This is a genomic window from Arthrobacter sp. TmtSoilC79 (assembly GCF_059739405.1).
Genome location: NZ_AP046051.1, coordinates 2,560,488 through 2,617,716 on the forward strand (window position 1 = coordinate 2,560,488; position 57,229 = coordinate 2,617,716).

General features: G+C 61.4%; 50 protein-coding genes, 1 pseudogene and 1 riboswitch (2 of these 52 only partly in view). Of the genes and pseudogenes, 21 read left to right on the plus strand and 30 right to left on the minus strand.

The annotated features are described in order from the left end of the window. From AC6JA3_RS11805 to AC6JA3_RS11815, 3 genes are all read right to left on the minus strand, one after another. A protein-coding gene (locus AC6JA3_RS11805) for an ABC transporter substrate-binding protein (RefSeq protein WP_347783448.1) crosses the window boundary here: on the minus strand, positions 1–1,079 show its 5' portion. The gene continues 559 nt to the left of window position 1, outside the view; only the first 1,079 of its 1,638 coding nucleotides appear in the window; its start codon is at positions 1,077–1,079; its stop codon lies beyond the left edge, outside the window. After that, positions 1,076–2,491 carry an NtaA/DmoA family FMN-dependent monooxygenase gene (locus AC6JA3_RS11810; RefSeq protein ID WP_347783449.1) on the minus strand — a complete coding sequence of 472 codons (1,416 nt, stop codon included), beginning with the start codon at positions 2,489–2,491 and terminating at the stop codon, positions 1,076–1,078. Before AC6JA3_RS11810 ends, AC6JA3_RS11805 begins: the two co-directional genes overlap by 4 nt. Positions 2,492–2,555: 64 nt before the next feature. Beyond that, a complete protein-coding gene (locus tag AC6JA3_RS11815; RefSeq protein ID WP_035760642.1) occupies positions 2,556–3,653 on the minus strand; it encodes an LLM class flavin-dependent oxidoreductase in 1,098 nt (365 codons plus the stop codon). Between the two features lie 36 nt (positions 3,654–3,689). Next, a riboswitch (SAM riboswitch) is annotated at positions 3,690–3,799 on the minus strand. Positions 3,800–4,021: 222 nt separating this feature from the next. Between AC6JA3_RS11815 and AC6JA3_RS11820 the strand changes: the two genes are divergently transcribed. Together AC6JA3_RS11820 and AC6JA3_RS11825 are read left to right on the plus strand one after the other, a co-directional pair. Next, entirely contained in the window at positions 4,022–5,161 is a 1,140-nt protein-coding gene (locus AC6JA3_RS11820) for an LLM class flavin-dependent oxidoreductase (RefSeq protein WP_347783450.1), read from the plus strand. Between the two features lie 41 nt (positions 5,162–5,202). Then, entirely contained in the window at positions 5,203–5,658 is a 456-nt protein-coding gene (locus AC6JA3_RS11825) for a rhodanese-like domain-containing protein (protein ID WP_347783451.1), read from the plus strand. On the opposite strand, the gene AC6JA3_RS11830 is transcribed toward AC6JA3_RS11825, so the two are convergent. Continuing rightward, positions 5,622–7,157: an MFS transporter gene (locus AC6JA3_RS11830; protein ID WP_497920137.1), complete on the minus strand. Its 1,536-nt coding sequence runs from the start codon at positions 7,155–7,157 to the stop codon at positions 5,622–5,624. The genes AC6JA3_RS11825 and AC6JA3_RS11830 overlap by 37 nt on opposite strands. A 193-nt stretch (positions 7,158–7,350) precedes the next feature. Between AC6JA3_RS11830 and AC6JA3_RS11835 the strand changes: the two genes are divergently transcribed. Then, a complete protein-coding gene (locus AC6JA3_RS11835) occupies positions 7,351–8,724 on the plus strand; it encodes a PLP-dependent cysteine synthase family protein (protein WP_347783453.1) in 1,374 nt (457 codons plus the stop codon). 91 nt (positions 8,725–8,815) lie between these two features. Here the strand turns inward: AC6JA3_RS11835 and AC6JA3_RS11840 are convergent, their stop codons facing one another. Genes AC6JA3_RS11840 through AC6JA3_RS11850 form a run of 3 tightly spaced genes read right to left on the minus strand, consistent with a single transcriptional unit; the run spans position 8,816 to position 11,774 of the window. Next, positions 8,816–9,976: an LLM class flavin-dependent oxidoreductase gene (locus tag AC6JA3_RS11840; protein ID WP_347783454.1), complete on the minus strand. Its 1,161-nt coding sequence runs from the start codon at positions 9,974–9,976 to the stop codon at positions 8,816–8,818. 17 nt (positions 9,977–9,993) lie between these two features. Continuing rightward, entirely contained in the window at positions 9,994–10,653 is a 660-nt protein-coding gene (locus tag AC6JA3_RS11845; RefSeq protein WP_026540442.1) for a methionine ABC transporter permease, read from the minus strand. A gap of 2 nt (positions 10,654–10,655) precedes the next feature. Beyond that, on the minus strand, positions 10,656–11,774 hold the full coding sequence (locus AC6JA3_RS11850; RefSeq protein ID WP_347783455.1) for a methionine ABC transporter ATP-binding protein: 1,119 nt from the start codon (positions 11,772–11,774) through the stop codon (positions 10,656–10,658). A gap of 221 nt (positions 11,775–11,995) precedes the next feature. On the opposite strand from AC6JA3_RS11850, the gene AC6JA3_RS11855 reads away from it, so the two are divergent. The 3 genes from AC6JA3_RS11855 (at position 11,996) to AC6JA3_RS11865 (ending at position 14,861) form a co-directional block, all read left to right on the plus strand. Beyond that, positions 11,996–12,880, plus strand: a complete 885-nt coding sequence (locus tag AC6JA3_RS11855; RefSeq protein ID WP_347783456.1) for a MetQ/NlpA family ABC transporter substrate-binding protein — start codon at positions 11,996–11,998, stop codon at positions 12,878–12,880. Between the two features lie 92 nt (positions 12,881–12,972). Beyond that, on the plus strand, positions 12,973–14,316 hold the full coding sequence (locus AC6JA3_RS11860; protein WP_347783457.1) for an LLM class flavin-dependent oxidoreductase: 1,344 nt from the start codon (positions 12,973–12,975) through the stop codon (positions 14,314–14,316). Between the two features lie 2 nt (positions 14,317–14,318). Further along, entirely contained in the window at positions 14,319–14,861 is a 543-nt protein-coding gene (locus AC6JA3_RS11865; RefSeq protein WP_347783458.1) for a GNAT family N-acetyltransferase, read from the plus strand. 335 nt (positions 14,862–15,196) lie between these two features. On the opposite strand, the gene AC6JA3_RS11870 is transcribed toward AC6JA3_RS11865, so the two are convergent. After that, the gene (locus AC6JA3_RS11870; RefSeq protein ID WP_347783459.1) at positions 15,197–16,672 is read right to left on the minus strand and encodes an SNIPE associated domain-containing protein; all 1,476 of its coding nucleotides are present in this window, start codon (positions 16,670–16,672) and stop codon (positions 15,197–15,199) included. 648 nt (positions 16,673–17,320) lie between these two features. Here AC6JA3_RS11870 and AC6JA3_RS11875 point away from each other — a divergent pair. After that, a complete protein-coding gene (locus AC6JA3_RS11875; RefSeq protein ID WP_347783460.1) occupies positions 17,321–18,352 on the plus strand; it encodes a DUF4192 domain-containing protein in 1,032 nt (343 codons plus the stop codon). Positions 18,353–18,444: 92 nt separating this feature from the next. Beyond that, positions 18,445–18,598, plus strand: a pseudogene (locus AC6JA3_RS11880) (IS3 family transposase); the annotation flags it as partial. Positions 18,599–18,604: 6 nt separating this feature from the next. Here the strand turns inward: AC6JA3_RS11880 and AC6JA3_RS11885 are convergent. The 8 genes from AC6JA3_RS11885 to AC6JA3_RS11920 form a co-directional block, all read right to left on the minus strand. Next, the gene (locus tag AC6JA3_RS11885) at positions 18,605–18,859 is read right to left on the minus strand and encodes a hypothetical protein (RefSeq protein ID WP_155854579.1); all 255 of its coding nucleotides are present in this window, start codon (positions 18,857–18,859) and stop codon (positions 18,605–18,607) included. A 112-nt stretch (positions 18,860–18,971) separates the two neighbouring features. Continuing rightward, the gene (locus tag AC6JA3_RS11890) at positions 18,972–19,913 is read right to left on the minus strand and encodes an SDR family oxidoreductase (RefSeq protein ID WP_026540436.1); all 942 of its coding nucleotides are present in this window, start codon (positions 19,911–19,913) and stop codon (positions 18,972–18,974) included. Between the two features lie 72 nt (positions 19,914–19,985). Then, positions 19,986–21,191, minus strand: a complete 1,206-nt coding sequence (locus AC6JA3_RS11895) for a VOC family protein (protein ID WP_026540435.1) — start codon at positions 21,189–21,191, stop codon at positions 19,986–19,988. 70 nt (positions 21,192–21,261) lie between these two features. After that, positions 21,262–22,272: a fumarylacetoacetate hydrolase family protein gene (locus AC6JA3_RS11900; RefSeq protein ID WP_026540434.1), complete on the minus strand. Its 1,011-nt coding sequence runs from the start codon at positions 22,270–22,272 to the stop codon at positions 21,262–21,264. 59 nt (positions 22,273–22,331) lie between these two features. Then, positions 22,332–22,706 carry a nuclear transport factor 2 family protein gene (locus AC6JA3_RS11905; RefSeq protein ID WP_026540433.1) on the minus strand — a complete coding sequence of 125 codons (375 nt, stop codon included), beginning with the start codon at positions 22,704–22,706 and terminating at the stop codon, positions 22,332–22,334. A 64-nt stretch (positions 22,707–22,770) separates the two neighbouring features. Further along, positions 22,771–24,249, minus strand: a complete 1,479-nt coding sequence (locus AC6JA3_RS11910; RefSeq protein WP_026540432.1) for an aldehyde dehydrogenase — start codon at positions 24,247–24,249, stop codon at positions 22,771–22,773. Positions 24,250–24,294: 45 nt separating this feature from the next. Continuing rightward, positions 24,295–24,801, minus strand: a complete 507-nt coding sequence (locus AC6JA3_RS11915; protein WP_026540431.1) for a flavin reductase family protein — start codon at positions 24,799–24,801, stop codon at positions 24,295–24,297. A 13-nt stretch (positions 24,802–24,814) separates the two neighbouring features. Next, the gene (locus tag AC6JA3_RS11920; protein WP_026546643.1) at positions 24,815–26,005 is read right to left on the minus strand and encodes an acyl-CoA dehydrogenase family protein; all 1,191 of its coding nucleotides are present in this window, start codon (positions 26,003–26,005) and stop codon (positions 24,815–24,817) included. A 445-nt stretch (positions 26,006–26,450) separates the two neighbouring features. Between AC6JA3_RS11920 and AC6JA3_RS11925 the strand changes: the two genes are divergently transcribed. Continuing rightward, positions 26,451–28,859 carry an ATP-binding protein gene (locus tag AC6JA3_RS11925; RefSeq protein ID WP_347783462.1) on the plus strand — a complete coding sequence of 803 codons (2,409 nt, stop codon included), beginning with the start codon at positions 26,451–26,453 and terminating at the stop codon, positions 28,857–28,859. Positions 28,860–28,874: 15 nt separating this feature from the next. Here AC6JA3_RS11925 and AC6JA3_RS11930 read toward each other — a convergent pair whose 3' ends face one another. Beyond that, positions 28,875–29,063: a hypothetical protein gene (locus AC6JA3_RS11930; protein ID WP_091551589.1), complete on the minus strand. Its 189-nt coding sequence runs from the start codon at positions 29,061–29,063 to the stop codon at positions 28,875–28,877. Positions 29,064–29,317: 254 nt separating this feature from the next. On the opposite strand from AC6JA3_RS11930, the gene AC6JA3_RS11935 reads away from it, so the two are divergent. Then, on the plus strand, positions 29,318–29,623 hold the full coding sequence (locus AC6JA3_RS11935; RefSeq protein ID WP_347783463.1) for an antibiotic biosynthesis monooxygenase family protein: 306 nt from the start codon (positions 29,318–29,320) through the stop codon (positions 29,621–29,623). Between the two features lie 84 nt (positions 29,624–29,707). On the opposite strand, the gene AC6JA3_RS11940 is transcribed toward AC6JA3_RS11935, so the two are convergent. From AC6JA3_RS11940 to AC6JA3_RS11980, 9 genes are all read right to left on the minus strand, one after another. After that, positions 29,708–31,033, minus strand: a complete 1,326-nt coding sequence (locus AC6JA3_RS11940) for an MFS transporter (protein WP_043432139.1) — start codon at positions 31,031–31,033, stop codon at positions 29,708–29,710. A gap of 226 nt (positions 31,034–31,259) precedes the next feature. Beyond that, positions 31,260–32,534 (minus strand): NAD(P)/FAD-dependent oxidoreductase, encoded by a 1,275-nt coding sequence (locus tag AC6JA3_RS11945; protein WP_209320058.1) that lies wholly within the window; start codon positions 32,532–32,534, stop codon positions 31,260–31,262. Positions 32,535–32,598: 64 nt separating this feature from the next. Continuing rightward, positions 32,599–33,675, minus strand: a complete 1,077-nt coding sequence (locus AC6JA3_RS11950; protein WP_347783464.1) for a maleylacetate reductase — start codon at positions 33,673–33,675, stop codon at positions 32,599–32,601. Next, positions 33,672–34,586: a dioxygenase family protein gene (locus tag AC6JA3_RS11955; RefSeq protein WP_347783465.1), complete on the minus strand. Its 915-nt coding sequence runs from the start codon at positions 34,584–34,586 to the stop codon at positions 33,672–33,674. Before AC6JA3_RS11955 ends, AC6JA3_RS11950 begins: the two co-directional genes overlap by 4 nt. Then, positions 34,583–35,335, minus strand: a complete 753-nt coding sequence (locus AC6JA3_RS11960; RefSeq protein ID WP_202900153.1) for an alpha/beta fold hydrolase — start codon at positions 35,333–35,335, stop codon at positions 34,583–34,585. Before AC6JA3_RS11960 ends, AC6JA3_RS11955 begins: the two co-directional genes overlap by 4 nt. Further along, a complete protein-coding gene (locus tag AC6JA3_RS11965) occupies positions 35,332–36,117 on the minus strand; it encodes an SDR family oxidoreductase (RefSeq protein ID WP_035760630.1) in 786 nt (261 codons plus the stop codon). The genes AC6JA3_RS11960 and AC6JA3_RS11965 overlap by 4 nt, the downstream gene beginning before the upstream one ends. 8 nt (positions 36,118–36,125) lie before the next feature. Then, on the minus strand, positions 36,126–36,965 hold the full coding sequence (locus AC6JA3_RS11970) for an HpcH/HpaI aldolase/citrate lyase family protein (protein WP_497920138.1): 840 nt from the start codon (positions 36,963–36,965) through the stop codon (positions 36,126–36,128). After that, positions 36,962–38,110 carry a CaiB/BaiF CoA transferase family protein gene (locus AC6JA3_RS11975; RefSeq protein ID WP_347783466.1) on the minus strand — a complete coding sequence of 383 codons (1,149 nt, stop codon included), beginning with the start codon at positions 38,108–38,110 and terminating at the stop codon, positions 36,962–36,964. Before AC6JA3_RS11975 ends, AC6JA3_RS11970 begins: the two co-directional genes overlap by 4 nt. Positions 38,111–38,167: 57 nt before the next feature. Further along, entirely contained in the window at positions 38,168–39,370 is a 1,203-nt protein-coding gene (locus AC6JA3_RS11980; RefSeq protein WP_347783467.1) for an FAD-dependent oxidoreductase, read from the minus strand. A gap of 115 nt (positions 39,371–39,485) precedes the next feature. Here AC6JA3_RS11980 and AC6JA3_RS11985 point away from each other — a divergent pair, with 115 nt between their 5' ends. The 5 genes from AC6JA3_RS11985 (at position 39,486) to AC6JA3_RS12005 (ending at position 44,183) form a co-directional block, all read left to right on the plus strand. Next, positions 39,486–40,385 (plus strand): LysR family transcriptional regulator, encoded by a 900-nt coding sequence (locus AC6JA3_RS11985; RefSeq protein ID WP_347783468.1) that lies wholly within the window; start codon positions 39,486–39,488, stop codon positions 40,383–40,385. A 188-nt stretch (positions 40,386–40,573) separates the two neighbouring features. After that, positions 40,574–40,765, plus strand: coding sequence for a ferredoxin (locus AC6JA3_RS11990; protein WP_035760629.1), 192 nt, complete (start codon positions 40,574–40,576; stop codon positions 40,763–40,765). Next, on the plus strand, positions 40,762–41,964 hold the full coding sequence (locus AC6JA3_RS11995) for a cytochrome P450 (protein ID WP_026546636.1): 1,203 nt from the start codon (positions 40,762–40,764) through the stop codon (positions 41,962–41,964). Before AC6JA3_RS11990 ends, AC6JA3_RS11995 begins: the two co-directional genes overlap by 4 nt. After that, entirely contained in the window at positions 41,954–43,402 is a 1,449-nt protein-coding gene (locus AC6JA3_RS12000) for an MmgE/PrpD family protein (protein ID WP_347783469.1), read from the plus strand. Before AC6JA3_RS11995 ends, AC6JA3_RS12000 begins: the two co-directional genes overlap by 11 nt. Further along, positions 43,362–44,183 carry an HTD2 family dehydratase gene (locus AC6JA3_RS12005; RefSeq protein WP_347783470.1) on the plus strand — a complete coding sequence of 274 codons (822 nt, stop codon included), beginning with the start codon at positions 43,362–43,364 and terminating at the stop codon, positions 44,181–44,183. The genes AC6JA3_RS12000 and AC6JA3_RS12005 overlap by 41 nt, the downstream gene beginning before the upstream one ends. A gap of 62 nt (positions 44,184–44,245) precedes the next feature. On the opposite strand, the gene AC6JA3_RS12010 is transcribed toward AC6JA3_RS12005, so the two are convergent. Both AC6JA3_RS12010 and AC6JA3_RS12015 read right to left on the minus strand, forming a co-directional pair. Then, entirely contained in the window at positions 44,246–45,253 is a 1,008-nt protein-coding gene (locus AC6JA3_RS12010; RefSeq protein WP_347783471.1) for an SMP-30/gluconolactonase/LRE family protein, read from the minus strand. Between the two features lie 32 nt (positions 45,254–45,285). Then, positions 45,286–47,118 (minus strand): flavin-containing monooxygenase, encoded by a 1,833-nt coding sequence (locus tag AC6JA3_RS12015; RefSeq protein WP_497920139.1) that lies wholly within the window; start codon positions 47,116–47,118, stop codon positions 45,286–45,288. A 195-nt stretch (positions 47,119–47,313) separates the two neighbouring features. Between AC6JA3_RS12015 and AC6JA3_RS12020 the strand changes: the two genes are divergently transcribed. Further along, positions 47,314–47,796: a MarR family winged helix-turn-helix transcriptional regulator gene (locus AC6JA3_RS12020; RefSeq protein ID WP_051420763.1), complete on the plus strand. Its 483-nt coding sequence runs from the start codon at positions 47,314–47,316 to the stop codon at positions 47,794–47,796. Here the strand turns inward: AC6JA3_RS12020 and AC6JA3_RS12025 are convergent. Both AC6JA3_RS12025 and AC6JA3_RS12030 read right to left on the minus strand, forming a co-directional pair. Beyond that, on the minus strand, positions 47,788–49,242 hold the full coding sequence (locus AC6JA3_RS12025) for a glycoside hydrolase family 43 protein (protein WP_497920140.1): 1,455 nt from the start codon (positions 49,240–49,242) through the stop codon (positions 47,788–47,790). The genes AC6JA3_RS12020 and AC6JA3_RS12025 overlap by 9 nt on opposite strands. Positions 49,243–49,362: 120 nt before the next feature. After that, positions 49,363–49,989 (minus strand): TetR/AcrR family transcriptional regulator, encoded by a 627-nt coding sequence (locus tag AC6JA3_RS12030; RefSeq protein WP_336109473.1) that lies wholly within the window; start codon positions 49,987–49,989, stop codon positions 49,363–49,365. A gap of 183 nt (positions 49,990–50,172) precedes the next feature. Between AC6JA3_RS12030 and AC6JA3_RS12035 the strand changes: the two genes are divergently transcribed. From AC6JA3_RS12035 to AC6JA3_RS12055, 5 genes are all read left to right on the plus strand, one after another. After that, complete coding sequence (locus tag AC6JA3_RS12035) at positions 50,173–51,525, plus strand: MFS transporter (RefSeq protein WP_347783474.1); 1,353 nt, start codon at positions 50,173–50,175, stop codon at positions 51,523–51,525. Between the two features lie 33 nt (positions 51,526–51,558). Next, positions 51,559–54,225 (plus strand): family 78 glycoside hydrolase catalytic domain, encoded by a 2,667-nt coding sequence (locus AC6JA3_RS12040; protein ID WP_347783475.1) that lies wholly within the window; start codon positions 51,559–51,561, stop codon positions 54,223–54,225. 55 nt (positions 54,226–54,280) lie between these two features. Further along, positions 54,281–55,513, plus strand: a complete 1,233-nt coding sequence (locus AC6JA3_RS12045) for a glycoside hydrolase family 1 protein (protein ID WP_091551571.1) — start codon at positions 54,281–54,283, stop codon at positions 55,511–55,513. Next, positions 55,510–56,328 (plus strand): SDR family NAD(P)-dependent oxidoreductase, encoded by an 819-nt coding sequence (locus AC6JA3_RS12050; RefSeq protein WP_026540412.1) that lies wholly within the window; start codon positions 55,510–55,512, stop codon positions 56,326–56,328. The genes AC6JA3_RS12045 and AC6JA3_RS12050 overlap by 4 nt, the downstream gene beginning before the upstream one ends. Positions 56,329–56,419: 91 nt before the next feature. Then, on the plus strand, positions 56,420–57,229 hold the 5' portion of the coding sequence (locus tag AC6JA3_RS12055; protein WP_347783476.1) for a LacI family DNA-binding transcriptional regulator. The gene runs 216 nt beyond the window's last position; only the first 810 of its 1,026 coding nucleotides appear in the window; the start codon lies at positions 56,420–56,422; its stop codon lies off the right edge, out of view.

Here is a 57,229-nt window from a genome sequence, read left to right on the forward strand (position 1 = left end):
TCGCTGTAGTCCTTGAAGTACGGCGTGGTGTGGGAGAGAACGCCCTTGGCCGGCTGGTCCGCTTCAGTCAGCAAGGTCTTGGTAATTTCCTCGCGGTTGATGGCCTTGGAGATGGCCTGACGGACGGCGGTTTCCTTGAGCTTGGGGTTGGTCTGGTTGGCGTACAGGTTGTAGACCACACCCGGGTTGGCCCGGGTTTCGTTCCAGAAGCCGTTGCCGTTGAACAGGCTGATGTCAGCAGCGGAGATCGCCGCCGTCGCATCGATCTGGCCGGACTGCAGGCTGCCCGTGCGGTTCCCTGCCTCAGGAATGATCTTGAAGGTGACAGTGTCCAGGTAGGCCTCGCCCTTGTTGCTGTTGGTGGCGGCGGGCCAGTTATAGCCCGCACGGCGTTCCAGGACAGCTTCCTTGTCCACGGTGTAGCTCTTCACGCTGAACGGGCCGGAGCCGGAAAACTTCCCGGCGCAACGGTCAGCTTCGGAAAGCGTGGCAGATGCCGGAGACAACAGGCCCAGTGTGAACGTGGACGTTGCCTGGAGGAACTGCGCATTCGGCTTGGAGAAATCCACCACCACGGTCTGCGGGTCCTTCACGGTGATGGCACTGACGTCGCTCAGGTAGGTGGAGCCCAGCGTCGCTTTGGCACCGAGTGCCTTGATGGCCTCGAAGTTGGTCTTCACCGAAGCAGCATCAATCGCGGTCCCGTCAGCGAAGGTGGCACCGCTGCGGAGGGTAAACGTGAAACTGGTGGCGTTCGTATTGGTTTCGAACTTCTCCGCGAGCCACGGAACGATCTCGCCCGTCTTCGGATCCTGAGACGTCAACGACGCCACGGTTTGCCGGGCAATCGCGATCGCATCGTTGTTGCCCACCTGCTGCGGGTCGATGCAGCCGCGGTCAACGGACACCGCGAAGTTCAGGTTGCCACCGGAGACCGGTGTGGCGTCGGCACTTTGCTGAGTGCCGGCGTCGGCCCCTCCAGCGCAAGCTGAGGCCAGGAGCGCAAAGGCTCCCAGTACGGAAACGACGGCGGCTGGTTTCCACAGCTGGCGCGCTGAGGTTGGGTTGGGGACGCTCATGCGACTTCTTCGCTTTCAGTGAGTTGGGTGCTGGTGAGTGATCCGCGGCGGGTCAGCGGGGCGCGGAGGCCAAGGTTCTCGCGGAGGTTGGTGCCTTCATATTCGGTACGGTAAACGCCGCGGTCCTGCAGGCGGGGAACCAGTTCGTTGACAATGTCATCCAGCCCGCCAGGGACAATCCATGGGGTGATGTTGAAGCCGTCAACTGCGCCGGTGTGGGCGTACTCGGCGAGTTTGTCTGCAATGTCGTCGTACGATCCCACCAGGCCGCGGCCGTTGAGCCGGGAACGGGCAGCGACGAACTGGCGGATCGACTGGCCGTTTTCCTTGGCGTCCGCGCGCCACTGGGCGGCCAGGTCCTTGGCGCTCTTCCCATGGAAGGCGTTGCCGCGGGTGGGGTTGGTGACGTCCACAATGGGGTCGATGTCCGGCAGTGGACCGTCGGGGTCGTATTCGGTGAGAGTGCGTCCCCAGAACTGTTCCAAGTAGGCGATGGCCGTTTCCGGACCCACCTGCAGCGAGCGGACCCACTGGTGCTTTTCCTCCGCTTCAGCGGCTGTGGCACCGAGGATGAACTCCTGGCCGGGGAAAATCTTCACGTCATCTGCCGGACGCCCGGCCTTGAGGGTGCGGGCCACGATGTCGTCGCGGAACTTCTTGGCATCTTCCAGTTCCGGGTGTGCCGAGAAGATCACGTCGGCGTTCCGCACGGCGAAATCACGGCCGTCCGGCGAATCCCCGGCCTGGAACAGAACAGGGTGCTGCTGGCTGGAGCGCGGCAATCTGCCGGTGATTTCGACGTCGAAACTCTCATCGTGGCGTTTGACCGTGGTGATGGCGTCCTCGCGGAGCCAGCGTGGATCATTCCGGGACCCGGCGATTGCGCCGTCAGCCCAGGAATCCCAAATAGCCTTGGCCGTCTGAACGAACGCTTCGGCCCGGACGTAGCGGTCCTCGTGCTTGAGGAACCCGCCGCGCCTGAAGTTGGCACCGGTCCATGCGTTGTCCGTGGTGACGATGTTCCATGCCGCACGGCCGCCGGACAGCAGGTCGAGGCTGGCCAAGCGGTGGGCAAGATCCGCGGGATCGTTGTACGTAGTGTTCTGCGTGGCAACCAACCCGATATTTGTGGTGATGGCTGCGAGCGCGGCGAGGGCGGTCTGCGCGTCGGGACGGCCCACGACATCCAGATCGTGGATCTTTCCGAGGTGTTCCCGGAGGCGGAGTCCTTCTCCGAGGAAGAACGCGGAGAAGAGTCCCCGTTCAGCTGTCTGGGCCACCCGGCGGAATGACTCGAAGTCGGTTTGCGAGCCGCTCTGCGCGTCCTTCCACACGGTGGTGTGGTTGACGCCTTGGAAGAAGACGCCAAACTGGATCTGGCCGTTGCCTGCGATGCGGTGATGGTTGGTCATGGTTCTGCTCTCTGAATCTGGCTCTGTGAGTGGGCTCTTGGCGGCGGGCGTTGGTCAGCCGGCCTCAGGCTGCGGCGAAGCGGTTGGCGGGGCGGGGAAGGCCGAAGGTTTCGCGGAGTGTGGCACCCGGAAGCGGCGGCACCACTAGCCCGCTGCGGTGCAGTTCGGGGAGCACCTTGTTAGCCAATTCGGGGAGGTCCACATCCAGTACCGCTGGCTTGAGGCGGACGCCGTCGGCTGCTGCGAACAGCGTGGTGAGCAGTTCCACCAAGCCTTCGGCGGTGCCCACGTAGCGGGCACCGCCCGTCCACTCTTCGTACGAGTCCAGTTCGGCAAGACGGTCCTCGGCGGTCTGCCCACGGGAATCGAGGATGACGTCCAACTCCACCAGGGTCCTCGGCGCACCAGCGGCGGCTGCAGCTTGGGCTGCTTGCGGGAGAGTGTCCGTGGTGTCTGCGGAGACCAGGGCAACGTCAGCCTCGACGGCGGGGATCAGCTCAGCGGGCGCGAACACCACTACCTGCCCTTGGAGTGGGCGCGGGATAATGGACGGTCCCTTCACGGAGAAGCGTTCACCTTCAAAGTCTGCGTAGTGCAGCTTGTTCCGGTCCAAGTATCGTCCGGTGGCAACGTCGCGGATTACGGCGTCGTCTTCCCAGGAGTCCCAGAGCCGGCGGCTGGCTTGGACCACATCTGCGGCTTCGCTGACTGCTTCGTCTTCTGGCAACTGCGTGCGCCCCACGGAGCGAGCTTCCTTGTCCAGGTTGTCCGCGGCGACCAGCCAACCCGCCCGCCCCAAGGAGGAATAGTCCAAGCTGGCCAGCTGCGTAGCTACATGGAACGGCTCGGTAAAGAGCGTTCCGGCTTCCGGGACCAGGCCGATAGAGCGGGTGATGGGCGCCGCGAAGGCCGCTCGCTGGATCGCATCAATCCGGCCCGCAATCCCGGTGCTTCCAGGATCCACCACCCGGGTGTCCTTGAACGTGGCCAGATGGAAACCGGCGATGTCCGCTGCCTGGACGGTTTCACGGATCCGCTGGCCCCCCAATAGCGCCTGCGGATCATGGTGGGCCTTGCGCCACGACGCGGGGTGGGCTCCGTCGCCGTCGAGCTCCAATGCGATAACGCGGGAGCGGAATTCGGGTACAGGTGTGGAAGGCATGATTCTCTCTTTCAGAGGCCGCACAGCGGCTGGGACGACATTCACTTGCCGCAGATGCGGCCTGGTCTGTTTCCGGAGCACCCCGCCACGTAATGCCTGAGGGTTGCCGCAGCACGAGCCGGTCCTTGGCGTGCTGACTCTTGACCTGGACTTGAATCTAGGAGGCTGTCCAAGGAATGTACAAACCGCTGGACTTGCGGCGTCAAGGCGGGAAATACCACGTCAAGGGACTGCCCGAATCGTCATTTTCGGGCTGGCGAAGGCTCGGTTGTGACGGACCGTTTCGCCGGATTTCGCTGGATTTAGTCCGGTTGAGCGCGGTGACGGATCGGCTTTGGCCTTCGCAGGGGCGTCCGTAGTGTCGTGCCATGCCGAAGCCTTCAGTTACTCCCCTGTCCGTCCTTGACCTGAGCCCGGTATCGGCCGGGCAGACCTCCGGCGATGCCTTGCGGAGCACCCTTGCCCTTGCCGCCGCTGCCGAGGCTTCCGGCTACTCCCGGTACTGGCTGGCCGAGCACCACCTCAACACAGGCGTTGCGGGGTCAGCCCCGCACATCCTGGCCGGGTTGGTTGCCTCAGCCACCAAGACCATCAGGGTGGGGACCGCGGCCACCTTGTTGGGGAACTACAGGCCGCTCCAGATTGCCGAAAGCATTGGAACGCTCGCCGCCGTTTTCCCGGACCGCGTGGACCTTGGCTTTGGTCGCTCCGGTCCGCCCAAGTCGCCCAGCGAGCCCGCGCCCGGAGTCGTGCCCGCTGACTCTTCGGAACCCACCGATCGGGTGGTTGACGGACTGCTGATCCCCGCGCCGCGCCCCATCTTCGGTGCGGTCCTGCCCAGGAAGTTCCGGCTGCAGGGCGAGCTGCTGGGTCGCTTCCCCGGTGATACGGACAACTTCGAGAACGACATCCAGGACATCATCGGATTTTTCACCGGCGAGTACAGGACCAAACATGGTGAGGAAGTCACGGCTACACCCGCCCTCGGCCAGGCGCCGCAGTTCTGGGTCCACGGCTCAACAGCCGGACCCAGTGCCCGCTTGGCCGGCAAGCTGGGCCTCCCCTTCGGGGCGAACTATCACGTGGCACCGGCGGGCGTCCTGGGCTCCATTGCCGAATACCGGGCCCACTTCGAACCCTCGGCGGCATTGCGGGAACCGCGTGTGATTGTCTCCGCGGACGTGCTGGTAGCCCCGGACGAACGCCAGGCCCAACGCCTGGCCCGCGGCTACGCGCACTGGGTCCACGGGATCCGCAGCGGCCAGGGCGCCATCCCGTACCCGTCACCGGAAGACGCGCTGGAGCTTTCCTTGGACGCCGAAGCCGGGGAGCTCATCAAGGATCGTCTGGAAACCCGGTTCGTCGGTGATCCACACCAGGTCAGCGAACGTCTCCGCACGTTGCAACGCGTCACCGGTGCCCAGGAGCTTCTCATCACCACCATTGCCCATGACCCCGCCGATCGGCAGAACTCCTACCAGCTGCTGGCCGAGGCCTGGGGTCTCTAGCGTTTCCGATTTTCCAATCACCACCTATATAAGGGAGCACCATGTCCACCGAAACCGCCGTCCAGGAAACCGAAGTCCAAGACACCCAGCTGATCACCGCCGATGCTGCAGCCAAGCTCATCGAAGAAGGCGCCCTGCTGATCGATGTCCGCAGCGAGGGCGGCCGCGCCAGCACCGGCGCAGTCCCCGGCGCTGTGGTGGTGAACCGCGAGCACGTGGAGGAGGACTTCAGCCTTGAATCCGCCCACCGGCTGCCTCAGGTTACCGGGACGGACCAGGAGATCGTGGTGTTCTGCGGCTCTGTCAACGGTTCACGACCCGTCGCGCAAAAGCTCAAGGTCCTCGGCTACGCCAACGCTGTCCACGTGGACGGCGGCTTCCCGGCCCTCCGCGACGCCGGCGTCCCCACCACCGGGCCCACCGCACCGCCCGGCGAAGCGGCACCGCCGGCCGCCACTGCTCAGGCGTCCACCGATTCGGTGGCTTCCGAGCGCTGAGTACCTGCCGCCGTCGGGCCTTCCGGCGTCAGCACCGCCGCCGTCGTCGCGGCTTCCCGTCCGGAAGTCACGACGGCGGCATTTGTCTTTGTGCGGTCCCGCGCCTCGCGCAGCCAGTCGAGTCCGCCGGCGAGCAAGGCGACGCCCAGCAAAATGCAGCACATCACGATGCCTTGATGGAAGGCGTCCTTGGAGGCTTCCCCTGTGGCCGCGCCGTGCGCCTGAAGGAACATGCCCGCCGCCGCGGCCGAGCACAGCGCCGCGGCGAACCTTTGGCTGAGTTGGTAGAAACCTGCGGCCACTCCGGCGGCGCCCACGGGTGCATGGGCCAGGGTGAGTGTCTGGTTCGGTGCGACCACCAGGCCGGTTGCCACACCTTGGAGAAGCCCGACGGCGGCCACCGCAAGAGCCGCTGTCCCGCCGTCGAGCCCCTGCACAAAAAAGTCCTTGGCGACCAGGCAGGCCAGGCTCCCCAGAAGCGCGTAAACGATCCCGGCACGCCCGTAGCGGGCCACGAAACGCCAGCTGAAACTGGACGCCAGCAGCATGCCGGCGGCTTGCGGCGCAAGGATGGCTGCGGCTGACAACGGAGCCAGCCCGGTCCCGGCCAGGAAATAGAACGCCGTTACAGCTGCCATTCCCGCGCCCACGCCAAATTGGCAGAGTGCCACCACGGTGCCCAGTGCGTAACCCTTGGATTTCGCCAGGTGGGCACTGAGCAACGGGGTTCGGCCACGCCGGTGGTACAGGATCTCCCAGCCGGCGAAGGCGAGGAGTGCCCCGGCACCGACAGCCAGCGAGGTCACAGCAATGGTGCCCGCGCCGTAGATCGTGGGAATGAGTGATGCCACCACTACTCCGCCTAGCAGCAGCGCGCCGAGGACGTCGATGGACGGTTTGGCTTTTCCGGGGTGTTTGCCTTCTGACCGCGGGAGGAGCCGGAAGGCAAGCGGCACCAGGATCAGCACCAAGGGAACGTTCGCCAGGAACAGGATCCGCCACCCGATCCCGGGGTCGCCCAGTGAGAGGACCAGTCCCCCGATCAGTGGTCCGCACACTGCAGCGGAACCACCGGCGGCGGCGTAGGCGCCCAAGGCCTTCGCGCGGTCGTGTCCCTTATAAATGTCCTGCAGGAGTCCGAGCACCTGCGGATTCAGGGTGCCCGCGCCGAGTCCTTGGAGGAGCCTGGCGATGATGACCAGCGAGGGGTCGGTGGCCAGTCCACCCACCAGGCTGGATGCGCCGAAGACCGCAATGCCCGCGATGAAAAGCGTGCGCCGCCCGACGATGTCGCCCAGCCTGCCTGCGGGAACCAATGCGACGCCGAACGCCAGCGAGTAGCTCGCCAGGATCCACTGCACGGACCCGGAATCGGCATGCAGGGAGGCGGACATCGCGGGAACGGCCAGGACGAACATTGACTGGTCCAGCAGCGTGATGAATCCGGCGCCCAGGCAAAGCCAGAGGGCGGAACGCTTAGCGTGATTTCCATGGCCCATGATTGTGGACTCTAGGCGGGTTCTGCCGGGGTTCGGGCATCGCGAGACACCCGGTTAAGGGGCGTTAATCCGGGTTACCGCCGGTGACTCGTTTATGACTCTTTGGGGCTTGTTCGCCGACGCTCCGGTCATGGAAGGACGCAGCGGGAAACGCTTTTTTGTGGGGCGATGGCCGCGTCCTAGCGTGGGCCGCATGACCGTGTATGAATCAATCCTGGACGCAATCGGCGGCACTCCCCTGCTTCGGCTGAAACGGCTGGGCGAAGGTGTCCGGCCCCGCATCTACGCGAAGCTCGAGTTCCAGAACATCGGCGGGAGCGTGAAGGACCGGGCCGCACTTTCCATGATCCGGGCCGCAGAACGGGCCGGTTTGTTGGAGCCCGGCGGGACCGTGGTGGAAGGGACCAGCGGTAACACCGGCATCGGGCTGAGCCTGGTGGCCGCGCAACTGGGCTATCGCTCGGTGATTTTCGCTCCGGCGGCCACGGCAGCTGAAAAGATCCGCCTCCTGCGCGCTTTCGGAGCCGAAGTCCATCTGGTGGCCGATTTCGTTCCGCGATCCGATCCCGGCCACCTGGCCAACCGGGCTGCGGCCTTCGCGGCCTCCACTCCCGGGGCTTGGCTCGCCCTGCAGTACGACAACCCAGCCAACCCGCAAGCCCACGCGGAGAGCACCGGGCCGGAGATCTGGGCCGACACCGCGGGGTCGGTTACGCACTTTGTGGCCAGCGTCGGGACCGGCGGGACCATCAGCGGAACCGGCCGGTACTTGAAGCAGGCCAGCGACGGACTGGTGCAGGTCATCGCCGCTGACCCCGAGCACTCGCGCTATGGAGGGGGCAACGGCTCGCTCAAATACACGGAGGGCGCTGGCCACCCCTTGCACCCTGCGTCGGCGGAAGACATCTGGCCTGAGGCGTTCGACACCGCGTTGGTGGACAAATACATCAGCGTCAGTGATCGCGACGCCATTTTCACCGCCCGCCGTGCCGCCCGGGAGGAAGGACTCCTGATCGGTGCCACCGGCGGGACCGCCCTGGCTGCTGCCTTGAACCTCGCCGAAACCTTGGACGAGGAGCACACCATCGTGGTGGTCCTGCCGGACTCGGGCCGGAACTACCTGTCCACCTATTTCGACGACCACTGGCTCGCCTCGCTCGGCTTCCTGGAACCCACGACGCCGGAAGGAACCATCCGTTCGCTTCTCACCACTGCGCCTGCCGGAGTGCAGCTTTTGGCGAGCGGTATGACGGCAGCGGAGGCCGTCGTCGAACTTCACTCCCGGGGAGTGGCGCCAAACGAGCCGGTGTTCGTTGCGCTGGACCGGGGCCAGAGTTTCGGGACCGTTCACCCGCGCGAAGTAGTGGGAGTGATAACCCTGCGTTCGCTGCGCGGCGTTGAGCCTGCCTCTCTAGCAGTCACCGCTGGTATCCCGTACCGCACGGTTGCCGCGGGACTGCCGGCTTCAGAGGCAGGCGCGGCCGCGGACCCGGATTCCGGTGCTGGTGCAACGCCGGAGGTCATCGCGGTCCTGGTCGACGGCCGAATCGCCGCCACTCTCCCGTAGGTGGCATTGCTTCCTCACCTGCTTTGCCGCCTTGAATGCTCAGAAACAACCGGGAAAGGTTGGATTGGGCGAGGACTGCCCTCAAAGAGGGTCAGGAAGCGTCGGCCAGCACCCGTGCCCGGGCGGCGGCTTGGCCCGCCCGGAGTTCCTCGGCGGACCGGCCCTGATCCCGATGCGCCACTTCCTGCTTCAACTGCGGTATGACGTACTGGCCAAACTCCAGTGCGTCCGGGACGAAGTCGTACCCCCGGAGGCCGAAGATCTCGAAACCGAGGTCATGGTAGTCCAGGATCGCTTGGGTGACGGTGTCGTAGCTGCCCACCAACGCCGTCGCGCTTCCGCCTCCGCCGCCCGCAGCCTTGGCGAGCGCCGTCCAGAGGGCGCGATCGTGCAGGTCAGCACGTTCCGCAGCGGCCAGCAGCCTTTGGGTGCCGGTGGCTTCGGGCTTCTGGTTGTAGTGGCGGACAGGATCAATGACCTCGCCGGCAGACCGTCGCGCCTCGAACGTTCCAAGGATGGCATGCGCCTTCTCCCACGCCAGCTCATCGGTTGCCGCGACGATCGGCCGGAAGGCGATCTGCCAGCGCAAAGGTTCAACCCGCCCCAAAGCAGCGGCCCGCGCAAGGATTTGCTGCTGCTGCGCCGCGGCGTCGGCCAGCGGCTCGCCGAAGAGCGCATAGATGTCAGCTTCGGCGGCGCCTACAGACCAGGCCGCCTCGGAAGATCCACCAAAGGAAATACCCGGCCTCTTCCCGGCAAAGGGCCCCAAACCGGAGGAGAAGTTGTCGAAGCGGTAATGCTCGCTGTCCCAACTGAACGAATCCCCGGACCACGCCCGCCGCACGATCTGCATATACTCCTGCGTCCGGCCGTACCGGGCATCCTTGGCCAGGAAATCGCCCTCACGGGCTTGGTCGGCCTGGCTGCCACCGGTGATGAAGTGCACGGTCAGCCGCCCTTGCGCGATGTGATCCAGCGTCAGGAAGGAGCGGGCGGCAAAAGTCGGGTGGGAAACATTGGGCCGGTGAGCCAACCTCAGCTGGATTCGCTCAGTGTTCGCCGCGACCCACGCCGCGTGGACTGAAGGATCCTGCGTGGTGGAGTTGTACGCGAACAGGACGTGGTCCCAGTTGTTGTCCTCATGGATCCGCGCAATCCTGGCGGCGTACGCGGGGTCAAAGAAAGGTGTGGTGGCAGGGGACGTCTCCGTGGAGTCGTTACCGGCACCCATACCGAGGAATTCGATAGGCATGTTGTGGCTCCTGAAAGTTAGCGGCGAAGGATGCGCTGGGCCAGGAAGTTACCCAGCAACTGCGCGGCTTGGACCATGACGATGATGATCAGGACGGTCACCAGGGTGACTTCCCAGTTGAATTGCTGGTAGCCGTACATAATGGCGAAGTTGCCCAGCCCACCGCCGCCGATGTACCCGGCCATGGCAGACATGTCCACGATCGCGATGATCATGAAGGTGTAGCCCAGGATCAGCGGTGCGAGCGACTCCGGAATCACCACGGACCACAGGATGTGCAGCCTGCTGTCACCCATGGCCCTGGCAGCTTCCACCACGCCCGGGTCTGAGGCCACCAGGTTTTGCTCCACTACCCGGCCAATCACGACGCCGGCCATTAGCGCCATGGGCAGGATGGCCGCCGTCGTGCCAATAGTGGTGCCCATGATGATCAGGGTCAGCGGCGCAATGGCCGTGATGAAGATGATGAACGGGATGGGCCGGATGATGTTCACCAGGAAATTCAGGAACGAGAATACGGCCCTATTGGCAAACAGGTTTCCGGGCCTGGTGGCGTAGAGCGTGACCCCCAGCGCAAGCCCGGCGATGCCGCTGAGCAGGACGGTAATGACCACCATGTAGATGGTCTGTTGGAAGGATTCGCCCAGGACGGGCAGGAGGGTTGTCCAGTCGGTCATGGCTATTCTCCGGCGTTCGCGGGGACGGTGGCTGGGACTTGCGGAACGGCACTGTCGGCGGGGTCCGCCGTCGGCGTTTGGCGTTCGACGGCGGTGACGTCGCCCAGCTCGGCGAGCGCGGCGCCAATCGCGGTTTCGCTGCCCGTGAGTTCGTAGGTGAGTGTGCCCAGGATCTTGTTCTGGATCTCGGTGACACCCCCGAACACCACACTGGAGCCCACGCCATGGCGCGCGAACGTGGCCGCAACCAGAGGGGTGGGCGCTGCCTCGGAGATGCCGATGGACACAAGCTGGCCCGGGTGTGCCGCGGCGAGGCGGCTGACGGTGTCCGCTCCCGGCGTGCCGTGGACGGCCGTGGAGACGAAGCGCTGGGTGGAGTCGCTCTGGGGGTCGGCGAATACGGAGTACGTGGGGCCGGTTTCCACTACCCGGCCGGATTCCATCATCACCACGGTGTCGCAGATTTCGCGGACAACGTGCATCTCGTGGGTGATCACCACAACGGTGGTGCCGAGTTCCTTATTAATGCGGCGGAGCAGTCGGAGGACGTCGCGGGTGGTTTCGGGATCCAGGGCGCTGGTTGCTTCGTCAGCGAGGAGGATGTCCGGGGCGTTTGCCAGCGCACGGGCAATGCCCACGCGTTGCTGCTGTCCGCCGGAGAGACGCCGAGGGTAGGAGCTTGCCTTGTCCGCGATACCCACGAACACAAGAAGCTCCTCCACGCGCGGCTTGATCTTCTCCTTGGGCCACCCTGCCACCTTCAACGGGTAGGCGACGTTTCCGAACACGGTGCGGGACTTCAGGAGATTGAATTGTTGGAAGATCATGCCGATGCCGGCACGGACTTTGCGCAACTGGCCTTCTGGGAGCGAGGAGATGTCCTGGCCCTTGACGAAAACCTGCCCCTCGGTGGGACGTTCCAGGCCGTTGAGAAGGCGGACCAGCGTGGATTTTCCGGCACCGGAATATCCCACAATGCCCACCACCGCGCCTTCTTCAATGTCCAGGGTCACATCGTCCACGGCGCGTACTGGGTCCGGGCGCTGGCCGCGTTGTCCGGGATGGCGTCCTTGGACCGGGAACACTTTGCTGACGCCGCGCAGCGAAATGATCGCGCTCACCGGTGCCTCCTTTTGGGGTTGATTGGATGCCTATTCCAACAGCGCCCCGGCTTCCGAATCGAACCCAATGAACCCGTGTGACCTGCGGTTTCTTTCCTTGACGGTGCGCGTCGGAGTGTTGCGAAGGCGTTCGATTCTCACTGCGCCAACTGCCTAGCGTGAGCCAGGGGAACACCCCGTACTTTCCATTCGCACCAATATCCTTTGTACGGAGAAGCATCATGAAGAACCGCCTGTTAGTGGCCGCCGTCGGCCTGATCGCCGCCCTATCGCTCTCGGCTTGCGGGGGTGCTTCGAGTGGTTCGACACCCGCGGCGAGCACCAAAGTGGTCATTGGCGTCGACGACGGTGCTGAGGAGCACTGGACCTTGCTGAAGAACAAGCTGAAGGATCAGGGCATCGATCTTGAGGTCAAGAACTTCACCGATGGCGCGCAGATCAACACGGCAACCCAGCAGGGCCAGGTGGATATCAACCTGTTCCAGCACTTGAAGTACCTGTCCCAGTTCAACGTCAACAGCAACGGCACCCTGGTTCCGGTGGGCGCTACCGCCGTGTACCCGCTGGCGTTGTACTCGGAAAAGTTCAAATCCGTTGAAGAACTGCCGGCTGATGCCGAGGTTGCCATTCCCAACAACCCCACCAACCAGGCCCGCGCACTGCTGAACCTTCAGACCGCGGGACTGCTGCAGCTCAAGGACGGCGGCAACTCGCTGTCCACGCCTGCCGAGATCACCTCGAGCAAGATCAAGGTTGTCCCGGTGGACAGCAACCAGACGGTCAACGCGCTCAAGGGAACCACGGATGCCGCCGTCGTGAACAACACGCAGGCCCAGAAGGGCGGCTTGGGTGACGAGAAGATCATCTTCAAGGAAGACCTGAACTCAGAAGCCCTGGCTCCCTATATCAACGGCTTCGTAGTAAAGGCAGACCGCAAGGACGATCCCACGTGGAAGAAGATCGTAGACGCCTACCACTCTCCTGAAGTCGAAGCCTCGGTCACCAAGCTCAATGACGGAAATCTCCAGTTCAAGGCTGACTGGACCGCGGCCAAGCTGCAGGAAGTCCTCACCGCTGAAGAATCTGCCATCAAGAAGACCAAATAGCAGTTGAGGGGCAGCGGTCCTGCGCCACAGAGTGCCGCCGCCCCTCAACCTTCCTGACCCCGAAGAGCACCCAAGAGCACCGAAACAGGCCCATGAACCAGACACTCACCCGTGAACGCCAGCAGATCCATTTCTTCGCCTACCTGGTGGGCACCGGCATCCATCTGGCTTCATGGCGCCACGAAACAGCGTTCCCCCGGGCGAGCATCGATTTCGCCCACCAGGTACAGCTCGCCAAAACTGCCGAGGACGCCAAATTCGACGCGATCTTCCTGGGTGACTCCCTCGCAATCGACGAGACGTCCAATCCGGGCATCCTTAACCGCTTCGATCCCATCGGCCTGGTCACGGCGCTTGGCGCGGTTACCAGCCACATCGGCCTGATCGCCACGTCTTCCACGTCCTACGACGAGCCCTTCAACTTTGCCCGCGCAGCCCTTACCGCGGACCACATCAGCGGCGGCCGCGTCGGCTGGAACATCGTCACCACGCGGGACCTCACCAACAGCACGGCCGGCAACTTCAGCGCCGATGAGCACTTCGACCACAGCCTCCGCTACCGCCGCGCTGAAGAGTTCGTGGAGGTTACCAAAGGGCTGTGGAGTTCCTGGGATACGGACGCATTCCTCTACAACAAGGACTCAGGCCGTTTCTTTGACCGCCGTAAACTCAGCCGTCTGGATTACGAAGGCGAGTTTTTCAACGTCGCGGGGCCGCTCAACATCGGGCCCTCCCCCCAGCACTCCCCCTTGCTGGCTCAGGCCGGCACGTCGGTGCCCGGCCAGAAACTGGGGGCGCGCTTCGCCAACGCCCTCTTCGCGAGCCATCCGGACATCCCGCAAGCACGTCAGTACAGGGAATCCATCCGAGCCCAAGCCGCAGCCTTCGGGCGGAATCCCGACGAAATCTACGTCTACCAAGCCATCTCCCCCGTGGTTGCGGACACCCGTGAGGAAGCCCTGGAACGCATCCGGGAATTGGACAACCTCATCACCGACCAGCAGGTCCTGGATTTCCTGCAGGAGTACTTTGCTGACCACCTCGACTTCACCGGGCTGGGAGCCGACGCCACTGTGGCCCAATCCGGCATTCCCTCCATCACGCAGCCAAGGACCGATTTCCGCTCGGCCGGAGAGCAGATCCGTGGCCGCGAAGCTGAGGTGACACTGAAGGATCTCTACTCCATCCTCACGGGCGACAAACGCAACCACGACTTCATCGGTACCCCGCAGCACGTGGCCGACTCGTTGGCACGTTGGCATGCCGAAGGCGCGGCAGATGGTTTCAACCTCATGTTCTCCCTGCTCCCCCAGGATCTGGAGCGCTTCGTCTCGGGGGTCATTCCCCTGCTTCAGGAGCGTGGCCTCGCCCGCCGTGAGTACTCGGGCACCACCTTGAAATCGCACCTCGGACTCGATCCGCAGCTGAAAGGATAACCATGACCACTACGTCGACAGTCGCCGCGGGCACAATAGTGATTCGCGAGGCTCTTGAGGATGAGTACGACGCCGTGGGCCGGCTGACGTACGAAGGTTTCGGCCACCATCTTCCCGGGGCGCATCAACCCGACGAAGAGCGGCTCGGTCTGTTGCTGGATGCCGCCGCGCGGGCTCGCGAAGGTGTGCTGCTGGTAGCCGAGGATCAGGAAACGGGGCGCTTGGTGGGCACGGCAAGCTTGCTTCCCTTCGGCTCCCGATTGAGCCGGCAGGCCTTGGAAGGCGAAGTCGAGCTAAGGCTCCTCGCAGTGTTGCCCGAAGCCCGACGGACCGGACTCGGCCAGAGACTGCTGGACGAATCTGCCCGCTTGGCCGCAGTGCGGGGCGTCGAGCGCGTAGTGCTGGACACCGCCGTCGACAATGAGCCGTCACAACGCCTATACCGCCGGCTTGGCTATGTGCGCCGGGCCGAGCGTGAGAAAGAACGTCCCGCGCCCAAGGTGCAATTGGTGGTGTACACGTTGGACTTGCCGCCCGCCGCTTGACCGGGCCTCGTGCTCGAAAACGATGTTCCAGGCGTAGCGTTTGCTCTCACTTGGCTGCGTGGCAGGACCCCCTGGCCGACGTCGAGGCCGGAGCCACTTTCGATGACGCTCACAGACCGCCAAGAAACCAAGAACGTTGACATACGAGCCACGCTTCTGAGCCCCGGTGTTGCAGTCATACACGCCCCGAAGGATGGGCAGCGGCCGTACCGACACGAAAATTCAGTACTTGGAAGCGTCAAGTCAGGAATTATTGGGCGATGACACCTTGGCCCCGCTCGCTCTGACCTCATGCCACGCGACCAAGTCTCAGCACCTATCCGGAGTAACGCTTCCTATACCGGCAACGCTTCCGCCTCAGGTGTGCTGAGGCGGAATTCTTCGGCGGTGGGTTGTTCGGTGAATTCGACGAGTTCGACGTGGTGTTCTTTCAGTACTTCCAGGACCTGATGCGGGGTGACCCGGAAGAATTCGCGGCGGAGGTTGACCTTGTTAACGCGCTGCTCGGCGAACGTCCGGTGCAGCATTCCCTCGGTGGCGAGGGCATCGTCGGAGTAAAAGAGCGCGTGTACGTCGAATCGGAACGGTACGGACGCATCTCCGAGTTCGTTGACTCTGTCCATGGGCTCCAACCGGCGGGTCATCCCGATCTTGACCATGTTCTCTCCGAAAGCGCCGATGTTGGAGATGACATACACGTAGCCGGCGCGGATGTTCGCGGCACGCCGTTCAACGTCGGCGAGGGCGAGTTCGTCTTCAACGATTTTGGCGCGCATTCGGTCAGCACCTTCGATGTCTCCGTTGGCTATGAGAGCGTCCAGGGTTGCCTGGTGCATGGCCCGTTCCTTGGCGAGCTTTTGCCGGGCGGCGGCGAGTTCCGCTTCGGCTTTCTTCTGCTCACGCAGATCTTCGCGGCGGGCGCGCTCCAGTTCCTTCTCCGCAGCAAGAGCTTGGAGGTGTTCTGCGGCGAGCACCATTTCCTGGATCCGCAGGTGGTGATAGGTCTCGTCGACTCGTAGGTTGATCATGGTGCCTTGGCGTTCGATCTGTTCCTTCGCCTTGGTCAGGCGAGCCGTCGCGGTTGCCAGGTTTCCAGCTTTGACCGTTTTCACGCAGTTCTCGGCTTCAGCGTTATAGGCACGCAGCATGATGGTCGACATCTGGTTCACGAACTTCATGCCCTGCTTCGCGGAGTTGTTGAACGTGAAGTTCGACGTCGCGTGGATGGCCTGCGTTGCCCGGGCCATCTCTTTGTATTGGGCACGGACGGAATCCAGCCTGGCCGCCAAGTGAGCGGAATGTTCTGCTGGGTGGTCAAAGTCGAATACACCGACCTCCTGCAGCGACGCCGAGGCGCGGGCTGTCACCAGCTGGCCTTCTGTTTCGGCAAGTTCAGAACGCAGGGCGTGCAGCTGGGACTGAAGCTGCTGAATTTCTGATGCCCATTCCCGACGTTCATTCTCGGTCGTGCGGCGAAGCTCATCCCGGCTGGCTTCTATCTGGTCGAACTCGAGCAGGCCACGCTCATCCAGGATCCTTTGGAGCCGCTCCACATCAGCGAGGGCGGTCTCGGCTGTCTTCTTGGCACCGAAGAATCCGACCTTGTGCGCACCTCCGGTGCGTCCCTGACTGAGTTCCTGCGGTTGCTGAGAATGTTGCTGAGCCTGGACGGGAACCTGGGGAGTGTTCGGGACAGGTGCGGGCTGTGCGGACTGAACAGGTTGGACGTGATCGGTCCAGCGCATGCCGTCCCAATAGCGGACAAGGGCAGAGTCTTGTGGGTCGGTGTACCAGCCGGCGGGAACGCTCACTAAGGGACCTATCGTCGTCGAAACATGAACTGCTGGGTTCATCACCCAGCAGTTCAGATCAACATGCCTAGCTCCCCCAGCATGATCTTGCCCTACCCTGGCCAGAAAGCTGAACAAGCCACCAAACATTTCGTGCCATCAACGCGAAACTCACGAATATTTCGGGCGGGTCAATGGAATGCGGGCACTTGACTCGTCCCTCGATGTCCAGCTCATTTACCCAACACATGACGGTCCGACACCACAGAACCGGCGCAACTGCCCTCGGCGGAGAGTCGCGGGCCTGAACTAGACTCACGCCCATCACTGTTCCGCACTGGACCCTCGGCCTTATCTGGCCGACCGCCTCGCCTCATCCATACATTCAAAGGCTCTTTGCAGCAACACCGCAGGAGGCAGCGCCAAATACGTGGAGCAATCATGCTGCGCCATAGCCCCCCGCACATGAATAACCAGAAGCATCCTCGCTGTTTGTCAGTCCGATATCCCGCTCATCGCTGGACGGGCCTTCCGCGCAACCAGGGCGCAGACGCGCCGGACCCGTCCCGGTCCCCCAAGTTGCACTCCAGCCCCTACCCCAGCGCCCAGGTCCCCTATCAGAACGGCCGCAAGCCCAAAGAAACAACGCACGCACAAAGGACAAGGACAATGAATCCGCTCACCATCAAGGACCCGGCAGACTTGCTTAGCTTCATCGGACACACCTTGGGGTTCTGGCCGAACGAGAGCCTGGTCTGCATCACCTTGGACAAAGGCAAAGTCGGCGCCACCCTCCGCATCGACCTCCCCCGACACCCCGGAACAGAACTCCCCTACGCCAGGACAGTCAGCAGCTACCTCACTAGCGACACCAGCGCGACGAGCATCGTGTTCGCCCTCTACACCTCAGCCCACTGCGAACCAGGGCAACCCAAACCACACGCAGCCACCATTGCCGCACTCACCGGCGTCCTCGCAGAAAACGGCATCACCATCCGCGACGGCATCTTCGTCAGCGACCATGCCTACTCCCCCTATGACAGCGAACCCGGACAAAACATCAGCCTGCCCATCAGCACCACTGAATACAGCCGCGTCAACGCCGAATTCATCTACCGCGGAAGCACCATCGAACCCACCAACCGGATCATCCTCCCAACGCCGACCCGCGAAGCAGGCCACGCCGCCGCCGTCGAGAACTGCATGAACACCATCCGAGCGCAGGCACCCCATCAAGCCGCGCTACAAGCCAGCCAACTCTGGACGGGCATGCTCGGCAGCAACGACTTCCCGACCGACGAAGACTGCGCCACCCTCATCGCGAACTTCCAGTTCCCTCACATACGAGACCGGCTCATGGCAGACATCCCCGGCATCGACGAACCACCCCAACACATCCTCTTCGCCCAAACCCAGACCAGGCCCAAATGGTCCCGCGTCGAGTGGGCACAACAACTCCTCCTGCACGCCTACACCAGAACCAGCCCACAACACGCCGCCCCCATCCTCACCACCATCGGCTACATCAACTGGTGGGAAGGACGAGGATCCAAAGCACACCAATACATGCAACTCGCCCTCGACACAGACCCCGGATACCGCTTCGCCAGGCTCACCGACCACATGCTCGGAGCCGGGATCATCGCCGGCTGGAACACCAACAAAGACACCGCCTACAAAACCCGGCTAGATATGCCTTAGCGATCAGAGGTTCAACGTATGGCGCACGGGACTGCCCCCGTTTTGTTGACTCCTTGACTCAGTGACCCATGGCTCGTGGAAGGATGTTGACCATGCCCACGACTTTTGCAGCGAAATTCCATCAGTATGTCATTGGTGTCACCCGCACGGGCAGAGCACCGCTGGCGCAGATTGCAAAGGCTTTCGGGCTGTCAGCCATGATACTCAAGCGTTGAGATTGCCATTGCCGAACGTGGTGAGTCGGGATTGAAGCTAGCCATAAAGTCGCGATGCGGTCATCCTATAAGCGGCGTCTCCAGCCAGCAACATTGGTTCGACCCAGGCGGTGTACCCTTCTGCGGCGACATACATCCGCCGCAACTGGAGACCTTCTGCTGCGAGCCAGAGAATTGATGAGTCATGCATTGCATCTTCAACGGTCCCCGTTGCAATCACATGATCATCCCGGCGTATTTGAACGACGGCTCCCTGCAATCGTATCCATTCCGGGTAGTTGTGGAGCGTCACCAGCGTCTCCCTTCGTAGCTTTAGGTCCATTTATGGATGAATGAGCACAAAGGGCGGCCTTGCCCAATCTATATTGAGCGAAGCCGTCCTGCCGCCTGTGCCCTGAGGAGTTCTAGGACGCCTCCGCCGGGATCTGGTCGTACCGCACCGACTTGACGGCTTCCATCACCGACTGCAAAGTTTCGGGTTTTCGACCAGTGATCAGTTGTACGTGGCCTGAAAGTACGGTCTGATAGCCCTCCGCAATCGCGACTTCAGCGGTGACCAACTCATCGCTCGCCCACATGTGGCCGTCGGCGCTGGGCGGCATGGAGGGGTCGTAAGTCCTCGGGATGCCGATTGAATCGAAGAAGGCGAGACGCTCATCAGCGGAAATCGGCTGATAGTCAATGGGTGCGCCATGTATCTCCGACCCGATGCGGGCAATGTCTTCAAAAGTCAAAAGGTCCGGTCCGGTGATTTCGTAGACAGCACCCTCATGCTTTTCTGCGGCGAGCAGTACAGCGGCGGCGCTGCGGGCGACATCAGCTTTGGCGGCCGGCGCCAACCGCCCATGTCCGGTAGCTTGTGCCATAACACCACAGGCCGCCGCTGGAGCGACGAGGATATTGCTGATGATTTCCGAGTACAACGCGTTGCGGAGGAAGGTGTAGGCCATACCGGATTCCCTCAAATCAAGCTCACTTTGATAGTGGTCCCGGGCTGAGAGTGCCGGGTTGGTGGGATGGATACCACCCACAGAGGTGTACACGATGTGACGGACACCGGCATGCTGTGCCGCAGCAATTGCGTTCCTGGTCTCCGCTACCCGCCGGCCAAGGTTAAGTCCACTGATGAGGAACAGGACGTCGCCACCACTGTAGGCCTCGTTGAGGGATTCCGGTTCTTGGTAATCGCCCCGCATGACGCGGATCCCCGGATTCTTGTGTCTGTACAACTTCTCCGGGGTACGCGACACCAGAGTCAATTCGATGTCCGGGTCAGCTGCCAAAAGCAGTTCAGTAACCCTGCGTCCAAGATCTCCCGACGCCCCGCTGATGATAATACGGCCCACTTCAGGCCTCCTTTTGTTCGGTTTCTTGTTCCCGGCCTCTTTGGCGGGAACGGTCCTGCGGGTGGTGCAATGTCAGCCGAGCGGTCCCCAGAACGTCTCCCCGCCATAGGTATCGGACATGGGAGAAAGCGCTTCGGGCCAAACATCGGGATCGACAACGCGTCGTTGCGAAGCTGACCTGACGGAGCCGTCCCATCCCACTTGTTCCATGTAGTAGTACAACTGCATGACGTGGCCGTCGGGATCTACGGCGTGAACCGTGTAATCGACACCAGGGTGGATGTCCTGCGGCAAATCGAGAAGCTTGACTCCGCGCTCTTCGAGATAAGCGCGTGCAGCTTTCAGTTGTTCGTATGAACCAAGCTGAATGCCGAAAGAAAGCAGCGTGGTGTGCTCACTGACCCCGAGTTTCTTCCGGAGTTCCATCGGAAAGAGTCCCAGGCTGTGGTGTTCGGTATTGGTCCTCAGGAAGACCGCACGGTGGCCGTCCACCATCGTCTCCTCGCTCTTTACCAAGCCGAGCCGTTGCGTGTAGAACTCTTCAGCGCCCGCGACGTCCTCGACGAAAATGCTGACCGGTCCAATACGCACTGGCTTAAAGGGTCGCGAAAGGAGAACGCCGCCGACGTCGAACGTTTTGGGCAACTCGTCCACCCAGCGGTAACCACTGGTGAGGTCCACACCCTGCGCTTCAGCATCGGCCAACTCGCTGCTCTCGGACTTCGTCGGCAGCGATGGGTGCTCATTGGCCCACGGCCACAGGACTTCGGGTTTGCTCCGGCCATCCCATCCCACCTGTTCGATCCCGTATTCGAGCTCGTTGGTGTGCCCAGTGGGATCCGGGAAGTACGTGTGCCAGTTGGAGCCCGGATCCCGGCCATACCGTTCGATCTTGTTGCCCAATGACTCGAGCCACAGCCGGGCCTGGACCACTTCGCGGAGGCTGCCAACCTGCCACGTGATCTGGTTGATGGTGAGATCGCCCCTGGCCGGCGAATCCATGTGGTCCACCCAGGCCTTCGGCATCAGGACGAAGGTGTGGTGATCGCTGTTGTGGCGAAGGAAATAGATGTGTTTGTCGGCAAGGCCATCGAGCCACGTGCCTGGATCGTACTTTTCAAGGTTCAAGGCGTCCGCCACGTGGAACCCCAAAAGATCCCTGTAGAAGGCCAACGATGCACCGGTGTCTTCGACGCTGATGCCGAAGTGGTTCAGTCGGCGGATTTTGAAGGGACGGTCATAAAGCACACCGCCAACGTTGTGCTGCTGTTCGCTCATGATGCTCATTTCTTTGTCGTGGTCCTTTGAAAGCTTGGGCTACACCCGGGAAGGGAGGTGATTGGAGTACCTAGGCACTCGGGCTGATGACTTCGTTTCGAATGGTGCCAATAAGGGACGAGGACACCTCCACCACATCGCCGGGTTTCACGAACAAGGCATCCGGGTGCGAGCCATCCGTTTGCTGGCGGCTTGAATCCACCGCGGTTCCCTTGGGTGTGCCGCTGCTGATGAGATCACCCGGGTAGAGGGTGGTGTCCGCTGACAGATGCTGGATGAAGGTGGAGAAGTCGTGAACCATGGACTTGGTATTGCCGCTTTGCCGGATCTCGCCGTTCACCCGGCACTCCAGCGGAATGTCCTGCGGGTCAAGACCCTCGTTGACAACGATCCAGGGTCCGATGGTTGCCGAGGTGTCAAAGTTCTTTGAGTGCATGAAGTCCGGCCCAAAAGAAACGTTGTCCCGGATCGACCAGTCGTTGTGAAGCGTGTATCCCCAGATGTAGGGAAGGGCATCATCCCGGCCGATGTCCCGGCCCTGCTTCCCGACAATGACCGCTACTTCGGCTTCGTAGTCCAGGCGCCGGGTCCTGGCGGGGTAACGTACCGGTTCCCCATCCGCCCCGACTGCCCGGTGATCCTTCAGGAAATACTTGGGTCCGCCTTGAACCAGCCGGTCAAGGACTTCGGCCGTATCATTTCCCGCGCTGTTTTTGCTGGCAGCTTCCATGTGGTCAAAGAAGTTGGCCAGCGCGCAATAGATCCGGGATCCCTGGGCAACCGGAGCGTGCAGGTTCGTCTCAGCGAGGTCAAAGAACAGGGGCTCTCCGTCGCGTCCCCGGTCGTCGGCGGCCTTGGACCACAAATAGTCGACGGCGGATTGCGCGCCTTCGAGTGCCCGGTTTCCTTCGGTGATGAACTCCCCGAGCTCCGCCGGCACTTCTGCGTCGGCCCGGGCCTGCGGCCGCGCCTCCTCGGAGGTTTCGGCAAGATATTTTGCATAGGCGGCATTTGCGTCCACCACCTTGTTTTCCACGATGACGCCCACACGTCGGTGGGGGCCAAAAACAGCAATCTTCATCAGTTCTCCTGGATATTTAGTGTTTTGGTGGTCTGGTGCGTTGTTGGATCCATGCCGGCTCACGTGAGAGGATCGACGCCGACGTCCTCGAAGACGCGCGCGTCTGTTGGGGTGAGGCTGTAGATGGTGAGGCCCTGGATCTTCCCATCCCGGATTGTGAAGAAATCGCCCAGCTTGAGGCTCTTACCGTTGGCATCCAGGTCGATCTCCACAGCTACGTGGTCTCCATGTACCACCGGAGCATGGGGGCTGGGCGTCATTTTTCCGGCGGTGAGTCCGTTGCGGTACATCCGCCTGATGGCATCGGCGCCTTGCAGGGTTCCTGCAGCATTGGTCAGCCGCGCATTCGAAGCAAACAGATCGGCTACGGCTTCTGCGTCCCCGGCCTTCACGCCGTCGAAGTAGGCTGCGACAATTTCGGTTGAGGTAGTCATTTGGTGTTGTCTCCTTCCACTGCAAACCGTTCCGGTTTACGTCGGGTTGGTCTGAGGGTCGGTGTCAGGCGCTGAGGTACTTGGCAGATGCGTAGATCGACTTGTACTCCAAGTACGCGTTGATGCCCTCGGGTCCGAGTTCCCTGCCCACTCCGGAATCCTTGAACCCGCCGAACGGGGCACCGAGGTCCAGCGTGTAGTAGTTCAGTCCTATGGTTCCTGTGCGGACGCGCCGGGCCACAGACAAGGCCCTGTCCTCATCGGCGCTCCACACGGATCCGCCCAGACCGTAGTTGCTGTCGTTTGCCATCCGCACAGCGTCCTCGTCGTCGTCGAACGGGATCAGTGCCATGACCGGCCCAAAGACCTCCTCCCGGGCCAGGCGGTCGCTGTTGGCGACATCGGCAAATACTGTGGGCTCAACGAACCATCCCTTGTCAGCCCCGGCAGGACGGCTTCCCCCCGTTACCAGACGGGCGCTGGAGGCTTTTGCCATATCGATGTAGTCCATCACCCGCGCCAGATGCTCCCTGGTAGCCATGGGCCCCATGGTCACTGTGGGATCCAGCGGGTTTCCTACGTTGTACGAGGCAGCAAAGCTCCCCACCGCCTCTACAACTTCCTCGTAGCGTGAGCGGGCAACGAGAATACGTGACTGGGTGGTACACGTTTGGCTGTTGTTCAGGAAGGACGCGTTGTCTAGTCCGGCCAGCAGGGTGTTGATGTCACCGTCTTCGAGGAAGAGGGCGGCAGACTTGCCTCCCAGTTCAAGGGTGCATCGACGGATCAAGCGACCGCATTCGGCGCCGATGATCCTGCCGGCAGCCGTGGAACCAGTGAAGGCAATCTTGTCCACCAGAGGATGTGACACCAGCGCAGCCCCTGCGTCCCGATCCCCCAGGACAATGTTGAGGACACCGTCAGGCAGTCCTGCAGCCTTGGCCGCATCAGCAAAGACGTAGGAATCCAAGGCGGTTTCCGGAGATGGCTTGAGTACCACCGTGCAACCGGCAGCCAAGGCTGGAGCGATCTTGAACATGGCCAGCGCTTGCGGGAAATTCCATGGTGCGATCGCGCCCACCACACCTACCGGCTCCCTTCGGACAATGGTGGACCCTGCCTGGCTGGTGCGTACTTCTTCCAATGCCAGGTTTTCAATCACGTTGGCGTAGATGTTCAGGAGGGCTCCGGGAGCACCTCCATTCAGCATCTGTGAGAGCCCGATCGGCATGCCGTTCTCCCTGGAAACCAGTTCGGAAGTGCCGGCGGACCGCAGATTCAGCTCATTGGCGAAACGCCGTAGAACCTCAGCCCGTTCCTGTGCCGTCGTCTTGCCCCAGGGCCCTTCGTCGAGGGCCCGCCGGGCTGCCAGGACAGCGGCATCGATATCCGCCTCAGTCCCCATGGCCGCAACCCCAATGACCTCACCTGTAGCTGCCTCCACTTGGTCCCGGAGCAGATCCCCGGCTGGCTTGACCCACACACCATCAATAAAGAAGTGCCTTCGGTCCAGATCATGTTGCTTCTCAACGATGAGGGACATGTGTTCTCCTAGCTAAGAGTTGTGGAAATTCAGGACACCCCGGCATCAGGCCGGGAGGTTCAGGAAGGTGCCCTGCAGGAAGATGAGTGGTGGGTTGGTGGCCCGAAGCTCCAGGGACTCGACGCGGCCGACTACCTGGTAGTGGTCCCCTATGAGGTCGATCTTGTAGCGGGTGCATTCCAAGGTGACAATGGCGTCGTTGAGCAGGGGCACTCCCCTGCTGGACGGGGTCCAGTCGACGTCACTGAAGCGGTCTTCCGAGCGCCGGGAGAATGCCTTGCAGAGTGCGGTTTGGTCCTGCCCCAGGATGTTGACTCCAAAATGGCTTGCTTCGTAGAGCCGGGGCCAGGTTGTAGATGCCTTGTCCACGAAGAACGCCACCAAAGGCGGTTCCAATGACACGGACGTGAAGGAACCTACCGTCATTCCTACCGGTCCGGACCTGGTGCCGGCTGTCACTACCGCAACGCTTGTTGGCACATGGCCCAGCACGCGACGGTAGATTAGTGATGGGTCCTCAACTGATGCTTCGGGAATGGTGGGGATGGACATTGGTGACCGTGCCTTAAAGGTTGATGGTTGGTTCCAGGCCCATCAGGACCCGACCGTAGGCTTCTTTGCCGATTTCAGGAGTGACAAAAGCGTGCCGGGCGGCGATTTCGGAGTCACGCCAGATCTGGTTAAGGACGTTGGCCTCGGCGAATGACCCTGCGCCGTTGGCGGTCATCAGGGCATCGATTGCCTGACCAACAAGTTCGGCAATAACCCCGGTGTCGTTACGGATACGCGCCCGGGTAGGAAGATCCAGCTGCTCACCGGCATCGGCTGCGGTGTCAATGTCCAGGCACATGCGGTTCAACAGCAACTCGGACATGTGCAGATTCGAAGCTGCCTTGGCCACTGCCAGTTGATGCGTCGGTGAATCCTTGGCGTTGCTGTACATGGAGTACGCCACCGGCTTGCCCGGGAGCTTGGCCAACGTAATCTCCAGTGCGTGGCGTGCCAAGCCGATCTGCGGAGCAATCAGGATCGCTGCTGCAACAGCGTTGAAAGCGACATTTGCCATGCGATCGTCTTTGTACGGTGACAAAAAGTTGGAGCTGAGCATGTTGCTCAGGCGCTGCACCCGGTGATCCGGCACGAAGTGGTCCTGAACGACGATCGTGTCGCTGCCGGTGCCCTTCATCCCAGCCACGAACCAGGTTGGCTCAATCGTCCAGGCTTCCGCGGGAATCAACGCCAGCGCCATGGGATCATCACCGTCGAGCAATACACCCAGGGTTGCCCAGTCTGCAGCGAAAGAACCTGAAGAATATGGCCACCGGCCGCTGACCAGGTAGCCACCCTCAACGCGTTCACTCTTGCTTCCGGGGCTGAATGTTCCTGCCACCTTGGCCAAGGGATTATTGCCGAACACTTCCTCCTGCGCCTGCTCGGAGAAGGTTGAAGCGAAGCCGGTGCCCACCATCATCAGCGTTGTTACCCAGCCTGTGGAACCGTCACCCCGGGCAATCTCCTGGGTTACCTCAACCGCTGTACGCAAGGAGGCCCCCATTCCCCCGTGACGTTTGGGAACCAACATCCGGAAAAGGCCGGCGTCCTCCAAAGCTGCAACTACTTCCGGAGCCACACGGCGGGCTTCTGAACCCTGGGCCGCGAACTCCCTTACCAAGGGAACCAGTGCGGTAGCGCGGGCTACCAGCTCAGAATCCGGCACGTTGATATCAGACAATTCGGTGATTGACGTCGCTGTCATGGTTCCTCTTTCATGTGGGTGAAATAAAATCGGCAGGCTTTTACCGCTGATCTTCAAGTGAAGTGTGAAATATTCGTCAGCAATCATTCAGATGCTGCTTGATGTAATAAGATTCGTGGAGAGTCGATGCCCTTTGGGTGTAATTCGTGTCTTCGCAGTCCGGCCAGATGTTGTCCGCCGCCCACGAATTGCACACATCATCCGCAGCTTTGAGGTTTGTAAAGAAAATGGAATCTCCAGCAGATCCCCCAATGCCGGGAAGTGGTACATTCACGCCGTTCCGACAGGCTGTTGGATTAGCTGTTCTGCGCCTCATCGCGCTTACCTTCCAATTTCTCCAAAGAGTTGTTGTGACTGCATCCAGTGTGCTCCGCTGCACTTGGTATTGGACGGGTCAAATGACCCCATCCGATACCTGTATTGTTGTCTGCATCACAGGAGGGTCATGAGTAACGAGGCAGTGACTGTTGGCTCCTTGGGGGGCCACAACCTGACGAGTTTCATTGGTCGACGCAATGAACTCGGAGCAGCAAGGGAGCTGATGTCACGCTCCCGCCTTCTGACGCTGGCCGGCCCCGGTGGTGTCGGGAAAACCAGGCTTGCAGCGGAGCTGGCCACCCGCACCCGCAAGGCCTTTCGTGACGGTGTTTGGATCGTTGAGCTTGCAGCCCTGGACGACGCCTCCCTGGTGGCTTCGCAGATTGCCGCATCCCTTCGCCTGCCCGATCAGTCGAACCGGTCACCCGCGGAAAGGCTTGCGGATTACATACAGGACCGCCAGCTCCTTTTGGTTTTGGATAACTGCGAGCATCTGCTCGGCGAAGTGCCCGCTTTGGTGGCAAAACTCATGGAAACCGCTCCGCAATTGCGCGTCATAGCCACCAGTCGGGAGCCCTTGGGGATCTTCGGCGAACAGGTTTACCAGGTACCTCCGCTCAGCGCTCCCGCTGCCGCTGACATCGAAGCCGGAACCATTGAGTCCTTTGAATCCGTCCGTCTGCTGGTTGACCGCGCCAAAAGCGTCCATGCCGGATTCGAGGTCACCGACGGCAACCGGCAGGCTATCGCCGAACTCTGCCGGATGCTGGATGGGATACCACTTGCAATCGAACTCGCGGCTTCACGGCTTCGCTCGGTCTCCGTGATCCAGCTGGTCGAAAGACTCGATCGTCGCTTTGAAATATTGACAGGCGGAAGCCGGGCCGCCATCCCGAGGCAACAGACGCTAAGGGCCTTGGTCGACTGGAGCTACGAGCTCTGTACCCGGGAAGAGCAAACACTGTGGGCGAGGCTTTCAGTATTTCCCGGCGGCTTCGACGTCGAAGCGGCCGAGGAAGTCTGCGGCTTCGGCGAGATCAGCAAGGCAGGCATCCTGGATCTCCTGGACCACCTTGTTGCAAAATCCCTGGTGGTTGCCGGAAATGTCATCGATCACGCTTACACAAGCGACCAGCCGCGGCGATACTGGCAGCTAATGACTTTCCGCGAGTATGGAGCATCCCTGCTTGAGCGTCGGGGCGAAGCGGCCGACCTACGGCGTCGGCAGCGGAACCACTACCTCCAAAAGGCTTCCGACACGGTCGCGACATGGTGTGGACCTGGGCAATCGAGCCGGCTTGCTGCCGCACATCGGGACCACACCAACATCCTCTTGGCTTTGGAATGGTCAGCAAGCACGCCCGGGGAGGAAACAACCGGGATGGAGCTGGCGGCCCTGCTGAGGTATCACTGGATAGCTGGTGGAAAACTCTCTGACGGGCGTCTATGGCTGGAACGGATGCTTGCCCTCGCCACCGACATGACACCGCAACGCGGAAACGCTCTGTGGGTGGCAGCGTGGGTGGCCCTCCTCCAGGGTGATCGCGGACCTGCTGAAGCATTTCTGGCCGAATGCCGTCAGATCGCCCGATCACTTGAAGACCCTGTTTTGGCCGCACATGCGGATCACTGGCAAGCCTTGTGCGAGGTTCTTGGAGGCCGGATCGGGCCCGCCATGGAACTTTTCAACAAAGCAGCAATTGTCCATCGCCTTCAAGAAGACCCCGCATCCGAACTCACGGCGATGTTCCTTTTGGCGTGGGCCCAGATGTACGGGGGGCGGATCGAGGAAGCCTTGGCCACGTGCCACGAAGTCCTGAATGAAAGCGGAAAGCATGGGGAACGGTGGAGCCTTGCTTACGGTTACGCCGTCATGGGCCTCTGTTACTGGCACTTGGGCCGGCTTGATGAGGCCCGAACATGCCAGGTCAAGGCCTTGGAGATCCAGCGGGATTTTCACGACGGACTGTGCATCGCACTCGTCGTAGAGCAAATGTCGTGGACGGCAGCGTCCAGCGGCCAGCTGGAAACAGCGGCAACACTTCTTCGCGCGACCCAGTCCGTATGGAAAGGGATCGGCACCACTGTCTTGGCCTTCGGTCCTCTGGCGACGGACTCCACGCAAACAACCGATCGGATCCGGAACGGATTGGGAGAGTCGCGCTTCCAGGCGATTCTGAACGGCGGACAGTCCCTGTCCAATGACCAGGCTGTTGAGCTGGCATTGAGCCTGGCCACGACCTCCTATGTTTCGTCCCCCGGACGCGCCGTTGATGAAGGACGCCACGCCAGCCGCCGGACCAAGAGGCCGGAATTCGTTGGAGCCTTCACCGCAAACGGACCCGCGCTGACTGAGCGGGAGGAGCAAGTCGCCAACCTTGTGGCTCTGGGGCAAAGCAATAAGGAGATAGCGGCCGAACTGGTGCTGTCTCCAAGAACTGTCAGCGGACATATCGAACGCATTCTTTCGAAGCTTGGGTTTACCTCGCGCACCCAAGTTGCCACATGGGTGGCAGGCCGCTCATCCGGTCCCTAGTGCGTGGGTCCGTGGTCAGCTGCCGACGGGGACTTGGGGCGTTCCCTCGTCCGGGTCTTCGACGTCCCAGCCTGCCCATGGGTAGGCCACGATACTCCCGGAAGTCCGGGAGCCGGGAAACTTTGGGGACGGGGACCGGGGGGTGGATGGCGAGACGAAGTGCAGGCCAAGCAGCCTTCCGAGGCTGATACCGGTGATGGTCATGGGAACTCCTCATTGAGTTTCGTGCTGTGCCGGCTTCTGCAGGCGACTATGACCAGCGTGCACTTCTTTGAACCCAGGAACAAATACTAAATTCGACAACTGCCATAGCCCGTGCATATGCCACCATCATCTATGTTTCCATAAAAAGGAATAGAGTTTGAATCCTTCAGTTTTCCGTTACATTATTAATGATCAGCCATTTCCTTTTGGCAGGATACAGAGATCGCACCTCACAGGTTTTGGAAAGGTAGCAGATGATTTACGAACACGCAGAGCTCAGGATCAATCCTGAAACTGAAGAAGAGTTTCTTGCAGAGTTTCCGGCAGCTACTCATCTGTTGCTGGCCGCCCAAGGTTGCCATTCAGTGGAATTGCAGGCCAGCGTGGATACAGCCGGCATCTATTTGCTGAGGGTGGGGTGGGAGAGCCTCGAGGACCACACAGTTGTTTTTCCGGGCACATCCCAGGCTGAAGTTCTTTACAAGATTCTCCTGGCCCACTGCCTCGAGGCACCCCATGTGGTTCATTTCAGTGGGCAGGACGTGCTGAACACCCGGTGAGCAGGTTCCCATGAGTACCGCGACGGCAGGAAGCGGAGTGCCCCGGCATCAACCTGGGCACTCCGCTTTATCGTGGTGCAGGAATCAAAATACTGAAACCGCGGCTCCAGCATCCTCCGCCGCCACTTCCTTGGCAGGGCGTTGAGGTACCAAAAGCGCAATGAGGCTGATGATGCCGATGGCCACGATCAGGGCGGAGACATAGATGGGATCGTTGCCGCCACGCGCTGCCAGAAGCGCAGTGGCTGCAAGAGGAACCAGCCCGCCGCCCAAAGTCGCCGACACCTGGTAAGCCAAGGATGCGCCCGTGTAGCGTGACTCCGCACCGAACATCTCGGAGATGAAGGCAGCGGTGGGTCCGTAAACCATGGCCTGGAGCAACGGGTTCCCAATCAGGAAAGCCAAGAAGAGCAACGCCAGGTTATCGGCGCCAATCATCAGCCACAGCGGGTGAATCAGGACGATCATGCCTACGACGCCGGTGATCATCACCTTGCGTCGCCCTATCCTGTCGGACAAAGCAGCGAACATGGGGATGGTGAACACGTGGATCACCTGTGTGGCCAGGCTGATCCAGAGAACATCCGAGCGGCTATGTCCTGCTGCAACGGCATACGGCATGGCAAAGGTAGCCAGCAGTGACTGGACCGCGAAAGCCATGATCGTTCCGAGGCAAGCGACCACCACCGCGCGGGGGTATTTCCGGAGGACCTGCAGGAGTGGATGTACGCGGCGTAGTTGTGACGATGCCGCCTGCCGCTGTGATTCCAGGAAGACGGGCGATTCTGCCACTTTGAGTCGCACGAAGAGTCCCACGCCCACCAGGACAGCGCTGAAGAGGAAGGGCAGGCGCCATCCCCAGCTCATAAAGGATTCCTCCGGCAACAAACTGCTCAGGGTAAATGCCACCGTGGCGAGGGCCGCGCCGGCCGGGCCGCCCATGTTGGCGAAGCTGGCGGAGAAGCCGCGCCGCTCAGGGGTTGAGTGCTCCATGGCCATCAGCGCCGCACCACCCCATTCCCCGCCCACGGCGATGCCTTGAATGATACGAAGCAGAATCAACAGTAAGGGCGCCCACTGTCCGATCATCGCCTGTGTTGGCAGAAGCCCGATGCAGAAGCTCGCGCCTCCCATCATCAGCATGGTCAGGACGAGCATTCGCTTCCGTCCAAGGCGATCCCCAAAGTGCCCAAAGATCAATCCGCCAAGGGGCCTTGCGAGGTATCCCACCGCCAGTGTGGCGAAAGACGCCACGATACCCAGCGCCGGCGACATGTTGGCGAAGTAAAGAGGGGCGAACACCAGACTTGCCGCCAACCCATAGAGCAGGAAGTCGTAGAACTCGATCGCTGTACCCATGAAGCTTGAGAAGAGCACCGTCTTCATTCGGCCGGATGTTTTAACTGACACTGAAACTCCTTTGTTTTGATGCTCGTTAATTGCTGTGGTAACCCCACGAAGGTCCCGATAGCGGCCGCAAGTCAGTAGGCCAGCAACAAGATCTGTTCCCGCCCGTACTGCAGGCCCGGGTGGCTCTCACTCAGATGGCGTTGCACCTCAAGGACAAGCTCATCGTCGTTGCCCCCCTCAAGAAGGGAGCCGCAGGGGCATGAAACGTATCGACGGCGGCTGGTGGTCATGGTACTGGGACCGTTGCGATGACTGGCTCCAGCCCGGCAACAAGGTCCGGGAGTTCGCCCCAGGCCACGGGTCTGCGAAGTTTGGCACGGAGTTGAACGAATTCCTGGCGCCGCTCGAAGGCCAGGACTCCACTGACGAAGTCACCTTCGCGGAAAAAGAACATCGATCCGTCATCACTCCGACTGGAAAGGACTGGTTGTCCCGCCGTCTGATAGCCGGCCCACTGCACCCGTTGACCGTGTTGGTCGGACCAGAAGAAGGGAACACTGACGAACGGAGTGAGGGGCGCCTTCTCCACGAAGCTGACGGCATTGAGCCCCGCAGCGCGGCCTTGTTCGGCCGCCGTCGTCCAGTGCTCGATCCTCATGGTGGCGTCGAAGCGGCCGTTGGGCCACCTCACGGCGTCACCCGCCGCGAACACGCCCTGGCAACTTTGGAGGTAGCGGTCTGTGAGGATTCCGTTCTCGAGTTCGATACCCGAAGAGGCCAACCACGAAACGGCCGGCCGGACCCCGACCCCCACTACGATCACGTCTGCGGCGACTTCACGACCGTCACTGAGTATCAGGAATCGCCGGCCATCCCGTTCCACAGTGCCGGTTGCACCCACTCCAAAAAAGGTGTCCACCCCATTGATGTGGTGCAAATCCTCGTAAACAGTGGAAATGGCTTCGCCGAAGCGGATTAACGGATGCTCGGCGAGGTCAATCAGAGACACCGCACGCCCGGCACTGGTAAGCGTGGATGCGAATTCCCCGCCAATGAAGCCGGCGCCGACGATGGCCACGGAGCGACCGGCATCCGTGAGGCTACGGCGCAGGGCCACCGAGTCTTCGAAGCGCCGCAACACGAAAACGTCCCTTTCGCCGCGGAAAACGGGAGGCATTATTGGTTCACAGCCCGTGGCAATCACGGCTGCGCGGTACGTGAGGTCGCCGTGGTGCGTGCTGACCACCCTGCGGTGGGGGTCAAGGGCAGTTGCGCTTTGTCCGAGTTGAAAATCCACGCCTTGCTCTTGGAGGGCCCGCGCCGAGGGGTAGATCAGCGACTCGATATCGACCTCATCGCTTAGTGGGATCTTGGACAGCGGCGGCAGCTCATACGGCAGGTGCTCTTCTGAACTGATCACCGTGACCTTGAGGCCAGGTGCCCGGCGGCTTGCGGCCTCTGCCGCGCGGAGTGCCGCCGTCGAGCCCCCAATGATCGCTATGTCCGTAGTTTTGTGGAGCATGCCCGTACTTCCCGTCTTTTCCAAAGTGAGCTGAATCACCGCTTTCCTCTACTGTGGGACTGGCGTTGATATTTCACAAATACCAAAATCTGAGGCTACATATCTATAAAATAGATGGCACTGAGGTGAGGTCGTCCCCGTTCAAGGCCGCCGTCACGAGTCCGCGGATTCCCTCTTCCGTCAATGGCCTCGGGTTGGCGTATTGGTTGCGGGTTGCCATGGCAACAACCGTCTCGACGTCGCTGTCGCCCAACCCGAGGCTGCGCAGCGAAGCCGGGGCGCCCAGTTCCACGCTCAGCCGACGGATGTAGCCTGCCGGATCTCCGGCTCCAGTGGCACGCTGCAGGGCCGCAATTGCCTCCGGGGCAAATGGGGCGTTGTAGTGCAGTGCGTAAGGGAGCACTACCGCGTGTGTCTCAGCGTGAGGCAGGTTGAAGGTGCCCCCTAAAATGTGGCACAGCTTGTGGTGGAGGGACATTGTGGTGGCCCCCAACGTTGCTCCGCACAGCCAAGCGCCGTAAAGGGCATCCGAACGGGCCTCGGGATGGCCCGGGTTTCCCGCAATCAATGGCAGGGCACTGATCATGGCGCGGGTTCCCTCCTCCGCCATCTGCGAGATGATGGGCGAGGCATCGGGTGCGTACAGGGCTTCCACCGCATGCGCTATGGCGTTGAAACCGCTGGTCACCGACATCCCCACCGGCAACGTCAACGTCAGATCGGGATCATAGATAACGCTTGTTGGCAGCACTTTGGGGTCGCGGCCGGTCTTCTTCTCACCGTCGGCGGTGAGCCCCCAGATAGGGGTCATTTCTGATCCGGCATAGGTCGTAGGCACCGCGATGATGGGGGCGCCGAACTCCAAGGCAATGGCTTTCCCCAATCCGGTGGTGGACCCGCCTCCCACTGCAACGTATCCATCAGCATCCGCGGCCTTCGCTGCCGCACGGGCACGGTGTGCTGACTCTATGGGCACATGCATCTCCGCCTCGGCATGGACACCCGCACTCGCATCGCCCAGTTGCCGGGAGACGTCCCTGGCCAGCTCCTCCTGGAACGGGGTGGACAGGACCAACACCCGTTTGAGGCCCAGGGCTGCAACTTCTTCGGAGAGTTTCTTAATGGACCCTGCGCCGAAAACCACCCGCATCGGCAGTGCTTGGTAACTGAAATCCTTCATCGGGACACCTCTTCGGGGACATGGATACGCTGCTGGGACGTCTGGATTTCGGGGTGCAGCCGAATGTCAATGACCCCCTCAACGAACGGGCAACCCACACCGAACGTTGAGGCAGCCACAGGGTCTTCGTTGGTGGTGAAGGCCGTTATGAGGCTTTCCTTAACCGCAAACACAGCATCGGATTCAATGTATTCACTACCGCCGATGAAGATGTGGGTTGTCAGTTCCCTGAAACCCGGCGCAGAGACAATGAAGTGGATGTGCGCGGGCCGGTAAGGATGCCTGCCGGTGGCATCAAGAAGGTCCCCCACCGGACCGTCGGTGGGAATCGGGTAGTAGCTGGGAACAACACTTCGGAAATAGAAGGCGCCGTCGTCGTCCGTCATGAAGAGACCCCTGCCATTGCCAACGCTCTGAATGCCGGGCTGCTGAACATCATAGAAGCCCTTGGTATTGGCCTGCCAGACGTCAATCCGGGCATTGGGAAGAGGACTGCCATCGACCGAAAGGACCTTGCCCCGGACCACGCAGACCGCACCGTCGCTCTCCGGGGAAATGTTCCCGCCAAGCTCCCGGGCCGGGGACTCCACCATGTGAAAGGGCCCCAGAACTGTGGAATCGGTCGCATCCGGGGTCTCAGCGTCATTGATGGTCTCCACCAACATGGAGACTCCCAAGACGTCGGAGAGCAAAATGAACTCCTGCCGGACGTCGCTGCACTTCTTACCCGTCGATGTGAGGAAATCGATGGCCGCCTCCCACTCCGGGATGCTGGGGCTTATCTCACGGACAAAGGTATGGAGGTTACGTGTCAAACTTTCCAGAATGGCCTTGAGCCGCTCATCCGAGGTGTTCTTGAAGCTTTCAATGACAGCCTCAGTCAGGGATTCCGGGCCGAGATCCGTGGTCATGGCTGACTTCCTTTCGATATCTGCTGGGAGTGATCTTGAAGAAAAGCCCTGAGCGCCGCTGCTGTTGCCCTCGGTTGCTCCAGGGGAAGAAAATGCCCGCTCTTTTCGATCACGACAAAGCGGGCATCCGGGAGTCCGGTGGCCAGGTCTTCGCCCAGTTCCGGTGGCGTGATGGTGTCTTCCGCCGCTCCAACAACCAGGGCCGGGCAGTTGAGCCCCTCCAAATCATCCCGACGGTCGTTGCGGTCCAGCACAGCAAGCTGCTGGTCGACGAAGACCCGCTCGCCCAGATCCCTGGTCATGGTTTCCACGACGTTCAGGACCGCGGGAATTCCCCGGGATACGGCCGGGGCCGTGCGACTGATGGCTTGCTGGAACCCTCCGGATTCTACGAGGGACACAAGGTTCCGGGAGTTCTCCCGGCGGTCCTCGGGTGCGGCAATTGCGGAGGTGTTGAACAAAGCCAGGGCCTTGACCCGCCCCGTGTTCCTGAGCGCTACCTCCAGCGCGACATAACCTCCCATTGAAATCCCCACCAGCACAAACTCCTCAGGTGCCAAGGACAGAACGTGATCAGCCATGGACTGGATGGTCCGCCCTTCGCCGCGGATCACTGTACAGTCGAACTCCCCCTTGAGTTCATCAATGACCGGCTGCCATAGCCGGGAGTCTGCGCCCAAAGCTGGCAACATGATCAGGGGAACAGTCTTCATAGCAGGTCCTTCCTTGGTGATTGCTGCGGAGGTCATGACGCTGCCCCGTCGACGTGCAACACGGTTCCGGAGGTAAAGGCGGCGGCGTCCGATACGAGGTAGGCCACAGCTGCGGCGATTTCGTGGCCGGTTCCAGGCCTGCCAACGGGAATCGCGGCAGAGGTGGCAGCCCTATCGTCCGGCGTCATCGCCTCGAACGAATCCCTGACCCTGCCGCTGGTGGGAAGGATCAACCCGGGGGCGATGGCATTGACGGTAATTCCGGTGCCGCCAAGGTCCTTGCCCAGCTGCTTTGTGAGGCTGACGATTCCGCCCTTCGAGGCCGCATAAGCCAGGCGGGCCCCCACGGTGCCCGACGGGCCGGCAAGCCCGTCCGCAACCAGCGACGAGAAATTCACGATCCGCCCGTAGCCGCGTTTCAGCATGACCGGTACTGCGTGCCGGGCGCATAGGAAGGTGCTGGTGAGGTTGCCATCAATGACCGAGCGCCATACCTCGCCGCTGAGCTCGGATAATTCACGGACCACCGCCGTGCCGCTTCCCCCGGCAGCACTGACAAGTGCATCAATGCGGCCGAATTCCGCCTCAATACGGGCGAACACCTCCTCAACCATGGCCTCGTCGGCCAGATCCCCGGAAAACGTCAGCACTTTGGCCTCCGGGGCCCTCTCCTTCAATCGCGCGGCAGCATACTGAAGCGACGGCCCGGACATATCAAGGAGGGCCAGATCGAAACCGTCATCCGCCAGACGGTCTGCGATGTCATTTCCGAGTCCGCCACCTGCGCCAGTGATGACAGCAACCGGGCGATCATTCATAGGGTGACTCACGCTGAGCCCTCTTCTTCCTTGGTAGCCAGCGCGTGGGCGCCGGACGTGAAACGGTCCAGTATGGCGTGTGCGCGGCGGAGCACAGGAGCGTCCACCATGGACCCGTCAACAGTGGCCACACCTCCCCCGCTGTTGATGGATCCCACAACGCGCCGTGCCCACGCGACGTCATCGTCTCCGGGGTGGAAAATGTGGTGGACCACGGCAACCTGCCGGGGATGGATGAGGAGCTTTCCGGTCATCCCCAGCTCCATGGCAGCGCGCAGGTCCCGCGCCAGACCGGCGTCGTCGTCGTACTTTGTTGTGACGCCGTCCAGCGGTCCTGGCAGGCCGCTTGCACGGGAGGCCAGCACCAGGGTTGACCGTGCCATCAGCATGGCGCGCTGGTTGGGGTGAGCCTCAACGTCCGCCGCAAAGTCAAGCTCTCCGAAGGCCAGGCGGGCCACACCGCGGGCACCGGCCAGCGACGTTGCTGCCAGGACTCCCGCAGCGGACTCCACCAGTGCAATGACGGGGCTACCCAGCGTTTCATGGACACTGGTAATCTGCGCGGGGCGCTCCGCTTTGGGCACCATGACCCCCAGGAGACCGGCGAGCCCCTTCAGCGGAGTAACGTCCTGCCCTGCCCTGATCCGCACCACGGCCTGGCCAGTGGCCCCCAACCACGTAGCGACCTCTTGCAAGGCCACGTCCTGGTTCACGCCGCTCACCGCGTCTTCGAGATCCAGTACTACGACATCAGCACCTGATTGCTCGGCTTTCCGGAAACGCTCAGGCCGGTCACCAGGGACAAAGAGAAAGGAACGGGCATCCTGAAGTTTCTTCCAATGACTCATGATGTTTCCAGCACTCCGAACTCTGCCAGTACGCGCTCTGTGTGTTCGCCGACTTCCGGCACGGTGCCCATCACAGGCTCCTGCCCCACGAAGGTGGCAGGAGGAATGAGTGCCTTCAAGGGTCCAACCGGTGAATCGTAGTTGCGCCACCGGTTGCGTGCCTTCAGCTGGGGATGGTCCGCGAAGCCGCGCATATCCCGCAACAACGCGTTGGCGATGCCGGCTTGTTCCAACAGGTCCAGCACGTCCTCAGCCGTGTATCCGGTGAGGGCCTCCTCAATGGCCGAGGTGAGGTCGGAACTGTGCAAAACCCGCAGGGAATTACGCACGAAGCGCTCGTCCAGTGCAAGCTCGGCGCGCCCCAGCACACGTTCGCAGAACGTTGCCCACTCCCGTTCGTTCTGAATCCCCAGGAAGACCTGCCGGGAATCACCGCAGGTGAAGGGGCCGTAAGGAGCGATTGCAGCATGGGAAGAGCCGGTCCGCTGAGGCGGCGCATCCCCGTACACCGCGTAGTTCATGGGATAGCCCATCCATTCACCGAGCGCCTCAAGCATGGACAATTCGATGGTTGCCCCCTCGCCGGTCTGCCCTCGCTGGAGCAGCGCAGTAAGAATTCCTGAATAGGCGTACATTCCCGAGGCAATGTCCGCAATGGAAATCCCTACTTTGGACGGTGTCTGGTCGGTGCCCGTTATGGACACCAGTCCCGCCTCGCACTGCACCAACAGGTCGTACGCTTTCTTGGATGAATAGGGGCCGTCCGCGCCGTAGCCTGAAATGGAGACATGTATCAGCCCGGGCCGCTCCGCCCGCAGGGCCTCCGCGCCCAGTCCCAAGCGCTCCGCAGCGCCAGGGGCAAGATTCTGGATGAAGATGTCAGCGTTCCGGACCAACTCGTGTACCGCACGATTTCCCTCGGTGCTCTTAAGATCCAGGGCCACTGACTCCTTGGACCGGTTCAACCACACAAAGTGACTCGCCATGCCTTTGACGGTTTCGTCATATCCACGGGCAAAGTCACCCGCTCCGGGCCGTTCAATCTTGATGACCCTTGCGCCAAGGTCGGCGAGCTGACGGGTGGCAAACGGTGCTGCCACTGCCTGCTCAAGAGAGACGACAGTAACGCCGCTCAGAGGAAGCATGATAAAACTCCTAAAAGTAGTGGTGCCGGCTTGCAGACGGAGGCAGATGCGTTTCTGTCAATGAACAAGCGACGGCGTTTCAAGCGTTTTGGTGAAGAACAGAACCTCTGCTGCCAAGTCGGGATCGTTGCCCATCCGCCGGAACAATTCCAAGTCACCGTCCCTCTGAACCGGGTCAGAGGAGTGGAAGATCAGCCGCTTGTTCGCGGTGGCGCGGGGACTGGCCTTATCAATAAAAGCGGAGCGGCGTAGTTCCGAGTAGGCATCCAGGACGGATTCTCCTGCTCGTCCTGCAATGACTGCTCCCAGTGCTTCGTTCAGAACATAAGAGTCGAACAGGCCCATGGTCAGGCCGAAACCGCCTGTCGGGTTGGTTGCATGGGCAGCATCACCGGCAAGGAGAACGCGGCCAACCCGGTAGGTTGGAGCACTGCGCTGGTGCATCCGGTAAGGCGCAATGGCATCCAACGTGATGCCTGCAGCCACCTCAGGGCCAAAAATCTGCTCCAAAAACCGCGGCAACCGCTCCACGACTCCCTCTTCCGGGAGCACTGCGTCCTCCATATAGGTGTACCGCCAGAGCCCATGCGGGCCCGAATTGTCGATCTTGACGATGATTGCCCCCAAGACGTCGTCCACATAGAACGTCGTTTGGGCCCACCCTTTGCGGTCATCGGGAAACCGGATATTGGCCGCGACAAAGCGCTCTGGCCACGTAAAGCCTTCAAAAGGAAGATTCAGTGCGTTGCGCACCGCGGATCCGGCTCCGTCAGCACCGATCAGCCATGGCGCCCGCAGCTGGACAGGATTTCCATCGTGTTCAGCTGCGACTCTGACCGCAGATTCGTCCTGGGAAATCCCAGTGATCTTATGTCCCCACAAGACACGTGCATTGGGCAGTTGTTCAAGGTGGCGGAGAATGATCCTGGCCAGCGCGCCTTGCCCAAGGTGGAGGTTATGCGGGTGCTTTACACGCCCCTCCAGGGCCTTCAAACCGTAGTGGATCGTCTCGCCCGTGTCCCGGACGTGGTGGGCATAGTCCTGTTTCAGGAAACCCGCCTCGGCGGCATCGTTGTACAACCCCAGACGTTCCAAACCATCCAGGGTGGACCAGTGATAGAGAATCGCCCGGGGAGCGTCGTTCGGCTCGGAAGAGCGTTCGACGACGGTAACGTCCAGCCCCTGCTGGGCCAGGCCCAGTGCGTTGAGCAGACCGGTAGGACCGGCCCCGGCCACAATGACCTGTTGCTCGTATTCCATGTTGCCTCCGTTGTAAACCTGTGAGTGACGTCGGCGTCACCTCCTTCACTAACCGTGATCCACCGGGCGGCATACATCAAATACCAATTTGTAGGGGTTTCCATATACTGAATGGATGGATCTTCGAAACGTAAGGTACTTCATAGCCGTGGCCGAGAACGGCTCCATCACTGAGGCATCCAATGCCTTGCGCATATCCCAGCCGCCTTTGAGCATGGCCATGGCCAAACTCGAGAAGGAACTGGGAGTGACCCTGTTTGACAGGAAACCCCGGGGGATCGAGCTGACGCCCGCTGGCGAGTATCTGCACCACGCAGGCCGCCGGCTCCTGGCTGAAGAGCGCAGGATTTCGGACACTCTCAAGTCCATGGGTCAGGGGCTTGCGGGCGAACTGCACCTTGGGTGCGAACCGATGTGCCTTTGGCGGATCGGCAGTACCAAAATCTCCCAGTTCCTCTCGATCTACCGCAATGTGACCCTTGACCTGACAGACGCAAACCCGAGAGTGCAGCTGGACCGGCTCGCTGACGGCACCCTCGATCTGGCCATCATGCCCATCGTGGCCGAGGAGCCGCTGCAAGCCGTCAACGGGGTGCACTTTGATGTCAAGGTGGTGGACGAACTGCCGCTGACGTTGATCGCACCCAAAGCCTGGGGCCTGGACGAATCCGAGCCCCTTGACGTGGGCTCACTGACGGATTCAACGTGGATCCTTCCGGCGCGGATACCCGGCGTGCGCATTCTCTGGCGCATCTGGGCCGACAAATTTGCACCATCCGGAGCCGCCCCCACCGAAATAATCCAAGTGCCCACCGTCATGACCGCGGCGCAATTGGTGGGTGCCGGCGTCGGGGTTTCGTTGTCCAGCCTGGAAATGGCCCGCCTTCATCCCGACGTAGCCCGGGTTCCTGTGGTGGGCGGATGGCCCAACGTCCCGATCGCCATCGTGCGGCGCAAGGAAGGAATCGTCACGCCAATCGCGGAGCGATTTGTCGAGCTGTTTCAGGGTGACTGAGCAGTCAGGGCAGCTCGACCAGCAATAAACGGTATATATCCTGTAGATGGGTACCCCGCAATATTGGTATTTGTGAAATACCTCGAACAGCAGCAATCTGGACCATGAACCATTTGAATGGTCGCTGCACCCCTTGCCCGGATAGCCGGGCCGCAACGGCCCAAGGATTTACGAGGAAGGGCATCCCCATGATCAAAGTCAACGTGGACCTGCAACGCTGCGATGCCAATGGCACCTGCGCAGCCTTAATGCCGGACGTGTTCCAGATCGAAAAAGACGGAACCCTGGTACAGCTGGCATCAGAGGTCCAGGATGATCGCGAAAACGATCTTGAAGAAGTGATTCTTTGCTGCCCGATGGGAGCGATCTCACGGTCATGACCGCCACAGTGCCAACCTTCGAGCTCTTCTCCCCGCACGCTGCGGATCACGCCGGCGGTGCGCTGGCCCAAGGGGGAATCGCGGCCGGTTCCGACGGTTACGCCATCCTCTCCTACCAACTTGCCACCGAGGTGCTGCGCAATCCCCGGTTCGCCAACTCAGCATTGAGGCTGATGGAAGAATTTGGCATCCGCAACGGCCCCGTCCATGGATTCCGGGCGCGGAGCATCATCATGCAGGACGGTGCGCAGCAACTCCGGTTGCGAACACCCCTGGCCCGCTTCATGGGCCCGGCAACAGTCCAGAACACCCGGGAAGTGCTCACGGAGATCGTCGCGGGCATCTTCAACGATGTGGACGATACAAAACCGGTGGACTTCCACTCCAGCGTGGATCGCAGAATCCCCTCCTTGGTCTATTGCCACCTGGCCGGAGCTCCGCAAAGCGATGCACCCAAAGTCCAGGAGCTGTCAGAACGGACGTTGGCCCTCCTTGCCCGGGACCCCAGCCTCAAGCCCGACATCCTGGCCGCGTACGACGAACTGTTCCAGTACCTTCAGGATCTGATGCAGCGCAAACGCCAAGCGGGTTTGGGCGAGGACATGCTGTCCCATCTGATGACACTGGCCGACGACGGCAAACTCACAGACCAGGAACTCTTTGATGAAGCGACGTCCATGCTCGAGGCAAGCTCCGTGAATACGGGACACCAAATCGGTCTGGTCGTGTGGAATCTGCTGGGCAACCGTGACGTTTGGCGTGAGATCGTAGCTGATCCGTCATGGATTCCGGCTGCGGTCATGGAAGCACTTCGCCTCTACCCCCGGACGGGTGTCATCAGCAAGATCGCCGAAGAGGAGATGGAGGTGGGTGGCATCACCATTCCCGCCGGGGCCGACGTACACGTTGCAGTGTGGTCGGCCAACCGGGACCCGGAACGTTTTGAGAACCCCGGCGAGTTCATTCTGGGCAGGGAGCGGAACCAGCCGTTGACGTTCAGCACAGGCCCCCACAATTGCCTGGGACAGGGAATGGCCAAGGTGGAAATCGAGGAGGTAGTTGGTTACCTGGCCCGCCATTATCCCAACGCCCGGGTGGTTGACGATGCCACGACAATCACCCAAACCGCCGGCCGATGGACCATCAAGCAGCTCACTGTCGAGACCGGCACCCGGGCTGAGGACACCCATGACATCTGAGAACCCCTCCCCGCAGTCGCTGACGGAAATTCTCTCGGCGCACTGGTCCGGAATGAGCTTTGATGACCTGCCGCCCGGCGTGGTGTCCTCCATGAAGGACCACATCCTGGACACATTGGCCGTGGCGATGGCAGGCATCCCATCAGAGGAGTCCCGCCGTGTCCGGCATGCGCTGTCCGGCATGTCCAACGGCGGCCCCTGCCTTGTGTGGGGTACCGGCGATCGGCTGAATCCCGCTCACGCAGCGCTTGCCAATGGAACCGCCGCCCATGCCCGGGATTTCGACGACGGCGGCGGCCCTGGTCACGCCGGCTCTGCAACCCTTCCAGCAGCGATTGCTGCTGCAGAACTTCTGGGATCCAACGGCCGGGACCTCATCGTCGCCGCGTGCGCGGGATACGACATCAGCTACCGGCTTTTGCAGGGAGTCGGTGGATTCGCTGCCCACACCGACCGCGGCTGGCACTCCACCGGAACCTTTGGCACCTTCGCGGCGGCTGCCGCGTGCGCGAAGATACTCGGCTTGGAACCTGCTGCATTCGCCAATGCTTTGGGAATTGCGGGTTCCTTTACCGGGGGAATTTGGGCATTCATCGAGGACGGTGCGTGGACCAAAAGGCTGCATCCGGGTAAAGCCGGCGAATCGGGCATTGACGCGGCCTTCCTGGCGAGGGCGGGCATCACCGGCCCGCATCAGGTCTTTGAGGCACCGTGGGGTGGAATCATCGCCACGTACGCCGGCGGCCGGGGTTTTCCGGAACGGGTTACTGCCGGACTGGGCCGGACCTTCAACGTCTCCACTTCCTATCTGAAGCCATATGCCTGCTGCAGGGGAAGCCATTCGACAATCGATGCCGTGATGCAGCTGATCTCGGAGCGGAACCTGCAGCCCTCCGATGTCAGCAGCGTCACTGTCACCGCGGGGACAACTGCGATCAACATGCTCACCGTTGATCCCATAGAAACCGTGTTCGACGCTCAGTTCAGCCTGCCGTACGCCATCAGCGTGGCGCTGGAAAACCGTTCAGTCGGGCTGGACCAATTCGATCCACCCCGAATATCGGAACCCCGCATCCAGGAAACCTTCGCCAAGATCTCCATGGTGTTGGACCCCTCAATCGAACTTGAAGAAGGACCGCGCCTTGAGTTCGAGCTGACGTCCGGTGAAAGAATCACGCTCCTTGCCGGAAACCCGACCGATGCCAAGGGGTCTGAAAAGAACCCCATGACCCATGACGAGGTGGTCGCAAAAGCACGGTCCCTCCTCCGCCCCTACGGCAACGAGGCCACCGCCCAACTCATCGACGCCGTGGAAAATCTGGATTCCGAGCCCACCCTTGACAACCTGGTCAGCGCCCTGGGCGCCACACCCCTAGCCAATTGGAGAGAGACCCATCATGACACCAACAACCTTGACCGAGCGGGTCGTTCGCACTGAAGTCATTGCTTCTGAGCCCGTAGAAGCCCTGGCTGCCGCGCTGGACATCGAAGTCCCTTTCACCCAAGGCACGTCCGTCCCCCCACTCTGGCATTGGCTCTATTTGTTGGAGCGGAACCGCCACAGTGAACTCGGTCCGGACGGACATCCCACCGTAGGCATTCCTGCGCCCCCCGGTCCCGGACGGCGCAGGATGTTCGCCGGAGGGCGCGTCTCAACCTTCGGTCATCTGACCGTTGGAACGCCGGCTACAAAAGTCATCTCCATCGCAGGCTCCGTTGAGAAGACGGGCCGGACCGGGCCCCTGACGTTCACCACGGTCCGTCATGAAATCTTCCAAAACAACCAGCTGGTCATCCGTGAGGAACAGGACATCGTGTACCGCGCACCTGGCAAGGGATCGCTCCCTGCCCCGCCATCCCCTCCTGCGCCGCCGGCGGGTCCCGTGCTGAGCCAAGCTGCCGATGAACGCCTGCTGTTCAGGTTTTCCGCACTCACGTACAACGCGCACAGAATCCACTACGACCTCGATTGGTGCCTGAACGAGGGGTACGACGGGCTGGTGATCCACGGCCCGCTGCTGGCGCTGATGATGGGCGAGCACATGCGCCGTGAGGGAATCGGCTTGTTGGGCAAAACTTTCAGCTACCGGCTTGCCTCCCCCATGACCAAGCCGCAGACCTTCTCGATTGTGCCGGGCCCGGACGGCTTGGAGAAGGGCGCGGAAGCCCGCAGCGCCGACGATGCAATTTGCGCGATCAGCACCCTTTCCGAGGTCTGAAAGAGGTAACCTCCGGAGGGGATCACCACCCCGTTCCCGATGCGCATGCCACCATCTGCCCATCAGCCACCGTTGGATTGGGGTATCCCCTCCGCAAGCGCCGTGAAGGTATGGATCCAGCCGCCCCCTTTGCCACTGGCAGTAACGTAGGCGTCCTTCGTCCCCGGTTTGATAGCAATGTTGGTAGCTGACATTATCTCGCCCTCTTTGGACGGAATGCTGATGGTGGCTTTTTGTTGTCCTGTGGCGTCGAAGACAATAATTGCCGCCCGGTTGTGAAAGCCGACGTAGAGATTCCCATCAGCGTCAACAGCAAGGGAATCGATTTGGCCCATGCCCGCGCTGACGTGGATCGCCGGATGAGCTGTGCTTACTCCACGGCCATCGTCGGTCAACTGGATGTAGTCGATCTGGTTTGCGGTGTTCAGGCTCATCCACAACCCGTCAAACCCAGGTGTAAAGGCGACTCCGTTCGGGGAGGCCAAACGATCTGCCAGCACCGTTGGCTCCGCCGTGGTACCATCAATGCGAATCAGCCTTCCCTGCGGTTTCCAATAGGGTTCCTGGGCTCCCGCAGCATCCGTCACATAAAGGTTGCCCGCACGGTCGAAGCTGATGTCGTCCGCGTGCAGCGTCGCTCCGTTGACGGGACCGGAATGGAACACCTTCTGGTCCTTGCCCTCAGGAGTCATGCTGATGATGGTTCCCAGGTAGTCCGTCAGGTAGAGGCGCCCATCGCGGGGGCTGAATTGAGCCGATGTGACAGCACTGGTGCCGTCCGTGAAAATGGTCCTCTTCTCCAAGGAGCCCACATCCAGTGCCATGACCTTGGGCGCCCCTGGCGGTGCCGTCACGTCCACAAAATAGAGGTCACCGTCAGGACCCACCACGGGCCCCTCCAACAGCGTCATTCCGGTGGATGGGTGGACCGATGTGACGTTTGCCAAAGCCTTGGCAATCTGATCCGACGGCTTGGGCTTTTCTGCTCCAGCCCCGGGTTCGCCGGAAGTACCGGCCGTGCAACCGGACAAGACAAGGACAACCGCAACCGCAACCGCAATGAAATTCAACCGTGTCCGGAGTGGCTTCCCCCGATCAGGCCTCATTTGCCCGCCACAGTTTGGCCAGCCGGCGGCGCCGGAACAAGGACATCGCTCATGTCGCCTTCCCGCCATTGCCGAAGTATCCGGTGAAAAGCTACGGGTCCTGGACTGAACGAGCTGCCGGAGATCGCCCGTGTACCTTCACCGTTGTAGTACCCAGGGGTGCATTCTGCTTGGAAGTGCGAGGTATCGGCCGCTGTGTCACTGACAGTCTTGACCCAGCGATCCTCAGCCTCGAGGGTCGGCTCAATCACCCGCGAACCGACGGCCAGCCCCTTGGCGATGACTGCGGCAATGTGCTCAGCCTGCTCCTGCAGGATGTGGACAAAGTTGACAGAATTGGCGTTCTGCAGTGCGCCAAGATGGAAGAGGTTGGGAAAGCCGTGGCTGTAAAAGCCATGGAGGGTGCGCAGTCCGCCTGCCCATGTTTCCAGAAGTGAGCGCCCACCTCTCCCCCGGACGGGCAAGGAGCCGGAAAGCACACCAGAAACGCCAACGTCGAAGCCTGTAGCGAAGATAATGCAATCCACGTCATACGCCGTTTCGCCCACCACGATCGAGGTCTCAGTCAGGCGTGTTATGCCTCCGTGGTCGGCAGTATCCACCAGCGTCACGTTGGGCCGGTTGTATGTCTGGAGGTAGGTATCGCTGAAGCATGGCCGTTTACACATGTACCGGTACCAGGGCTTGAGAACCTCTGCCGTTTCGCTGTCCTGTACTACCTCATCCACACGCGAACGGAGGCGGTTCATGGTCTCAAAGTCCTTGAGTTCATCGCGTAATTCCCGTTCGGCAGGGGCGAGGCCTGCGTCCACCGCACCGGAAAGGATCTGGCGTTGCAGCTGGATGGTTTCAGTCCACCCATCATGGACAAGGCTTTCCTCTACCTGTTCCCCCGCCAGGACGGACATGAAGTTCTCCATCCGTTCGCGCTGCCACCCTGGCTTGAGGGATGCTTCCCAAGATGGGTCTGTCAGGCGATTTCCACGCACGTCAATGGTGGACGGTGTCCGCTGAAATACGAGGAGTTGCTCAGAATCGCGGCCCAGATGCGGGATGACCTGGACGCCCGTAGCCCCTGTGCCCACTACTGCCACCCGTTTGTCGGCAAGTCCGGTCATGCCACCTTCAGCTGAGCCACCGGTGTACGCATAGTCCCACCGGCTGGTGTGGAAAGTATGTCCGCGAAACTTCTCCATGCCAGGGATCCCCGGCAACTTGGGTTGTGTCAGAGTCCCCGACGATGTGATGACGAAACGTGCATGGAACCGATCCCCGCGGTCGGTTTCGACTGTCCATAACTCCGCGGCGTCATCCCAGGTCAGCGCTGTTGCCCTGGTCTGGAAAAGTACATCCCGATACAGGTCGAAACGCTTCGCGATGGCGATGGCGTGCTGCCGGATCTCCTCACCGGGAGCGTAACGCCATGCCGGCATGTAACCGACCTCCTCGAGAAGTGGCATGTAGACGTACGATTCGATATCGCAATGGATGCCCGGATACCTGTTCCAGTACCACGTGCCGCCCACATCGCCGGCCTCGTCCATCAGGCGAATGGACTCCACCCCGGCTTCCCGCAGCCTCGCGGCGGCGAGCAGTCCGCCGAATCCAGCGCCGATGACCAGCACCTCCACTGAGTCAGCGCGGTGATCCCTCTGTATTGGCTCGGTGTAAGGATCCTTCGAGTAGTAGCCGAACTCACCGGCTGCGCTTTGATACTGCCCCAGGCCCTCTGGCCGGAGACGTCGGTCGCGCTCCCGCCGGTACTTTGCGCGGAGCTCTTCAACATCAAGCTCTTGTGGGTTCTTCGATAGGTTGTGGGCGCTGCCCATGAATCGTCCTCGCTTCGCTACTGCGCCATGCGCACGTTGCGCGGCCGCCCCCAATGCGCGCCCGCGCCCAGATCCGGGAAAGAGCCCGGCAGGTGGTTCTGGTACGCGTCGACACGACAACGGGTCGGCTAATGAAAAAAGCTTAGCCTTAAGCTAAGTAATTTCGCAAAGCCGGTCCGCGATATCTTTAGTGGCATGGTGGAATCAGATCGGGAATCAGCACTGAAGAGCATAGACGCTCTGGCCATAGCCATCACGATCCGCTCCATCCCCCGCATCCTCCAGCCACTACTGACCACCGATCTGACCATCCAACAGCTGAAGGTCCTCTCCGTCGTGGTCACCACGGAGAGCGGAGCCACTGGAGTGGGGCTGGCAGAGACCTTCGGTGTCTCGATGGCATCCATGTCCAAGCTTGTTGATCGCCTCGCGGCGGCGGGGTTGGTCGCCAGATCCACTGATACGGACGACCAGCGGGTCAGGCGAATTTTTGCCACCGACCTTGGACGGTCTGTAGTTCGTGAACTCATGGCTGCGCGTCCGGAACTGGGCGGCGAGGTGCTGGCTGGACTGACGCTTGAAGAGCTGAAGGCGCTCGAAACCGGCCTCAGGGCAGTGGGCCGCGAACTGCGCGAAGCAAAAAACCCAGAGAACGCCGGCCTGGAAACCTTAAGGTGAGCTGTACGTGAAGCGGCTGATGACGGCGTCGGAGCCCAGGGCCTCCATTCCCACGACGCGACCCGTAAAACCTCCCGCAACCTCTGTTGATAAGTAGCGGCCATCAATGGCCGCGAGTTCCTGGAAATCAGCGCCGGCGCCCACTCCCAGGACCAGCCGGTCCGGCCCCTTGCGTTGGCCGGCCGGGCTGTCGTAAGGTACCGAGCGGATTGTCAGGGCGCTGCTCTCGGATACGGCATCCAAAACAGCGAGGTCCTGATCCGTGGGGCCGATGACGACACGCGCCGCCACCCTCCCTCCGACCCGTTGAACAGTTGCCTGGTGAAGGTCATCAATGCGCACCGTAAGCGCCAGGTCACCGATGCCCTGAACGCTGGCGGTCCATTCGAGGTCCGTAGCCCGAACTGCGAGGAGCCGCAATGCCCGCGCGTTCGCGGGCTGGCGGCCGGCAAGCAGCGTCAGTCCATTCTCGCCCGGCGTGGCAAAGGAGCTCGGATTAACTCCGGGTGCAAGCCACCGCGGGTGTAGCCGACCCTCAAGGAATCTGTCCTCGAACGAAGTGTCGATCTCAGGCGCCGTGAATCGATCCTCTACCACGACAGGCCAGCCCTCCACCCAGTCAATCCCGACGATGAACGTCTCCCTGCCGTTGGTGTGCCATTTGGGGAAAGAACCGCGTGGGCGAGTCCCGAGATGTACCATCGCCCAGCTGCCGTCATGAAGCTCGAACAGGTCGCCGTGCCCCACCGCCTGCACGGGATGTGAAGTACTGCGGTGCGTCAGAATCGGATTGGCAGGACAAGGCGAGTAAGGGCCGCCAATGGCTTCTGCGCGGGCTACTGTAATCATGTGACCAGCGGCGGTGCCGCCCTCCGCAGTCAGGAGATACCACCAGCCATTGCGTGTGTAGACATGCGGCCCCTCAACATGAGCACCACCCGAGCCGCGCCATAGTTCCCGCGCCGGGGACAACGCGATTCCAGTCACCGGATCAATCCGCGCCTGTGAAATGCCGCCTCTAATAACGTCTGCCCACGTGATGTAGCAGTCACCTCGCTCGTCCCACGCAAGGTCGGGATCAATGCCAATCAGTCCCGGCGTGTAGACCGGATCGGTCCATGGACCTGCCGGGTGATCGGCCGAGACAATGATGTGCCCCTCCCGCACATCATGAAGGTTCGTGGTGATCATCCAGAAACGGCCATCGTGATAGCGAATCGTCGGGGCATATATGCCCCCGCTCGCACCCTCGATGCCGGACACCACATTGAGTTGGCCATCGCGGTCGAGCACATTGCCGATCTGGTGACACTCGAGTAGGTCGCGGCTCGAAAAGACCGGCACTCCGGGGAAGTATTCGAAACTGGAGTTAATAAGGAAGTAGTCCTCGCCTGCTCGACATATTGAGGGATCCGGGTGGTAGCCCGGCAGGATTGGAGTGCTCATTGGCGTAGGTGACTTTCTCTCGATTTCTGATCCCGGGTAAGCCCACGAAGCGGCGGCATCAGCTGGCGGTAATGGAATGACTGCGTACCAGGGATATGACCAAACGCCCCTTGCGGACCATCAGCCTTCTTCAGACGAGTCGATGAACCGGAAGAGCGTTTCCAGCAGGTGCAAGGTTTTGCGCTGCGGGTCCAGGAGGAACTGAATCCGAAGGCCGTCGATCATGGCCATCACCATGGTGACTTTGTCGTCGGCTGTCAGCTCCTCGCTGTCTTCTGTCGTAGCAAGCCGCTTGCTGGTGAAGTGATCACGCATGCGCTCGCGTCGGGCGATGAAGAAGTCGTGGGCAGGATGCTCGGGATTGGTCGCCGCGATCGTGATTGAGAGCCAGTTCCGCATGTGGTCAGGCCTGGCGAATTCTTCGCCCAGAATGGTGCTCAACACCGACTCCCGGGGCACTTTGGCCTGCACGATGCGGGTGGCCAGCTCGGCGTCGTCGGCGTCCCGCTCCGCCAGGGCGGCCAGGAGGAGGTCATCCTTGGTGGCGAAATGACGCAGAAGGGCTGCGTGGGTGACACCGGCCCGCGAGGCAATATCCCTGAGACTTGCCCGCTCGTAGCCATGCTCAGCGAAGCTGGCCGAGGCAGCGCGCACGATCTCTGCCCGTCGGGCCGGTGTTGTGGCATAGGGGCCCCGCCGCCCGGAGCCGGCTTTTTTGCCGGTCTTCTGCTCTGAAGTGATGGTCACGAACAGCCTTCTCTCGTCAACGGAAACCATTTTGTGCGCTGGGTCTTGTCAATTGTAACCACCGTGACTACTATTCACGAATAGTAACCATCATGGTTACCCTTTGCTGGATCGACCCACACATCTCCCAGCTCTCGTCCGCGACGCAGCGGACGGGCCATCTACTGTATTGAGGAGTCATTGGTGACTACTGACAAGCACGGGGCTCCCCGTCTCGCCGGCGGCATCGCAGCCGCCGAACCATCGCCGGGCAGTCATCTGCCGCTCGGCCCCGTTGAACTTCCGGAGCTCACGGAAGAGCCCCAGATTCCCGTGAGCAGGGGCTACATTTTCTGGCTCATGCTTGCCAGCTTCGGGGCATCCATCGCCATGATGGTGCCACTGTCCTATGGCATCGCTGTGCGGATCACCGAACTCGCTCCCGGCCAGGAGCAGATGCTTGGGTTCATTACGGGCACGGCGCAGGGAATCTATTTGATCGTCAGCCCGCTCATCGGCATCTGGAGTGACCGTACGCGGTCCCGCTTCGGCCGGCGCGCGCCCTTCATCTTCCTTGGAACAGCCATCGGCCTTGCGGGCTTGGTTGTCATGGGGCTCGCACCCAACCTTCTGCTGGTGGGCGCCGGATGGATCCTGGGCATGGCGGGTTGGTCCATATCCGGTGCCGCCATCCAGAACCTCATGGCTGATAAGTTGCCCGAGGGCCAGCGGGGCCGGGTCTCTGCTTTGACCGGCCTGATGACCCAGATCGCTCCTGTTTTGGGCATTGGCGTTGCGTATGCTGTTTCGTCGAACACCTTCCTGGTCTTCGTGGTACCCGGCGTGATCGGCGCAGTCCTCCTGGCACTGTTCCCGCTCATCAAGCCGGAGGGAAGCTCGCAGCATATCCCTGTCGACACGCGGGTCACCTTCCGGTCAGTTGTTGCCAGCTATGGTTTCAGCGTCCGCAAGTACCCGGACTTTGCGTGGAACTGGTTGGGCCGTTTCGTCTTCTTTATGGGCCTGTACTTCAACACCACCTTCGGCACCTTTTTCTACGCACAGCGCCTTGATCTCCCGGTACGGGAAGTGGCCGGAGTCGTGGCAACCATCGGCATGCTTGGCGTGGTGGCCGCTGCGGCCGGTGCGCTTCTGGGTGGATTCCTGTCAGACAAGCTCAAGAGGCGGCGCTTGTTTGTCCTGGTTGCTGCGATCCTCTTCGTCGGCGGCGCATTGGCTGAGGCATTCGCGTGGTCGCTGCCCCAACTGATCATTGGCGCGGTCCTCATGCAGACTGCCATTGCCGTGTTCGCCACCGTGGATCAGGCCATCATTTTCGCCATCCTGCCCAACCGGACCGAAACGGCGCGTTACATGGCCGTGGTCGCCTTCGCCCAAAAGATACCAAGCGCAGTGGCCCCTCTTTTGGCCTCCGTGATCATCACCATCGGTATCACCGGAGCGGACAAGAACTACACCTTCCTGTACCTCTCCGGCGCAGCTCTGGCACTGATCGGCGGCCTCGTGATCTCGCTCAAGGTCAAGTCCGTCCGCTAACCGCCGGCATCAGCAGAAAATTAAGGAAAATACATGGCCCTCGTGCCCTATGACCTCACTGTGGACAGCGGCGGAGACCAGTTCCCCGTCACAGGTCCGTCCCCCAGGCTCTCTTGGAAGATTCCCGCGGACGCAGTAGCAACGGCGTATGAAGTGGAAGCAACGGTCGACGGCGTGGCTCAGCCGCAAGCGATCCTTGCCCACAGGCTCTACGTTCAGTGGCCCTGGCCGGATCTCTCCAGCCGGCAGCGGGTCACATGGCGCGTACGGGTTGCCGGGGACCCGAACGGATGGTCGGCTTGGTCGTCATTTGAAGCGGGACTTTTCGACGCCAATTGGATGGCGTCCTGGATTTCCCCGGTGGAGGAAGAAGGGACGGCGTACGGCCAACGTCCGGCCCATTGCCTCACCACGGAATTCACGGTGGACGCCGACGTAAAGTCTGCCCGACTGTATGCCACAGCCCTTGGTGTATACACGGCTGCGGTCAACGGGGGTAAAGCCGGAACTGCCGAACTGTCCCCGGGGACGACGTCGTACGACCATACTCTCTATGCGCAGGCCTCGGACGTCACGTCGTCGCTGGTACCCGGGACCAACGTGCTGTCCATTGAGCTGTCCGATGGCTGGTACCGGGGACAAGTGGGCGCGTTCCGCCACCCGGCCGACTGGGGAAACACGTTGGGCGCCCGCGCCGAACTTCACATCGATAAAGTTGATGGAACCAGCCAAGTGATCGTGACCGACGGCGCCTGGACGTCCGCACCATCAACCACGACGCGAGCGGATCTTATGGAAGGGCAGACAGTTGACTTCGCCGCTCGGGCGGAACCGGCGTCGAAAGTCCTCCTCAACGCTGTCAATGCCCCCGCGATTGGCTGGTCCCCTGCCCCGGCAGTACGGGTCATAGACTCGCGGCCGCCGGTAAGCGTCACGCAGATCAGCCCAGGCGTGTGGATCGCGGACTTTGGTCAAAATGCCTCCGGGTGGATCCGGCTTGAGGATCTCGGGCCACAGGGAACCCATACGGTGATCGAATACGGCGAGTATGTGGACGGCGACGGCGACCTCTCCACCACGCACCTGGACTCACACAGGCCAGGGGAACCGACCATGATCTTCACGCAGCGTGACGAGGTCACCGCAGGAGCCGCAGCTGAAGTCTTTGAACCCCGCCACACAGTCCACGGCTTCCAGTTCGCCCGCATCACCCGCAAGGCAGTGCCGCTGGATACCACCAAGCTTGCAATGCAGCTTGTCCACAGCGACCTCCGCCGTACAGGTGCTTTTGAGTGCAGCAATGAAGATCTCAACAGCCTTCATCGAATCGGGGAATGGAGCTTCCTTGGAAATGCCGTGGACGTTCCCACGGATTGCCCAACGCGCGAACGGCTTGCATGGAGCGGTGACTACCAAGTGTTCATTTCCACAGCTACCCGGCTGCGGGACGTGCTCGGCTTCAGCCGGAAATGGTTGCAGTCCGTTCGCGATGACCAATTGGCGGACGGGCGCATAGCGAACTTCTCCCCCGACGGCCGCGGTATCAAGAACCATTTGGACGATCAGTTTGCCATGATGACCGGATCCGCCGGGTGGGGGGATGCGATCGTTGCCGTTCCCTGGGAACTGTACGAAGCCTACGGAGACGAACAGGTACTCGCCGAGAACTGGGACGCGATGCTCCGTTGGGTGCGGTGGGCCCTGGAGATGGCGCGGACAACCCGCCACCACGCCAGGGTCAAGGCATCTCCGGAACCGGAACCTTACGAGCAGTATCTGTGGGACGGAACATTCCATTGGGGTGAGTGGACGGAGCCCAAGCAGCGGGATGCCGAAGGGCGCCTGATTGATCCTGTCCAGGACAACCCGATGGCTTGGTTCATGGAGGACAAGGGCGAGGTGGGCACCGCTTACCTCTTCCGCTCTACTTCCACTCTGGCCAGGATTGCCGCTGTCCTTGGACGATCCGCCGAAGCGGCTGAGTGGACGGCGATTTCAGAATCCGTCCGCAATGCCTGGCAGGCAGCGTATTTGCGTGCGGACGGAACAACGGACGCAGATACCCAGGCCAGCTACGTGCGGGCGCTGGCACTTGGCCTGCTGCCGGAGGATCGCCGGGAGGCCGCCGTCGATCGGCTGGTTGAACTCATCCGTTCCGCAGGCACCCACGTGGGAACAGGCTTCCTGTCCACCGGCTACCTGCTGCCGGTACTGGTGGAAGCCGGCAGGGCCGACGTCGCTGATGAGTTGCTGCTTCAGCGCACGGCGCCGTCGTGGCTGTACATGGTGGACAAGGGCGCCACCACCATCTGGGAATCGTGGGAAGGAATTGACCAGAACGGCGACGCCCATGATTCGTTGAACCATTACAGCAAGGCAACCGTGCTCCGGTTCCTGCACGAGCACACCTTGGGATTGCGGCAGGCCGAAGGCTCCGTGGCCTGGCAGTCAATTGTCATCGCGCCCACACCAGGTGCCTCGGTTACCTGGGCCCGCGGCTCACACGAAACCCCCAACGGCACCATCAACGTCCATTGGCGGATCGACGGTGACGAGCTGGTCATCGACGCCGACATCCCCGCAGAAACAACCGCCCTGATCATTTTCCCCGATGGATCCGAACACACTGCCGGACCGGGCACCTTCCATTCCGCAGCACCTGCTGCTTCCCGCAGCAACAGCGTCCCAAGTCACGCCTGAACCACTTGCCGAATGCCTGCAGAGGCATCACAACCATCAAGAAACGAGTAAACCCATGACGACTTTCCCCGCCAACTTCCTCTGGGGTGCCGCTACCGCCGGCCACCAGATTGAAGGAAACAACGTCAACAGCGACTGGTGGGCACGTGAACTGACCATGCCCGGCATGGAGCTCTCCGGGGACGCGTGCGACAGCTACCACCGTTACCGTGAGGACATTGACCTGCTGGCCGATGCCGGTCTGACCTCTTACCGCTTCAGCCTGGAGTGGTCGCGGATCGAGCCCGCACCCGGTGCCTTCTCCAAGGCAGAACTTGCCCATTACCGACGCATGATCGAGCACTGCTTCTCGCGGAACGTCACCCCCGTGGTCACCTTGCAGCACTTCACCACTCCCCAGTGGTTCGCGAACGACGGCGGTTGGCTGGCTCCGGACGCATCGGAAAAGTTCCAGCGCTACGTCAAGGAAACCACCACCATCCTGGACGGGGTGGAGTGGGTGGTGACCATGAACGAACCGAACATGCAGGCAGCAATCATGACAGCCATGCGCCGCATGCAACTTGCCGGGGACGCCCAGTGGCAAAGCCCCACCGTCGAGGGCACCGAAGAAACCAAGCAAACACACAGTGACTTCCTGACCTACGCTGACCCGGAAATAGGCAGAGCATTCACCACCATCCACCACGCCGCCCGGGAAATCATCCGCGCGAACACCTCCGCCAAGGTTGGATGGACAATTGCAGCCGGCGCGCTCACTGCCGCCCCGGGTGGGGAGGAAAAGCTGCTGGAGATCCGCTACGGCAAAGAAGACGTCTACTGGGAAGGCAGCCGCGGCGACGATTTTGTTGGCGTGCAGGCCTACTCCAGCCAACAAGTGGATGCCAACGGGCTCGTCCCGCACCCGCCGCACCCTGAGAACACCTTGGTGGGCACCGCGTACAGGCCCGATGCCTTGGCCATGGCCGTGAGGCACGCGTGGGACGTCACCGGGGGCGTCCCCGTGCTGGTCACGGAAAACGGCATCGCCACCGCTGATGACGAGCAACGAATCCGCTACACCGCTGAAGCGCTGCAAGGCCTGCACCAGACCATGAACGAAGGAATTGACGTGCGGGGCTACCTCCACTGGTCCCTGTTGGACAACTTCGAGTGGGGTCACTGGGAACCGACCTTCGGCCTGATTGCTGTGGACAGGGAGACCTTCGTCCGCACACCCAAACCCAGCCTGGCCTGGCTTGGCCGGGTGGCGCAAAGCAACAACCTCGACGTCGAGGTTTCAGCATGACCACAGCGTTCGCTGACGCTTCGCTCACCCCGGTCAGGGACCTGCTCTCCCTCACCGGACGCCGGGCAGTTGTCACCGGCGGGGCACAGGGCTTGGGCAAAGCCATCGCAGCACGACTCGCCGAAGCCGGCTCCGACGTCCTCATCGGGGACGTCAACGCCGATCTCGCCAAGGAGACCGCAGCCGGGATTGCCGATCGTTTTCCCGTCCGCGCCCTCGGCTTAGGCATGGATGTCAGCGACGCCGGGTCGGTGCGTCTCGGAGCACAGGAAGCCTTGGAGTCCTTCGGGGGCATCGACATCTGGGTCAACAACGCTGGCATCTTCCCCAGCGTTCCGGTCCTGCAGACCAGTGACAGCACGTGGGAGCAGGTCTTCGCCGTCAATACCCGCGGCGTCTTCAATGGCTCCCGCGAGGCCGCCCGCCATATGTCCAACGGTAAAAACGGTGGTGTCATCATCAACATCGTTTCCACCGCAGGGTTCGGCGGGACGGCGCCAGGCTTGTCGGCCTACGTTGGGTCCAAGCACGCAGTTCGCGGCATGACCAAACAAATGGCCTTGGAGTTTGCGCCCATGGGGATACGGGTGCTCGGTGTCGCCCCCACCTTCGTACCAACCGAAGGCAACATGGCCGCTGCCGCCCAACACGCCCCCTCCAGTGGAACGGAGACCATGGACGTCATGACGAACAGTCTCATTGGCCGGATCGGAACGCCGGACGACATTGCACGCGTCGTTCTCTTCTGTGCGAGCGACCTGTCTACCATCATGACGGGCAGCACGCTTTTGGCTGACGCCGGCCAGACCATCTAGCACCAAGGGCGGACAACTCTTCGGCCGGTTACGCGTGCTTCAGCAATGCACACGTAGCCGGCCGATTTTCCACTATCCAGGAAAGTGCAGAATGCCGGCTGACGAGGCACCAGTGCAAACAAAAAAAGCCAAAGCAACAATTTATGATGTAGCACAACAAGCCGGCGTTAATCCTTCAACAGTTTCCAGGGCTCTCAGTAATCCCGGAAGAGTCAGTCCGCAAACGCGGCGACTGGTTGAAATAACGGCCGGGGTTCTCAATTTCCAGGCGAACCATTCGGCACAAGTCTTGCAAACGGGATCAACAAGAATGCTGGGACTTCTTGTTTCAGATATAACCAACCCAAACTTCTTTGGCATTCTTCGGGAAGCCGGAAGAGTAGCAACACAGCAGCAGTACAGCGTAGTGCTTGGCAATGCGGCCGAATCCGCTGCCACCGAACTGTCAGCGGCGCGGCGGCTTATTAAAACAGTCGACGGCCTCATCCTGGTCAGCCCCCGCATGAGTGAAAGCAACCTTCAACTACTTGCCGCCACAAAGAAGGTTGTCGCCATCAACAGAGAGGTCAGCGGCATAGACTGCGTTGTCCCTGATCCGGACAGGGGCGTCAGCCAGGCAGTCCGTTTTCTGGCAGGGAACGGACATCAGAAGATCGTCTTCGCCGCCGGACCAGAGATGTCCTGGATGTCAGCCCGGCGCTGGGACGCGGTATCCGATGCGTGCGAGTGGTGCCATGTCACCGCAGAGCGCATCGAGTCCACATCCCCCACCATTGACGGTGGCAGAAAACTGGCCCGGACCATCAAAGCCTCAGGAGCTACGGCCGTGATCACGCACAACGACCTCATGGCTATTGGCCTGATGCACGAACTTCAAGGTGCCGGCATGGCCGTTCCCGAA

Excerpts from the sequence above, each read along its gene's own strand:
- AC6JA3_RS11810 (WP_347783449.1), bottom strand. The coding sequence starts at position 2,491 with ATGACCAACCATCACCGCATCGCAGGCAACGGCCAGATCCAGTTTGGC.
- AC6JA3_RS11815 (WP_035760642.1), bottom strand. The coding sequence starts at position 3,653 with ATGCCTTCCACACCTGTACCCGAATTCCGCTCCCGCGTTATCGCATTG.
- AC6JA3_RS11820 (WP_347783450.1), top strand. The coding sequence starts at position 4,022 with ATGCCGAAGCCTTCAGTTACTCCCCTGTCCGTCCTTGACCTGAGCCCG.
- AC6JA3_RS11825 (WP_347783451.1), top strand. The coding sequence starts at position 5,203 with ATGTCCACCGAAACCGCCGTCCAGGAAACCGAAGTCCAAGACACCCAG.
- AC6JA3_RS11830 (WP_497920137.1), bottom strand. The coding sequence starts at position 7,157 with ATGGGCCATGGAAATCACGCTAAGCGTTCCGCCCTCTGGCTTTGCCTG.
- AC6JA3_RS11835 (WP_347783453.1), top strand. The coding sequence starts at position 7,351 with ATGACCGTGTATGAATCAATCCTGGACGCAATCGGCGGCACTCCCCTG.
- AC6JA3_RS11840 (WP_347783454.1), bottom strand. The coding sequence starts at position 9,976 with ATGCCTATCGAATTCCTCGGTATGGGTGCCGGTAACGACTCCACGGAG.
- AC6JA3_RS11845 (WP_026540442.1), bottom strand. The coding sequence starts at position 10,653 with ATGACCGACTGGACAACCCTCCTGCCCGTCCTGGGCGAATCCTTCCAA.
- AC6JA3_RS11855 (WP_347783456.1), top strand. The coding sequence starts at position 11,996 with ATGAAGAACCGCCTGTTAGTGGCCGCCGTCGGCCTGATCGCCGCCCTA.
- AC6JA3_RS11860 (WP_347783457.1), top strand. The coding sequence starts at position 12,973 with ATGAACCAGACACTCACCCGTGAACGCCAGCAGATCCATTTCTTCGCC.
- AC6JA3_RS11865 (WP_347783458.1), top strand. The coding sequence starts at position 14,319 with ATGACCACTACGTCGACAGTCGCCGCGGGCACAATAGTGATTCGCGAG.
- AC6JA3_RS11875 (WP_347783460.1), top strand. The coding sequence starts at position 17,321 with ATGAATCCGCTCACCATCAAGGACCCGGCAGACTTGCTTAGCTTCATC.
- AC6JA3_RS11895 (WP_026540435.1), bottom strand. The coding sequence starts at position 21,191 with ATGAGCGAACAGCAGCACAACGTTGGCGGTGTGCTTTATGACCGTCCC.
- AC6JA3_RS11900 (WP_026540434.1), bottom strand. The coding sequence starts at position 22,272 with ATGAAGATTGCTGTTTTTGGCCCCCACCGACGTGTGGGCGTCATCGTG.
- AC6JA3_RS11905 (WP_026540433.1), bottom strand. The coding sequence starts at position 22,706 with ATGACTACCTCAACCGAAATTGTCGCAGCCTACTTCGACGGCGTGAAG.
- AC6JA3_RS11910 (WP_026540432.1), bottom strand. The coding sequence starts at position 24,249 with ATGTCCCTCATCGTTGAGAAGCAACATGATCTGGACCGAAGGCACTTC.
- AC6JA3_RS11915 (WP_026540431.1), bottom strand. The coding sequence starts at position 24,801 with ATGTCCATCCCCACCATTCCCGAAGCATCAGTTGAGGACCCATCACTA.
- AC6JA3_RS11920 (WP_026546643.1), bottom strand. The coding sequence starts at position 26,005 with ATGACAGCGACGTCAATCACCGAATTGTCTGATATCAACGTGCCGGAT.
- AC6JA3_RS11925 (WP_347783462.1), top strand. The coding sequence starts at position 26,451 with ATGAGTAACGAGGCAGTGACTGTTGGCTCCTTGGGGGGCCACAACCTG.
- AC6JA3_RS11930 (WP_091551589.1), bottom strand. The coding sequence starts at position 29,063 with ATGACCATCACCGGTATCAGCCTCGGAAGGCTGCTTGGCCTGCACTTC.
- AC6JA3_RS11935 (WP_347783463.1), top strand. The coding sequence starts at position 29,318 with ATGATTTACGAACACGCAGAGCTCAGGATCAATCCTGAAACTGAAGAA.
- AC6JA3_RS11950 (WP_347783464.1), bottom strand. The coding sequence starts at position 33,675 with ATGAAGGATTTCAGTTACCAAGCACTGCCGATGCGGGTGGTTTTCGGC.
- AC6JA3_RS11955 (WP_347783465.1), bottom strand. The coding sequence starts at position 34,586 with ATGACCACGGATCTCGGCCCGGAATCCCTGACTGAGGCTGTCATTGAA.
- AC6JA3_RS11960 (WP_202900153.1), bottom strand. The coding sequence starts at position 35,335 with ATGACCTCCGCAGCAATCACCAAGGAAGGACCTGCTATGAAGACTGTT.
- AC6JA3_RS11965 (WP_035760630.1), bottom strand. The coding sequence starts at position 36,117 with ATGAATGATCGCCCGGTTGCTGTCATCACTGGCGCAGGTGGCGGACTC.
- AC6JA3_RS11970 (WP_497920138.1), bottom strand. The coding sequence starts at position 36,965 with ATGAGTCATTGGAAGAAACTTCAGGATGCCCGTTCCTTTCTCTTTGTC.
- AC6JA3_RS11975 (WP_347783466.1), bottom strand. The coding sequence starts at position 38,110 with ATGCTTCCTCTGAGCGGCGTTACTGTCGTCTCTCTTGAGCAGGCAGTG.
- AC6JA3_RS11980 (WP_347783467.1), bottom strand. The coding sequence starts at position 39,370 with ATGGAATACGAGCAACAGGTCATTGTGGCCGGGGCCGGTCCTACCGGT.
- AC6JA3_RS11985 (WP_347783468.1), top strand. The coding sequence starts at position 39,486 with ATGGATCTTCGAAACGTAAGGTACTTCATAGCCGTGGCCGAGAACGGC.
- AC6JA3_RS11990 (WP_035760629.1), top strand. The coding sequence starts at position 40,574 with ATGATCAAAGTCAACGTGGACCTGCAACGCTGCGATGCCAATGGCACC.
- AC6JA3_RS11995 (WP_026546636.1), top strand. The coding sequence starts at position 40,762 with ATGACCGCCACAGTGCCAACCTTCGAGCTCTTCTCCCCGCACGCTGCG.
- AC6JA3_RS12000 (WP_347783469.1), top strand. The coding sequence starts at position 41,954 with ATGACATCTGAGAACCCCTCCCCGCAGTCGCTGACGGAAATTCTCTCG.
- AC6JA3_RS12005 (WP_347783470.1), top strand. The coding sequence starts at position 43,362 with ATGACACCAACAACCTTGACCGAGCGGGTCGTTCGCACTGAAGTCATT.
- AC6JA3_RS12015 (WP_497920139.1), bottom strand. The coding sequence starts at position 47,118 with ATGGGCAGCGCCCACAACCTATCGAAGAACCCACAAGAGCTTGATGTT.
- AC6JA3_RS12020 (WP_051420763.1), top strand. The coding sequence starts at position 47,314 with ATGGTGGAATCAGATCGGGAATCAGCACTGAAGAGCATAGACGCTCTG.
- AC6JA3_RS12025 (WP_497920140.1), bottom strand. The coding sequence starts at position 49,242 with ATGAGCACTCCAATCCTGCCGGGCTACCACCCGGATCCCTCAATATGT.
- AC6JA3_RS12040 (WP_347783475.1), top strand. The coding sequence starts at position 51,559 with ATGGCCCTCGTGCCCTATGACCTCACTGTGGACAGCGGCGGAGACCAG.
- AC6JA3_RS12045 (WP_091551571.1), top strand. The coding sequence starts at position 54,281 with ATGACGACTTTCCCCGCCAACTTCCTCTGGGGTGCCGCTACCGCCGGC.
- AC6JA3_RS12050 (WP_026540412.1), top strand. The coding sequence starts at position 55,510 with ATGACCACAGCGTTCGCTGACGCTTCGCTCACCCCGGTCAGGGACCTG.